Source organism: Arcobacter rhizosphaerae (assembly GCF_049472155.1).
Lineage (GTDB): Bacteria > Campylobacterota > Campylobacteria > Campylobacterales > Arcobacteraceae > Arcobacter_B.
Map to the genome: position 1 here is coordinate 115344 of NZ_JBMOVW010000001.1, position 57671 is coordinate 173014.

56 protein-coding genes, 1 tRNA gene and 1 pseudogene (2 of these 58 cut by a window edge) are annotated in these 57671 nt (G+C 25.9%); 35 read left to right on the forward strand and 23 right to left on the reverse strand.

What is annotated here, in order from left to right:
* From ACH5BH_RS00535 to ACH5BH_RS00555, 5 genes are all read left to right on the forward strand, one after another.
* A protein-coding gene (locus tag ACH5BH_RS00535) for a cupin domain-containing protein (protein WP_423297100.1) crosses the window boundary here: on the forward strand, window positions 1–144 show its final stretch. The gene continues 168 nt to the left of window position 1, outside the view; 144 of the gene's 312 nt are visible here — the last part of the coding sequence; the start codon falls outside the window, past its left edge; its stop codon occupies window positions 142–144.
* A 119-nt stretch (window positions 145–263) separates the two neighbouring features.
* Window positions 264–452, forward strand: a complete 189-nt coding sequence (locus ACH5BH_RS00540) for a BrnT family toxin (RefSeq protein WP_423297406.1) — start codon at window positions 264–266, stop codon at window positions 450–452.
* 173 nt (window positions 453–625) lie between these two features.
* Window positions 626–2185, forward strand: coding sequence for a DNA methyltransferase (locus tag ACH5BH_RS00545; protein WP_423297101.1), 1560 nt, complete (start codon window positions 626–628; stop codon window positions 2183–2185).
* Window positions 2178–3575 carry a hypothetical protein gene (locus tag ACH5BH_RS00550; protein ID WP_423297102.1) on the forward strand — a complete coding sequence of 466 codons (1398 nt, stop codon included), beginning with the start codon at window positions 2178–2180 and terminating at the stop codon, window positions 3573–3575. The genes ACH5BH_RS00545 and ACH5BH_RS00550 overlap by 8 nt, the downstream gene beginning before the upstream one ends.
* Before the next feature lie 201 nt (window positions 3576–3776).
* Complete coding sequence (locus ACH5BH_RS00555; RefSeq protein WP_423297103.1) at window positions 3777–4043, forward strand: hypothetical protein; 267 nt, start codon at window positions 3777–3779, stop codon at window positions 4041–4043.
* A gap of 256 nt (window positions 4044–4299) precedes the next feature.
* Here ACH5BH_RS00555 and ACH5BH_RS00560 read toward each other — a convergent pair whose 3' ends face one another.
* Entirely contained in the window at window positions 4300–4620 is a 321-nt protein-coding gene (locus tag ACH5BH_RS00560) for a type II toxin-antitoxin system RelE/ParE family toxin (protein WP_423297104.1), read from the reverse strand.
* Between the two features lie 217 nt (window positions 4621–4837).
* Window positions 4838–5644, reverse strand: coding sequence for a DnaJ domain-containing protein (locus ACH5BH_RS00565; protein ID WP_404304446.1), 807 nt, complete (start codon window positions 5642–5644; stop codon window positions 4838–4840).
* 115 nt (window positions 5645–5759) lie between these two features.
* Here ACH5BH_RS00565 and ACH5BH_RS00570 point away from each other — a divergent pair, with 115 nt between their 5' ends.
* From ACH5BH_RS00570 to ACH5BH_RS00590, 5 genes are all read left to right on the forward strand, one after another.
* Window positions 5760–6107, forward strand: coding sequence for a hypothetical protein (locus ACH5BH_RS00570; protein ID WP_423297105.1), 348 nt, complete (start codon window positions 5760–5762; stop codon window positions 6105–6107).
* A gap of 68 nt (window positions 6108–6175) precedes the next feature.
* The gene (locus tag ACH5BH_RS00575; protein ID WP_423297106.1) at window positions 6176–6568 is read left to right on the forward strand and encodes a NifB/NifX family molybdenum-iron cluster-binding protein; all 393 of its coding nucleotides are present in this window, start codon (window positions 6176–6178) and stop codon (window positions 6566–6568) included.
* Window positions 6569–6771: 203 nt separating this feature from the next.
* Window positions 6772–7431 carry a 3'-5' exonuclease gene (locus tag ACH5BH_RS00580; protein ID WP_423297107.1) on the forward strand — a complete coding sequence of 220 codons (660 nt, stop codon included), beginning with the start codon at window positions 6772–6774 and terminating at the stop codon, window positions 7429–7431.
* 128 nt (window positions 7432–7559) lie between these two features.
* On the forward strand, window positions 7560–7940 hold the full coding sequence (locus ACH5BH_RS00585; RefSeq protein ID WP_423297108.1) for a DoxX family protein: 381 nt from the start codon (window positions 7560–7562) through the stop codon (window positions 7938–7940).
* A 34-nt stretch (window positions 7941–7974) separates the two neighbouring features.
* Window positions 7975–8853, forward strand: coding sequence for a DMT family transporter (locus tag ACH5BH_RS00590; RefSeq protein WP_423297109.1), 879 nt, complete (start codon window positions 7975–7977; stop codon window positions 8851–8853).
* Here the strand turns inward: ACH5BH_RS00590 and ACH5BH_RS00595 are convergent.
* Window positions 8840–9661: a hypothetical protein gene (locus tag ACH5BH_RS00595; RefSeq protein WP_423297110.1), complete on the reverse strand. Its 822-nt coding sequence runs from the start codon at window positions 9659–9661 to the stop codon at window positions 8840–8842. The two genes, ACH5BH_RS00590 and ACH5BH_RS00595, sit on opposite strands and share 14 nt — an antisense overlap.
* A 50-nt stretch (window positions 9662–9711) precedes the next feature.
* On the opposite strand from ACH5BH_RS00595, the gene ACH5BH_RS00600 reads away from it, so the two are divergent.
* The 3 genes from ACH5BH_RS00600 (at window position 9712) to ACH5BH_RS00610 (ending at window position 11827) form a co-directional block, all read left to right on the forward strand.
* Window positions 9712–10179 carry an HAD family hydrolase gene (locus tag ACH5BH_RS00600; protein ID WP_423297111.1) on the forward strand — a complete coding sequence of 156 codons (468 nt, stop codon included), beginning with the start codon at window positions 9712–9714 and terminating at the stop codon, window positions 10177–10179.
* 102 nt (window positions 10180–10281) lie between these two features.
* Complete coding sequence (locus tag ACH5BH_RS00605) at window positions 10282–11169, forward strand: alpha/beta fold hydrolase (protein WP_404304432.1); 888 nt, start codon at window positions 10282–10284, stop codon at window positions 11167–11169.
* A gap of 91 nt (window positions 11170–11260) precedes the next feature.
* The gene (locus tag ACH5BH_RS00610; RefSeq protein WP_423297112.1) at window positions 11261–11827 is read left to right on the forward strand and encodes a pentapeptide repeat-containing protein; all 567 of its coding nucleotides are present in this window, start codon (window positions 11261–11263) and stop codon (window positions 11825–11827) included.
* Window positions 11828–11834: 7 nt separating this feature from the next.
* Here the strand turns inward: ACH5BH_RS00610 and ACH5BH_RS00615 are convergent, their stop codons facing one another.
* Window positions 11835–12683, reverse strand: coding sequence for a YitT family protein (locus ACH5BH_RS00615; RefSeq protein ID WP_423297113.1), 849 nt, complete (start codon window positions 12681–12683; stop codon window positions 11835–11837).
* Window positions 12684–12845: 162 nt separating this feature from the next.
* Between ACH5BH_RS00615 and ACH5BH_RS00620 the strand changes: the two genes are divergently transcribed.
* The 5 genes from ACH5BH_RS00620 (at window position 12846) to ACH5BH_RS00640 (ending at window position 17219) form a co-directional block, all read left to right on the forward strand.
* Window positions 12846–13589, forward strand: a complete 744-nt coding sequence (locus ACH5BH_RS00620) for an SDR family NAD(P)-dependent oxidoreductase (protein ID WP_423297114.1) — start codon at window positions 12846–12848, stop codon at window positions 13587–13589.
* A gap of 81 nt (window positions 13590–13670) precedes the next feature.
* Window positions 13671–14363, forward strand: coding sequence for an alpha/beta fold hydrolase (locus ACH5BH_RS00625; protein WP_404304424.1), 693 nt, complete (start codon window positions 13671–13673; stop codon window positions 14361–14363).
* A 65-nt stretch (window positions 14364–14428) separates the two neighbouring features.
* Window positions 14429–15664: a DEAD/DEAH box helicase gene (locus tag ACH5BH_RS00630; RefSeq protein WP_423297115.1), complete on the forward strand. Its 1236-nt coding sequence runs from the start codon at window positions 14429–14431 to the stop codon at window positions 15662–15664.
* A gap of 14 nt (window positions 15665–15678) precedes the next feature.
* The gene (locus tag ACH5BH_RS00635) at window positions 15679–16773 is read left to right on the forward strand and encodes a PQQ-dependent sugar dehydrogenase (protein ID WP_423297116.1); all 1095 of its coding nucleotides are present in this window, start codon (window positions 15679–15681) and stop codon (window positions 16771–16773) included.
* 11 nt (window positions 16774–16784) lie between these two features.
* Window positions 16785–17219 carry a DUF2214 family protein gene (locus ACH5BH_RS00640; protein WP_423297117.1) on the forward strand — a complete coding sequence of 145 codons (435 nt, stop codon included), beginning with the start codon at window positions 16785–16787 and terminating at the stop codon, window positions 17217–17219.
* A 23-nt stretch (window positions 17220–17242) separates the two neighbouring features.
* On the opposite strand, the pseudogene ACH5BH_RS00645 reads toward ACH5BH_RS00640, so the two are convergent.
* Window positions 17243–17542, reverse strand: a pseudogene (locus ACH5BH_RS00645) (peptidylprolyl isomerase); the annotation flags it as partial.
* A gap of 101 nt (window positions 17543–17643) precedes the next feature.
* Between ACH5BH_RS00645 and ACH5BH_RS00650 the strand changes: the two are divergent.
* Together ACH5BH_RS00650 and ACH5BH_RS00655 are read left to right on the forward strand one after the other, a co-directional pair.
* A tRNA-Met gene (locus ACH5BH_RS00650) sits at window positions 17644–17720 on the forward strand.
* A 342-nt stretch (window positions 17721–18062) separates the two neighbouring features.
* A complete protein-coding gene (locus tag ACH5BH_RS00655) occupies window positions 18063–19586 on the forward strand; it encodes a sensor histidine kinase (protein ID WP_423297118.1) in 1524 nt (507 codons plus the stop codon).
* Here ACH5BH_RS00655 and ACH5BH_RS00660 read toward each other — a convergent pair.
* A complete protein-coding gene (locus ACH5BH_RS00660; RefSeq protein WP_423297119.1) occupies window positions 19583–20641 on the reverse strand; it encodes a CNNM domain-containing protein in 1059 nt (352 codons plus the stop codon). The genes ACH5BH_RS00655 and ACH5BH_RS00660 overlap by 4 nt on opposite strands.
* Window positions 20642–20754: 113 nt before the next feature.
* Here ACH5BH_RS00660 and ACH5BH_RS00665 point away from each other — a divergent pair, with 113 nt between their 5' ends.
* Window positions 20755–21042: a hypothetical protein gene (locus ACH5BH_RS00665; protein WP_404304412.1), complete on the forward strand. Its 288-nt coding sequence runs from the start codon at window positions 20755–20757 to the stop codon at window positions 21040–21042.
* A 36-nt stretch (window positions 21043–21078) separates the two neighbouring features.
* Here ACH5BH_RS00665 and ACH5BH_RS00670 read toward each other — a convergent pair whose 3' ends face one another.
* The 3 genes from ACH5BH_RS00670 to ACH5BH_RS00680 all read right to left on the reverse strand — a co-directional run bounded on the left by ACH5BH_RS00670 (window position 21079) and on the right by ACH5BH_RS00680 (window position 24510).
* Complete coding sequence (locus ACH5BH_RS00670) at window positions 21079–21273, reverse strand: YgaP family membrane protein (RefSeq protein ID WP_404304410.1); 195 nt, start codon at window positions 21271–21273, stop codon at window positions 21079–21081.
* A 111-nt stretch (window positions 21274–21384) separates the two neighbouring features.
* Window positions 21385–22086 (reverse strand): DNA/RNA nuclease SfsA, encoded by a 702-nt coding sequence (gene sfsA, locus ACH5BH_RS00675; protein ID WP_404304409.1) that lies wholly within the window; start codon window positions 22084–22086, stop codon window positions 21385–21387.
* Between the two features lie 81 nt (window positions 22087–22167).
* A complete protein-coding gene (locus ACH5BH_RS00680; RefSeq protein ID WP_423297120.1) occupies window positions 22168–24510 on the reverse strand; it encodes a diguanylate cyclase in 2343 nt (780 codons plus the stop codon).
* A 108-nt stretch (window positions 24511–24618) separates the two neighbouring features.
* On the opposite strand from ACH5BH_RS00680, the gene ACH5BH_RS00685 reads away from it, so the two are divergent.
* The 4 genes from ACH5BH_RS00685 (at window position 24619) to ACH5BH_RS00700 (ending at window position 28144) form a co-directional block, all read left to right on the forward strand.
* Window positions 24619–25134 (forward strand): GreA/GreB family elongation factor, encoded by a 516-nt coding sequence (locus ACH5BH_RS00685; RefSeq protein ID WP_404304405.1) that lies wholly within the window; start codon window positions 24619–24621, stop codon window positions 25132–25134.
* A gap of 8 nt (window positions 25135–25142) precedes the next feature.
* Window positions 25143–26051 (forward strand): class I SAM-dependent methyltransferase, encoded by a 909-nt coding sequence (locus ACH5BH_RS00690; protein WP_423297121.1) that lies wholly within the window; start codon window positions 25143–25145, stop codon window positions 26049–26051.
* A gap of 84 nt (window positions 26052–26135) precedes the next feature.
* Complete coding sequence (locus ACH5BH_RS00695; RefSeq protein WP_423297122.1) at window positions 26136–27374, forward strand: L-lactate MFS transporter; 1239 nt, start codon at window positions 26136–26138, stop codon at window positions 27372–27374.
* Window positions 27375–27436: 62 nt separating this feature from the next.
* Window positions 27437–28144, forward strand: coding sequence for a ZIP family metal transporter (locus tag ACH5BH_RS00700; RefSeq protein ID WP_423297123.1), 708 nt, complete (start codon window positions 27437–27439; stop codon window positions 28142–28144).
* Window positions 28145–28148: 4 nt separating this feature from the next.
* Here ACH5BH_RS00700 and ACH5BH_RS00705 read toward each other — a convergent pair whose 3' ends face one another.
* Complete coding sequence (locus ACH5BH_RS00705; RefSeq protein ID WP_423297124.1) at window positions 28149–30704, reverse strand: putative bifunctional diguanylate cyclase/phosphodiesterase; 2556 nt, start codon at window positions 30702–30704, stop codon at window positions 28149–28151.
* Between the two features lie 124 nt (window positions 30705–30828).
* Window positions 30829–31518 carry an SDR family NAD(P)-dependent oxidoreductase gene (locus ACH5BH_RS00710; protein ID WP_423297125.1) on the reverse strand — a complete coding sequence of 230 codons (690 nt, stop codon included), beginning with the start codon at window positions 31516–31518 and terminating at the stop codon, window positions 30829–30831.
* A gap of 121 nt (window positions 31519–31639) precedes the next feature.
* Here ACH5BH_RS00710 and ACH5BH_RS00715 point away from each other — a divergent pair, with 121 nt between their 5' ends.
* Window positions 31640–32776 (forward strand): hypothetical protein, encoded by a 1137-nt coding sequence (locus ACH5BH_RS00715; RefSeq protein ID WP_423297126.1) that lies wholly within the window; start codon window positions 31640–31642, stop codon window positions 32774–32776.
* A gap of 8 nt (window positions 32777–32784) precedes the next feature.
* Here the strand turns inward: ACH5BH_RS00715 and ACH5BH_RS00720 are convergent, their stop codons facing one another.
* Window positions 32785–34686, reverse strand: coding sequence for a L,D-transpeptidase family protein (locus ACH5BH_RS00720; protein WP_423297127.1), 1902 nt, complete (start codon window positions 34684–34686; stop codon window positions 32785–32787).
* Between the two features lie 50 nt (window positions 34687–34736).
* Complete coding sequence (locus ACH5BH_RS00725; RefSeq protein WP_423297128.1) at window positions 34737–35360, reverse strand: tRNA-uridine aminocarboxypropyltransferase; 624 nt, start codon at window positions 35358–35360, stop codon at window positions 34737–34739.
* Window positions 35361–35470: 110 nt separating this feature from the next.
* Between ACH5BH_RS00725 and ACH5BH_RS00730 the strand changes: the two genes are divergently transcribed.
* The 4 genes from ACH5BH_RS00730 to ACH5BH_RS00745 all read left to right on the forward strand — a co-directional run bounded on the left by ACH5BH_RS00730 (window position 35471) and on the right by ACH5BH_RS00745 (window position 38523).
* Entirely contained in the window at window positions 35471–36061 is a 591-nt protein-coding gene (locus ACH5BH_RS00730; RefSeq protein ID WP_404304388.1) for a hypothetical protein, read from the forward strand.
* 40 nt (window positions 36062–36101) lie between these two features.
* Window positions 36102–36752, forward strand: a complete 651-nt coding sequence (locus ACH5BH_RS00735) for a hypothetical protein (protein ID WP_404304386.1) — start codon at window positions 36102–36104, stop codon at window positions 36750–36752.
* Window positions 36753–36811: 59 nt separating this feature from the next.
* Window positions 36812–37924: an AI-2E family transporter gene (locus ACH5BH_RS00740; RefSeq protein WP_404304384.1), complete on the forward strand. Its 1113-nt coding sequence runs from the start codon at window positions 36812–36814 to the stop codon at window positions 37922–37924.
* 92 nt (window positions 37925–38016) lie between these two features.
* On the forward strand, window positions 38017–38523 hold the full coding sequence (locus tag ACH5BH_RS00745; RefSeq protein WP_404304382.1) for an ankyrin repeat domain-containing protein: 507 nt from the start codon (window positions 38017–38019) through the stop codon (window positions 38521–38523).
* Between the two features lie 24 nt (window positions 38524–38547).
* Here ACH5BH_RS00745 and ACH5BH_RS00750 read toward each other — a convergent pair whose 3' ends face one another.
* From ACH5BH_RS00750 to ACH5BH_RS00760, 3 genes are all read right to left on the reverse strand, one after another.
* On the reverse strand, window positions 38548–39042 hold the full coding sequence (locus ACH5BH_RS00750; protein WP_423297129.1) for a HugZ family pyridoxamine 5'-phosphate oxidase: 495 nt from the start codon (window positions 39040–39042) through the stop codon (window positions 38548–38550).
* Window positions 39043–39146: 104 nt separating this feature from the next.
* Window positions 39147–39893 carry a carbonic anhydrase gene (locus ACH5BH_RS00755; RefSeq protein ID WP_423297130.1) on the reverse strand — a complete coding sequence of 249 codons (747 nt, stop codon included), beginning with the start codon at window positions 39891–39893 and terminating at the stop codon, window positions 39147–39149.
* A complete protein-coding gene (locus tag ACH5BH_RS00760; protein ID WP_404304377.1) occupies window positions 39890–40933 on the reverse strand; it encodes a hemolysin family protein in 1044 nt (347 codons plus the stop codon). The genes ACH5BH_RS00755 and ACH5BH_RS00760 overlap by 4 nt, the downstream gene beginning before the upstream one ends.
* Before the next feature lie 171 nt (window positions 40934–41104).
* Between ACH5BH_RS00760 and ACH5BH_RS00765 the strand changes: the two genes are divergently transcribed.
* Window positions 41105–41464 carry a hypothetical protein gene (locus ACH5BH_RS00765; RefSeq protein ID WP_404304375.1) on the forward strand — a complete coding sequence of 120 codons (360 nt, stop codon included), beginning with the start codon at window positions 41105–41107 and terminating at the stop codon, window positions 41462–41464.
* A 31-nt stretch (window positions 41465–41495) separates the two neighbouring features.
* Here the strand turns inward: ACH5BH_RS00765 and ACH5BH_RS00770 are convergent, their stop codons facing one another.
* Window positions 41496–41837 (reverse strand): DUF309 domain-containing protein, encoded by a 342-nt coding sequence (locus tag ACH5BH_RS00770; protein ID WP_423297131.1) that lies wholly within the window; start codon window positions 41835–41837, stop codon window positions 41496–41498.
* A complete protein-coding gene (gene uvrA / locus ACH5BH_RS00775) occupies window positions 41837–44659 on the reverse strand; it encodes an excinuclease ABC subunit UvrA (RefSeq protein WP_423297132.1) in 2823 nt (940 codons plus the stop codon). Before uvrA ends, ACH5BH_RS00770 begins: the two co-directional genes overlap by 1 nt.
* 117 nt (window positions 44660–44776) lie before the next feature.
* Here uvrA and ACH5BH_RS00780 point away from each other — a divergent pair, with 117 nt between their 5' ends.
* The 4 genes from ACH5BH_RS00780 to ACH5BH_RS00795 all read left to right on the forward strand — a co-directional run bounded on the left by ACH5BH_RS00780 (window position 44777) and on the right by ACH5BH_RS00795 (window position 51302).
* Window positions 44777–45277, forward strand: coding sequence for a hypothetical protein (locus tag ACH5BH_RS00780; protein ID WP_423297133.1), 501 nt, complete (start codon window positions 44777–44779; stop codon window positions 45275–45277).
* Between the two features lie 65 nt (window positions 45278–45342).
* Window positions 45343–47859, forward strand: coding sequence for an aconitate hydratase AcnA (gene acnA, locus ACH5BH_RS00785; RefSeq protein ID WP_423297134.1), 2517 nt, complete (start codon window positions 45343–45345; stop codon window positions 47857–47859).
* Window positions 47860–48413: 554 nt separating this feature from the next.
* Entirely contained in the window at window positions 48414–49094 is a 681-nt protein-coding gene (locus ACH5BH_RS00790; protein WP_423297135.1) for a hypothetical protein, read from the forward strand.
* 279 nt (window positions 49095–49373) lie between these two features.
* Window positions 49374–51302: a DUF723 domain-containing protein gene (locus tag ACH5BH_RS00795; protein WP_423297136.1), complete on the forward strand. Its 1929-nt coding sequence runs from the start codon at window positions 49374–49376 to the stop codon at window positions 51300–51302.
* Window positions 51303–51424: 122 nt separating this feature from the next.
* Here ACH5BH_RS00795 and ACH5BH_RS00800 read toward each other — a convergent pair whose 3' ends face one another.
* The 5 genes from ACH5BH_RS00800 to hisS all read right to left on the reverse strand — a co-directional run.
* Window positions 51425–53242 carry a PAS domain-containing sensor histidine kinase gene (locus ACH5BH_RS00800; protein ID WP_423297137.1) on the reverse strand — a complete coding sequence of 606 codons (1818 nt, stop codon included), beginning with the start codon at window positions 53240–53242 and terminating at the stop codon, window positions 51425–51427.
* A 72-nt stretch (window positions 53243–53314) separates the two neighbouring features.
* Entirely contained in the window at window positions 53315–54046 is a 732-nt protein-coding gene (locus tag ACH5BH_RS00805) for a sulfite exporter TauE/SafE family protein (protein ID WP_404304356.1), read from the reverse strand.
* A gap of 1 nt (window position 54047) precedes the next feature.
* Complete coding sequence (gene cysE / locus ACH5BH_RS00810; protein WP_404304662.1) at window positions 54048–54764, reverse strand: serine O-acetyltransferase; 717 nt, start codon at window positions 54762–54764, stop codon at window positions 54048–54050.
* Window positions 54765–54829: 65 nt separating this feature from the next.
* Window positions 54830–56629, reverse strand: coding sequence for a biosynthetic arginine decarboxylase (speA, locus tag ACH5BH_RS00815; RefSeq protein WP_423297407.1), 1800 nt, complete (start codon window positions 56627–56629; stop codon window positions 54830–54832).
* Window positions 56629–57671: the 3' portion of a histidine--tRNA ligase gene (gene hisS, locus ACH5BH_RS00820; RefSeq protein ID WP_404304355.1), read on the reverse strand. 193 nt of this gene lie beyond the right edge of the window; the window shows 1043 of its 1236 coding nt (coding positions 194–1236); its start codon lies off the right edge, out of view; the stop codon is at window positions 56629–56631. Before hisS ends, speA begins: the two co-directional genes overlap by 1 nt.

The window sequence follows — 57671 nt, forward strand, 5'->3', positions numbered from 1 at the left end:
ATGTTTTATAAAAAAAATGGTGTTGAAAAATCAGAGGTTTTAGAAAGTGGTGATATATTTTATGCAACATTGGGAACAGAACATTATGCACATCCAATTGGTGAAGCTAGAATATTAGTAATCGAAAAAGAGGGAAGTGTATAACAAAAAACAAAGCTATCCTTGCGACTTTAAACTGATAAACTATTTATAATATCATTATAAATAGTTTATCAGTTAGTTGAGATGAAAATAAAGCCAAGTCAAATTTTGCAAAACATAAAATTTCATTCGATGAAGCAAAAACAGTTTTTGATGATAATGCAAGATTAATTTCTGACCCAGATTATAGTGAAGATGAAGATAGATTTATCTTACATTGTTATAAAGTTAGTGAAAATAATATAAGAATATCAGTGCGAGAAAATCGACAAAAAAAGAAGAAAAACAATATGATTTTAACAATTCTGTAAAAAATCCGTATGCAAAAAAAGTAAAAAAGCAAATTTCAATTAAAATTGAAGTGGATATAAAAGACATAAGAAGTCTTAGCACCTAACAAGTTAAATTTGTAGGTGTACTCAAATATTATCTGAATTGAAATAAGTTACTGTATAATTACAGTACACAATATAGGAAAATAAATTTGAAACAAAAAAGAGATAGATATGAAATGCATAAATATTGGGGTAAAAAACCCTCAAATGACCTTAAAGAGCTTATAGAAAAGTTCAGTAGTGAAAAAGATATTGTACTTGATCCTTTTTCAGGTTATGGTGTGTTTTGTTGTGAGGCGTACATTTTAAATAGAAATGTTATATCAAACGATTTGAATCCAATAGCTAATTTTATAAATAAACAATTATTAAATAAAAGCATTGATATTGACTTAGTCAAAAAACAATGGGAATTAATTAAAACAGAATTTAAACCTTTTAATAATAAATGGTTTTTATGGGAATATTCTAATAGAAAAATTGAGCTTATATCTATACTCCGTAATAATAATGATATACCACTAAGAGCGAAATTCAAAGAAAAAGGCAAATCTAAATACATTGAAATACCATTAGCAAAAGAATCTGTAAATGAGTATATAAAAAAAGAAACTAACTATACAATAGAAGATTGGTATCCCAATGAAGAGCTTATCCCAAATTCTAGAATATCTGCAAAGCTTGGAATGAAAGTTTCTGATTTATTTACAAAAAGAACTTTAGCTTGTCATGCGAAATTACTTTCTTTAATAGAAAAATATTCAAGTGGAAATGAGTTAGATTTATTTAAGTTAGCTTTTACATCAAACCTTGCAAATTGTTCAAGACTTGTACCTCCAATAAGAAGTAGAGGGGAAATGTCACAAGGTGCATGGATGACAGGATTTTATACAGGTGAAACATATATTGAAAATAATGTGTTTCATTATTTTGAAAATCGCTTAAATAAGGCTATTAAAGGTAAATTAGATTACTTACAGCAATTTAATAAAGGAATATTAGATTTTAATATAAAAGAATATGATAATTGGTATAAAGTACTACAAAACGATGTAAAACAGTTAGAAATTAAGGATGAAAGTATTGATTATATTTTTACTGATCCACCCTATGGCGATGCTGTTCCATATTTTGAACAAAGTATAATATGGAACTCATGGTTAAAGTTTGCACCTGACTATAAACAAGAAATTGTCATAACTGATAGTAAAGTTCGTAATAAAAACATATCAGTCTTTGAAGAGGAAATAAATATCGCATTTTCAGAGATTAGGCGTGTTTTAAAATCAGGGAAGTTTTTTTCACTTACATATCATTCTCTATCAGGAATAGAATGGAAATCTATTACAAATGCATGTATTAAAAATGGATTTGATTTATATAGTTTCGATTGGTTAGTACAAAAGTCTTTTACTCCTAGACAAATCAATAGGCTAAAAAGTGTTAAAGGAGATGTTCTTGTTACACTAATAAAATCAGATTTGCCAGAATATACATCTCAAAGAACTGATGAAGATATTAAACAATTGTTTATATCAAAAATCACAGAATGGTTAACGAATAATCCTTTGGATACAAATGAAATTTTCCTTAAGATTATGAAAATGATTTTTTCAGAAAAAATACTTATTGGAAATATTGATTTGTTAAAAGTATTGACAGAAAATTTTGACTTTACAGATACTCAAAAATGGAGAATATATGGATAATGAAAAATTTAATGAATTAAATAAATACTTTCGAGAAAATAAATTTGAAGAACTTGAAAGTGATGATTATGGAGAGAGGTTTCTTAAACTTAGAACTATATCCAGAAAGGCAGAGTTAAAAGAGTTTTGTAATTTATATGAAATAAGTCATACTAGTACAAGTGAAGATTTATTTTGTTATTTATTTAAAAAACAGACAGTTACTATAGCTCAAGTTAATGACTTTATAGAAAATAAATATCAAGAAGAAAGAGTTGAGCGACAAGAAAATGAAGCTGATTTAATTGACCAATTATGTAGATTACAATCTTTTGATTGGGGTGGGTCTTATGGTAATAGTCTTGAAAAAAATATTGTAGACAATTATGTTAAAAAAATAAAGTCATATCAAGATATATATGATGAAGTTGAAGGAAGTCTTTTAAAAAGTCTAAGAGGATACACTCTAAATTCATGGTATAACCATTGGACATCTATTATTATTGAGGATATTTTCAAAGACCATGACAAAGTATTACCAACTATCGGTTTAGTTAAGAAGATAGATTTTTTTATTAATGACACACCTTTTGACTTAAAAGTAACATATTTCCCACAAGAGCTAATGAATGAAAAATTAAGAATATTAGGTTATGAGAGGGAAAGACAATATCTATTAGAAAAATGCTTAGAGTTGGAAATTCAAGTTGATGAAAATAGCGAAACTAATATTTTGAGATCTGCATTATTAGAGTATCAACAAAGTATTACAAACTTTATAAACGAAAATAGAGCTAACATTGAAGTTTTAAAACAAAAATGTACGGACTTATCAATTACATTTAATAGTGAACAAGAAGAGCGTCAGTTAAAAAAACAATTATTAGATGGACTAAGGCTTTTTAGAAATAGTATCAAAACTTATATATCTTCTAACAAGTATCAAACAGAACTAACTAAAATAAAAAATAAGTGTAAAGAGTTAAATATTATTGTTCCTGAAGATTTGAGTGATAAGGCATTGGAACAGCATTTATATAATAAATTGTCAGAAGACCATTCTGATTCAGCAAATGAATTTCTAAGTGAATTTAAAGAAATTAGAAGACATATTATTAATGAAGCAGAACAAAATCCAAATGAACTTAAAAAATGGCTATATGAAAATCAAGGAGAAGCCAGATTTGATGCTTCAAATCGTTTCTTTTTAATCCTAACTGATGAAAATGATATTTATGATAGTTGGAAATTAAAAAGAAGTATAAATTTTCTAAGAGAAAAAATCAATACTCATTTAAATGAACTCTCTGATAATTCTGAGGATTTAAAGATGGAATTTTGCTGGCAAAAAGATAATCAAACATATAAATGTAAATCTGATATTTTATTTATAAAAAGAGAGGCTGAGTAAATCTAAATAATTCATAACAAAACCTAGCACCGAATAGGATACCCATATCGGTGAAGTTAAACGTTATCATTATATAGAAAGGAAAAAAAATAAATGTTATAAAAGATAACAAATCATTAGAGTCAACAAATTATCCTGCGGGTAATTTATTAGCTCATTTTAATCGTTATGAACTAAAATCAAAAAACGGAGAATATTCAAATGAAGAAATATAAGGCATTTACAATAAATGATGATGGAACAAGAAATAAAATAGATGCTAATTCTATTTTTATTGAATTAACAGAAAATAAAATTATAGAGCTAGACTTGAATCCACAAGCAAATCATTTTGGTGGTTTACCTATAATCACCCCTATAGACGAAGAACAAAATACATTCCCTGTATTTAATGTAAAGCCAGGTGCAAGTAATGTTTTGCATATTTATGTTGAATATATCGAAATAAAAAAAAATGAAAAAGAATAAGTTATTTTTATTTAACATTAGTCTTTTTACCATAGGAATAATCTTTCTTTATCTTGAAACTAATTTTTATCAACTTGTTGATCACAATAATTTTTTGCAAGAAAGTTGGTTTATGCCACTTGGCTATTTTAGTTTAATACTTGGAACTCTTGGATTAATGTTAGTGTTGGGAAAAACAATTTGGTTAAAAATTAAAAATAATTAGTACAAAAAAAGTCTAACACATTGAAAATTAGGGGCGCTAATTTTCTACTTTCTATAAATTATTATCCTTTAAAATCTCAATGATTTTAGAATCATCAATATTTTCTAACTCTGTTTTAGAGTATATTTCTAAAAGATAAATTTTATCTTCTATTTTTTTATAGTAGATTACTCTAAAATCTCCACTTTTTCCTGTAGGTATAGATGAGTTTGCAAGTCTTAATTTAAAACATCTATATCCTAAAGCTATAAAGTTCTTATTTTCTATTTCTTTTGATATATTTTGTAAATCATTTTTTATTTCTTTGTATTTCTTGGAAAGCTTTTTAACTGATTTTAGAAATTGTGGAGTGATTATAAGTTTAAAGTTCATTTATCAACTTGTTTCTTTATTTAAAATTGATTTCAGTTCTTTTGCAGATTGGTCAAAATCCGAATAAAACCTTTTGTGTTTTTGCTCAACTAAAAAAGCTTTAATGGACTTGTTGTTTTTCTAATTGTTCTAAAGATAACATATCTATATCCTATAAATTAATATATAAATAATAGATGTCAAATTTATCCTCTATATTTTAGTAGTATTGACAAAACTACTTCCCTTTTATATCTTTGATAAGTTGATAGGCTTGGTTTATTTCTTGAGTTTTTGCTGTTGCTTCTTCAATATAAGCTTCATCTTTATCTTGTGAGCTTATAATATCTGGATGGTATTGTCTTATTAGTTTTCGATAGGCTTTTTTTATTGTGTTCATATCATCAGTTTCTTTTACTTCTAAAATTTTATATGCTTCATCTTGGCTCATAGTTTGTTGATTGTTTTTCATTTTATTTTTGAAGTTATTTATTATGGCTTCATATATTTCATCTGATATTTCTAGTTCTTTTATGATAACTCTTAAAACTTTGTCTTCATCTTGGCTTATTCCATTGTCGATAAATGCAAGTTGAATTAAAAAGCCTACAAACTGTTTTCTTTTATGTATTCCTCTTCCAAGAAGTTGATTTAGAGATTGGGCTATTTGTTTTGTATCGTCATCTTTTTGTTTTTCTTCATTGAAAATTTCTTTCATAATAGCTCTAGCTTTTTCTTTTTCATCGAAAACTTTTGATATATCATCAAACATCATGCTTATTAGTTGAGCTTCTAGTTCATCTACTCTTCCATCTGCTTTGGCAACTTTAGCTACAAGTGCGATAAAGTGTCCTAATTGACTTTGTCTAAAAAGTTCTTTTGATTGGACTAGTTTATTTAGCTTTTTTCTAGCATAGAATTTATATATTTTAAATAGTACATAAAAAGAAGCGATTATTGAAAGTGTAAGAAAAAAGTTTTCAATAAATGCGTAGTAAAATATTACTAAAAGTATTGCTATAAAAATCCATTTTTTAAAGTTCATTTTTTATCCGTTGTTTAAGTTTTTTAAAATTATATCTTCTTAACCTTTTAGTTAGTCTAATTGGGTTTAATGTTATAATAACAAATCAAAACAAAAGTTTATGGATATAATATAGATGAAAATTTCATATCATAGAAGAAGAAAAATCAAAACTAGAAGAATTGCTTTAAGAGATTTAATAGCAAATGGAGTAGAAGAACCAAAAGATTTGGCTAAACAGCTAAAAGTAACTGTTCCTACAATCAAAAGAGATTTAGAAGCCTTAAAGACTATGACAGAAGAGGATTTTACTTTTCAGAAAAAAGCTACTTCTCAACAAATACTTGAAAAAAAAGATGAAATTTTACGAATGCTTGATGATGAACAATATTATACTCAAAATGGTGATATCAATATTTCAAAAATTACAAATGAACTTAAAACAAGTAGGGCAACAGTAATGTCTGTTTTAAATGGCGAATAATAAGATATAATGAGATTTTATATATAATTAAAATACTAAAAAAATTAAAAATAAACTAAGGATAAAAAATGAAAATAGCAATACCCGTAAAAGATGAAAATCTAAGTTTTTTTACAAATGCAGGTCATACACCTAAATTTGCTGTTTATACTATGGCAGGAGCAGGTATGTTTAAATCATTTAATCTAAATGAAATAAAACAAAACCCTAGAAGTGATATTGACCATGAAAATCCAGAAGAACATCATTCCTGTAATCATTCATCAGATGATGCTGAACATATTGCTCAACATAATAAAATGGGTAAAGTATTAAATGAATGTGATTATATTGTAGTAAAAACAGCTTGTAAAAATACAGCAAGATCTTTTACTAGTGAAGGTATAAAAATTATCAAATACAATGGAGATTCATTTGATGCAACAAAAATTTTAAATGAATTATCTTCTAAGTTTGTGTAGGTTGAAATAAGTTTATTAACTCTTTATGCTACAATACGAAAAATTATAGCTTTATCTAGGAGTTTAAGATTAAAATAGTAAATACTTTATTTAACAAAGATAGATTAAAACTTATTCAAAAGTTTTCAGAAGATGATTTTGAAAATAAAATAGAAGAGAATTTACAAGAACTTGTATCAAATAGTTCAGAACCTTTAAAAGCAATGATAAATCTTTTTTCATTGATAGATAATGCCCATGAAATAAAAGCTGATGAAAACACCTTGCCTTATACAGTGGGAAATAGAAGTATTGAGATTATCAATACTTCTAAAGACTTAGAAAATGCAATGAAAGCTATAAGTTCTACTCCTTTTATTGCTTTTGACAGTGAACAAAAGCCTACTTTTAAAAAGGGGCAAGTCTCTCATGGTATTTCTATTATTCAGTTAGCAACAAAAACACAATGTTATATCATTCAAACAAAGCAGATAAAAAATTTAAAACCTTTAATAAATATCTTGGAGGATGAAAAAATCATAAAAGTAGGTACTGGATTAAAAGGTGATAAAGAAGCACTTTTTAATCAGTTTAGATTAAAATTAAAATCTACAATCGATTTAGAGAATATATTTAAAAGCTTATCTTCAAAGAATCAAATAGGTGCGAAAAAAGCTACTTTGATAATTTTAAATCAAAACTTACAGAAATCAAAAAATATGTCAAGATCAAACTGGGAATCAAAAGTTCTAAGTAGTGGGCAAATTAAATATGCTTCTGAAGATGCTACAGTAATTTTTGATGTAATGAGCGAAATTATAAAAAAGTATCCTTTTACAATCGAAATTATGCCTTCTTTTATAAGTGAAGATATTTATACTTAAAAGATAGATTTTATATTAAGCTATATTAACTTTACATTACTTACCTAAAGTAATGTAAGATACATTTAAGTATATTAGATATATTATTCCACTTTTTAAAATCATAAATTAAAATTATTGGAGTAATTATGAAAAAAATATTATATATATGTTCTAGGTTTATACTAGGAGTTTTATTAGTTGTTGCAGGTGTTGCACACTTTATGAATCCAGAATTCTATTTAAAAGCAATGCCAGATTATATTCCATTTCATGAATTTATAGTTTATGCAAGTGGTGTAATTGAAATTTTGTTGGGTATATTACTAGTTATATCTAAGACTTCAAGGCAAGCTGCTTTTGCAATAATTGCACTTTTTGTTGCAGTTTTTCCTGCAAATGTGAATATGTATTTAAACCATGAAGAGTTTGCAGATATGAGTGAAACATCTCTTTTAATTAGACTTCCTATTCAATTGGTTCTTATTGCTTGGGCATATATTTACACAAGAAAAAACTATGAAGTATAAACTATAATTACGTTAAATCAAAAAAAGGAAGTAAATGTTCAACAGCTATAAACCATTATTAAATTTAAAGTTTATGGATAAGGGAATATTTTTTATGTTAATGAGTGCAATGTTAGGCTCATTAAGTGGTGCAGTAGCTAAAGTATTATCAGAAAGTATGGATCCTATTGAAATTGTATTTTATAGGAACCTTTTAGGTGTTATTATGATTGTTTATAGTTTCAAAAAAGTATCAGTATCTTTTGATTTTTCAAAAACACACTTACTTTTTTTAAGAGGTTTTTTTGGAACTGTAGCTATGTTATTATATTTTTACACAATTGCCACTATTCCCCTTGGTGAAGCTGTAATTTTAAATAAAACTTCTCCATTTTTTGTAACAATTCTTGCTTATTATTTGATGAAAGAATCTATTAGTCTTAATACATTTTTTGCACTTATTATTGGGTTTGTAGGGGTTGCATTTGTGATAAAACCTTTTGATTTTGAAATATCAATAGGTCATATTTTTGGAGTGCTTGGTGGTTTTTTTGCAGCAGCAGCCTATGCTACAATAAAAAAAATAAAAGATATATATGATGCAAGAGTTATTATGCTTTCATTTATGGGAGTAGGAACTATCCTTCCTTTACTTATCTTTTTGTTTACACCTTATGCAAACTTTAGTCTTCATACTGATTTATTTGTATGGGCTTTGATTGCTTTGATGGCTGTTTTATCTACTGTATCTCAGTGGTTTTTAACAAGAGCATATAGTTTAAGTAAAGCTAGTATTATCGGTGTTATTGGCTATTCAAGTATTCCTTTTGCTGTTGGTTTTGGTATTATGTTAGGAGATTCAATTCCTGATATAGTTACTTTTTTAGGAATAGGACTTATTGCTCTTGGTGGGATTTTAGTTAGTAAGAAATAATAGGTTCAATAACACTATATAAAAATTTATTTTTATTAAAAACTGTTTTCGAGATAATAGCTACAAGTTTATTATCTTGAAAAACTCCACCACCACTGTTTGAAGGAATTGCTAAGCAATTACTTCTAATTTCTACTTTTTTATCTAAGTCAGTTAAGTCAAGTGTAATATTTAGACCAATAGCTTTATTTTCTGCTTTATAAAATCTACAATTTTTTTCTTTTAATAGAGTATTATAAAACATACCTTCTTTTGACATAGAGTAGTATTTAAATTCACCAATTTTATTCAAGTTTATTTTTGCTGTTTTTAACGTAGATATAGTGTCTGTTTTTATATAGCTTAAATCATAATGCAAACTTTTTGAATCTGGAATATTACAATGCTTTGCAGTATATATTTTATCAAGTGCATGTACACCATTGCAGTTCTTATATTTTATGAAGTATTTATATTCGTTGTTTAGTTTGTAGTTTTTATTATTGGTATTTAGATATTTAGGTATGTCTTCTATATTATTTTTAGGATGTATATATTTTGGAATGATATTTTTGATATTTTTATCAAGCATAATAATATTGTCATTCATTGCTTCTACTGTGAAATCTGGGTTTGGTTTTTGTATTAAAATACTTTTGAATTTTATCAAACAACTTTTTGTTGATTTTAAATACAGATAAGATAAACGAATATTATCTTTAAACTGCTTGGCTTTCTCATATTTTTCAATACAATCATCCCATGTAAAAGCATAAATATAATTGTAACTTAAAAGTAAAACACAAAATATTAAATATAACTTTTTCATAATATTAAGTATACTCTTTTTTTATGTATTTATAAAATAAAAGGAATAAAATGAAAATTAACATCCCTGGAAGAGAAGAACTTGAAATAAAAAATATTGTTTTTGATTACAATGGTACTATAGCAGTTGATGGTAAATTAATAGATAATATAAGTAAGTGTATAAATGAGTTTTCAAATAGTTTAAATTTTTATGTGATTACAGCAGATACTTATGGAAGTGTTGAAACACAATTAGCAAATACAAATTGTAAGATAGTAAAAATACCTAAGAATAACCAAGATATAAGTAAACTAGATTTTGTTAAGAGTTTGGATTCAAGCACAGTTTTAAGTGTAGGTAATGGAAGAAATGATAAATTAATGTTAAAAGAAACAGCTTTAGGTATTGCTATTTTACAAGATGAAGGGCTTTGTAGTGAAACTTTATTAAGTTCTGATATTTTAGTAAAATCAATTTTTGATGTTTTTGCTTATTTAAGAGATGAAAATAGATTGATAGCTACACTAAGAAACTAGAAATTTAAATAATTACTATTTTATTGCTACAATCCTTTTATATAATTATTAATAATTATATGAAAGATGAAATTAATTAAAATAAAACATAAAGATAGTCCCATGTTATTTGAAAAAAACTTTATTCTTGAAAAAATAGAAGTAAAACAAAATATTGTAATCAACTTTAGGCATAATGACAATTATGGTAAAAAACCTTTACTTTTGCTACATGGTTTTCCTCAAACTCATGTTATGTGGCATCATATAGCAAATGAACTAAATTTAAATTACCATATTATTTGTCCTGACTTAAGAGGTTATGGAGATAGTTCAAAACCTAATATGGATGACCCTACACATAGCTTATATAGTAAAAAAAGTATGAGTGAAGATATGATTTGTCTTATGAAACATTTAGGTTATGATAAATTTTATGTAGCAGGACATGATAGAGGAGCTAGAGTTTTGCATAGAATGTTAAAAGATTATCCTTCTATGATAGAAAAAGCTTGTGTTTTAGATATTGTGCCTACTTATTATATGTTTAAAAAAACAGATAAGAACTTTTCAACAGGTTATTATCATTGGTATTTTTTAATCCAACCAAATGATTTACCTGAAAATATGATATGTTCAAATCCTAAATATTATTTGATGGAAAAGCTTTTTAGATGGAGTTCTAATAATTCAACTTTTGAAAAAGAAGCAGTTGATGAATATATAAGATGTTTTCAAACTTATGAAGATATACATGCAAAATGTGAGGATTATAGAGCAGCAGCTAGTATTGATTTAGAACATGATGAAAAAGACTTATCAAAAAAAATAAAAACCCCTTTACTTGTTTTATGGGGAAGTGAGGGTTTTATTGATAAAACTTATGATGTTTTAGAAGTTTGGAGTGAATTTGCTACAAATATACAAGGTAAGACTATTGATTGTGGGCATTTTATAGCAGAAGAGTCTCCTGAGAAACTAATAAAAGAGTTTAAACTTTTTTTTGATTAAATTATAAGTAACATAGCGAATTTTGAGGTTTTTTTAGATATTAATTTAATGCAAAAGTAAATATGATAAAATTCAAACTAAAAAGATTTATATGTTCAAAACAAATGATTATTGGGAAGAAGAGTTTATAAAGCTTGAAGAAAATGAGTTTAATAAAATCTATTTTGATTCTTGTACTTTTATAAAATGTAATTTTTCAAAAAGTATTATGAATGGATGTAAATTTACAGAATGTACTTTTATAAACTGCGATTTATCTCTTAGTTCTTTAAAATCATGTACTTTTAATGATGTTACATTTAAAGACTCAAAACTCATAGGGATTTCTTGGAGTTCTTGTGATGAGCCTTTTGATGTGTATTTTGATTCTTGTAATATTTCTCAAAACTCTTTTCATTTAATGGATTTAAGAAGTATGAAGTTTTATGATAGCATTATCAAAGATACAGGCTTTGAAGAGTGTAACTTAGAAAAAGCAGTATTTAATAAATGTGATTTAGAACTTACTACTTTTTATAATAATAGTCTTAAAAAGGCAAGTTTTGAAGATTCAAAAAACTATCTTATTGATCCTAAAAAAAATGATATTCAAGATGCAGTTTTTTGTCTTCCTGAGGCCTTGAGTTTTTTATCTTTACTTCCAATTAAGTTAAAGTAAGGAAGTCTTAGTGTCCTCTTCCTAACATTTCAGTTGCTTCTGTGATGATTAAAAACCCCTCTGGATCATTTTCTTGAACCATTTTTCTTAAAAGTTGAAGCTTATTAACTTCTACAACAAGTAAAATCATTTTTTTATCTTGCCCTTCATAAAGACCATCACCTTTTATTATCGTTCCCTCAGGTCCTAGTTCTTCTGTGATTATTCTTTTGAGTTTTTGAGTTTCATTTGTCACTAAATAAACTATTTTTTTGTTAAGTCTTCCTGTCAAAATTGTATCAATTATTTTAGCTGTTACATAAATACTAACAATACTATAAAGGACTCTTGAGTTATCATCAAAAATAAACAAAGAAGATAAAATTATAAGTGAATCTATTACTAAAATAACTGTTGAGGGTTTTATCTCACTTTTTGAAGCTATAATTCTTGCTACAATAGTAGAACCACCAGCACTAGAATTACCTTTTATAACTAAAGCAAGACCTATTCCTATAAATACACCACCAAAAATAGAAGCTAATGCAGAGTCAATTACAAAGGGTTTTAAGTTAATAATTTTATCAAAAAAATCAACAAAAACAGAAATGATAAAAATAGTAAATACAGTTCTAATAGCAAACATTTTTCCTAAGTATTTCCAACCAATAAGTAATAAGGGAAGATTTACTGCTACTATTAATGTACCAATACTAAGAGGTGTAATATAGTGTAAAAGTAAAGACAGCCCTGCTGTTCCTCCTGTAATTATACCATTTGGTGTAAAGAAACCAACTATTCCTATCGCTAAAATTATAGATGCTAAAAGTATTGTTGAATAATTTTTTAACTCTTGATTTTTTATAAGTTTATTCATATATGTCCTCAATTTTTAATTAATATAATATAGCAATATTTTTGTAATAAATAGATTATTTATATGAAATTTTTATACAAGTTAAAGATTATAATTATTACTTAATTTAAAATGAAATAATAAAGTTATATAATTTTTTAAAATAAATAATATGGAGCTAATATGAATTTTTCACAAAAAGTTGTTATTGTTACAGGTGCATCTACAGGTATAGGTGAAGCTACAGCTAAGAAATTGATTTCTTTTGGTGCGAAAGTTTATAACTTTGATATTGTTGAAAGTAATGAAGAAAATATAACTTTTATAAATTGTGATGTAAGTGATTATTCTCAAATAAAAAATGCAGTCGAAGAAGTAATGAAACGTGAAAATAAAATAGATTTACTTTTTGCAAATGCTGGTATTCATTTGTTTGCTAATATAGAGGAAACTTCTATAGAAGAGTTTGAAAAAGTTCTTGATGTAAATATCAAAGGTGTTTATTATATTTTGAAAGAAGTAATACCTGTGATGAAAGAGCAAAATGAAGGTAAGATTTTGCTTATGGGTTCTGATCAGTCCTTTGTAGGAAAAGGAAAAAGCTCCGTATATGGACTTACAAAAGGTGCTATTGCTCAACTTACTAAAAGTACAGCTATAGACTATGCCCCTTATAATATAAAAGTAAATTGTATATGTCCAGGAACTATTGATACTCCACTTTTAGATAAAGCTGTTGATAGATTTAAATCTCTAACAGGTATGCAAAATGATGAGGTTATGAAACTTTTAGAAGAAGCACAACCAATTCAAAGAATAGCAAAACCAGAAGAAATAGCAAATATGGCTTGTTATTTATTATCAGATGAAAATAGTTTTATGACAGGCTCTCTAGTTCCTGTTGATGGTGGATATACTTGTCAATAATATTTTGATTTTTTGATGTTAAAATTATTTTAATAATATTTTTGATACAACATTATAAATATTATAAAGTATAGGATTGACATGAAAGAAAAAATTTATATGATACCTGGTCTTATGACTGATGAGAGATTATGGAGTAGAATAAAACCTTTACTTGAAGAAAAATATGAAATAGTGCATACTCCTATTCCTCATAGTGAAGACTTTGATGAGATTATTGATATTTTGTTCGAGCAATTTAAAGAAGAAAAAGTAAATCTTTTAGGATTTTCTCTTGGAGGATATATCGCTTCATATTTTGCTATTACATATCCAAATAGAGTAAATAAGCTTTTCACAGTAGCAGCAACTCCTGGGGCTTCAACAGAAGCAGAAATTGAGCGAAGAAAAGAAAAGTTTATAGTAATAGAAAAAGAAGGCTTTCAAGGTCTAACTTATGAAAAAGCAAAATCTTTAGTAGAAAAACAAGAAGATGAAGAGCTTATTAAAATAATTCAAGATATGTTTTTAGATTTAGGTAAAGAAACATTTGTATCTCAGCTTACTTCAACTTTTTATAGAAAAGATTTATTTGAGGATTTAACTCATTTAGATATGCCTATTTGGTTTTTCTATAGTAAAGATGATAGATTGTTAAATCAAAACTCTATTCATAGACTAGATACAGTAGAGCATAAAATGAAAGTTATCTGTAGAGAAGGAACTAGTCATAATATTCCTTTAGAAGTTCCAGAAGATTTATGTGAACTGATTGAAAAATGGATGAAAAAATAGATAAAAGAGTATATTAAAGGAAAAAAACTCTAAAATGCCATATAGATTTAAAAGGATAATCATATATGGCATTTTCTCAATTTAACTTATCTTCTTTTTTTGATAAAGCATTAGAAGATAGTAACTACAAAGAACCTACACAAATTCAAAAAGAAGTAATACCTTTAGTTTTACAAGGTCATGATATTTTGGCAAAAGCACAAACTGGTACAGGTAAAACAGCTAGTTTTACTTTGCCTATTTTAAATGATTGGGTAAATAATCCTTATGAGGGAAAAGCAAAACTAAAAGTACTAGTTTTAGCTCCTACAAGAGAGTTAGCTTTGCAGGTTTCAAACAATTTTGAAACTTTGAGTAAATACTTCAATAAATCACCTAAAATTGTAACTATTATAGGTGGAGAGGGTATATCTCAACAGCTTTTAGATGTACAAAAAGGTTGTGATATAGTAGTCGCAACTGCTGGAAGATTGCTTGATATTTTTAGAAAAAATCAAATAAATTTTGAAAAAGTAGAAAAGTTTGTAATAGATGAAGCAGATAAAATGCTTGATTTAGGTTTTAGTGAAGAGTTAGAGCAACTTTTAAAAGAACTTCCAAAAAGTAGACAGAATCTGCTTTTTTCAGCTACATACTCAAAAAAGATATTACAAATAGCTTCAAAAATTAGCTCAAATTATAAAGAGGTAATTTTAGAAGAAAATGAAACAGTTGATTTGATTAATCAAAGAGCTATTAAAGTAAATCAAGAAAATAGATCAGCTCTTTTAAGAGAGTTGATTAAAACAAATAAATATAAAAAAGTTTTAGTATTTATGGCAAACAACAGAGCAGCTGATAATATCGCAAATAAGTTTAGAAAATATGGTTTTAATGCTGAGTCTTTTCATGGACATTTAGACCAAGAAGAGAGAAATTATACTTTAGAAGATTTTAAAGCTAAAAAAATAAATATTCTTTTCTCATCTGATATTGCTTCAAGAGGTTTACATATTGATGATATAGATTGTGTTGTAAACTATGATTTACCAAGATCTCCTGCTGATTATGTTCATAGAATAGGAAGAACTGCAAGAGCTGGTAAAAGTGGTGTGGCTATTTCTTTTGTGACTTTGGATAATCATGAGCACTTTAAGTTAATTCAAAAGCGTTCAAAAATAGATTTAGAACTTGAAACTATAAAAGGTTTTGAGTTAGAAGGAGAGTTTATAAAGCCAAAGGGAAAAGCACCTGTAAAAGGTAAAAGAAAGAGTAAAAAAGATAAATTAAGAGAACAAGAAGCTAAAACAAATAGTAACTAAATAAAGGAGTTATTATGAAGATTTTATTTAAATCTTTAGTTCTTTTACTATTTTTTAATTTAAGTTTATTTGCTAAAACAAATTACAAAACAGAGCTGATAGTATCTAATTTAGGTGTTATTTGGGGTATGGATTTTTTAGATGAAAATAGACTTATTTTAACTCAAAAAGATGGAAAGGTTTTTGTTTTAAATTTAAAAACAAAAGCTTTACAAAAGATAAAAAATGTCCCAAAAGTATATTATCAAGGGCAGGGTGGTTTACTAGATATAAAAGTGTCACCAAACTATAAGAGTGATTCTTGGATATATTTTACTTACTCAAAAAATATTAATAATCAAGGCTTAACTACTCTAGCAAGAGCAAAACTAGAAAATAATAGTTTTATAAATCAGCAGGATTTACTTATTACAAAATCAAATACTTCAACTTCAAGACATTTTGGAAGTAGAATAGCTTTTGATAATAAGGGGCATTTATTTTTTAGTGTAGGAGATAGAGGAGTTAGAAAAACTGCTCAAAACCTTTTGAATCATTCAGGAACAATAATAAGACTTAATTTAGATGGTTCAATTCCTAAAGATAATCCCTTTATTAATAATAAAAATGCTTTAGATGAAATATACTCTTATGGTCACAGAAACCCACAAGGAATGTTTTTTGATAAAGAAAAAAACCTTTTATTTTCAATAGAACATGGGCCAAGAGGTGGAGATGAAGTAAATCTTATACAAAAAGGTGCTAACTATGGTTGGCCTATAATTTCTTATGGAAAAGAGTATTGGGTACCATTAGATGTGGGAGAGGGGACACATAAAAAAGGTATGCTTCAACCTATAAAATATTATGTGCCTTCAATTGCTCCAAGTTCACTTATTATGTATAAGGGTAGTGTTTATAAAGAGTTAAAGGGAAAACTTTTAGTTGGGGCTTTAAAACTAACTCATATAAATATTTTGAGTTTAGATGATAAGAATAATGTTATAAAAGAGATGAGAATACTTGAAAGCTTAAAACAAAGAGTAAGAAACATAGTTGAAACACCAAATGGTTTAATCTATTTTTCTACAGATAGTGGTAAAATACTTCTTTTAAAACCAAAATATTAAAAGGATTTTTATTGGAAGATTTAATTGTTAGATATTTTCATTTTATTGGAATTATATTTTTAAGTGGTACTTTAACTTATCAACATTTACTTTTAAGAGGTGATGTTACAAATGCAAACTTTAAAAATGCCTGTAGAACAGATATTTTTTATGGTTTAAGTGCTTTGGTTGTATTAATCACTGGACTTTTATTATGGTTAGGAGTTGGTAAAGAAGCAAGTTTCTATAGTTCAAATCCACTTTTTCATGTAAAGCTTACAATGTTTATTTTTATGGCTTTATTTTCAATAGTACCTACACTATATTATCTTAAAAATAAAAATACAACAGATGAAATAGTAGTAATTCCTAAAAAAATAATTATGTTTCAAAGAGTACAATTATTATTTTTAATTTTAATACCTATTTTAGCTGTATTAGTAGCAACTGGAAATGGATATAACTAAAAGAAGGGAATGTTTCCCTTTTTTTAATATTTAGCTAAAACTTCTATTAGGTGAAACCCAAATTGAGTTTTGATAGGGCCTTGGATTCTATTTATTTGTGTATCTTTTGTAAAAATCACATTATCAAATTCTTTTACCATTTCACCTTTTGAAAATGTTCCTAGGTTTCCACCTCTTTTTCCTGATGGACATTTTGAAAACTTTTTTGCTGCTTTTTCAAATGTGATATCTTTTGCTATTATTTCTTTTTTTAATTTTTTTGCTAGTTTTTCACTATTTAATAGTATGTGTCTTGCACTTGCTTTTGACAATCTCAATCCTTTTTTTACGAATTTGGAATAATATCACAAATTAGTTGATAAAATAGTCTTTCTTGATATTCCTTTAAGTTTAAACAGCTACAATCCCATCACGCAAAACAAGACGCGGGATAGAGCAGCTAGGTAGCTCGTCGGGCTCATAACCCGAAGGTCACAGGTTCAAATCCTGTTCCCGCAACCAAAAAAAACAAAATAATTAAAAAATTACTATCAAAGTTTAAAAATAATGTTATAATATTTCCAAACTATAATTTAAGGAAGTATTATTAAAACTAATATTCAGTCTTTAAAAGCTAACTATCTAATATCTTTTATAATTTTATCAACAATAAGTTTTTCAATTATTAGTTATAAAGAATCAAGTAATAACAAAAGATATTTATATGATATTACTTCCTTATATTCTAAAGCATATAATAATATATATAATCAAAAAATTCAGTTATCACAGGTAGTTTATACAGGTATTTTACAAATTACTGATATTAAAAATAAAATACGAAATTTTAATAATAAATCAGTTTTGAAACAAGAAGAAATTAAAAAAGAAATTTTTAAAAAAACTTTTTTTAGATTAAAATATCTAAAAGATAAACATATAAAAAATATAAAATTCTACTCTTCAAAAAATAATTTTTTTCTTAATGTATCTGATAGAAGTTCTAATATTTCAAATTTTAATGAAAAACCTGAATTATATAAAGAGGTAAGAAAAAGAAGAACAATGCTTCATTCTTATACTTTTTCTGCTAATACAATAGGTTTTAGTTTTGTTTATCCTATATTTGATAAAAAAGAGTATATTGGTCTAATAGATATCACTTTTTCTGAACAATTTATAAGTTCTTCAATGATGAAAAATCATGATGTTTTATGTAATGTAATTATAAATAATAAAGTATTACCTATAAATTTCTTGAAAAATAATCAAGAATATACAAAATCACATCAAAAGGGTTTTATTCATAATAAAAATATTTTAAATGAAATTCAAAGAATAGCTAAAAAGTCTATTTCAGAGATTAAACCTTCTTTAAATACTTCAATATTAATATATAAACAAGCAAATGATAAAAACGTTAAATCAATGTTTTTAAATAGGGATGATGTGATAATTACTACAATTCCTATTTTTGATGCAATAACAAATAAACAATTAGCTTTTGTGGCAGTAATAAGTCAAGGGCATGAGCTTAATGTCTTAAATAAAAACTATATGTTAATAAAAACTTTATCTATTATATTAATAGGACTAGCTTTTTTTATAATATATCAGCAAAAGCAAAAAAGAATTTTAGAGAAAGCAAACTTTGAAAAAATAGTACAAAAAGACAAACAATTATTAGAACAGTCAAAAATGGCTCAAATGGGTGAGATGTTAGGAAATATTGCTCATCAATGGAGACAGCCTTTAAGTACAATATCTACAGTTGCTAGTGGTATTAAGTTAAATAGTGAATTAAATATGCTCAAAGAAGAAGATATTTCAAAAGGAATGACAACTATTGTTTCAAGTACAAAATATTTATCTCAAACAATCGATACTTTTAGAGATTTTATTAAGGAGAAAAAAGAAAAAAAAGAGGAAGTTCTCCAAACTAGAATAGATGAGAGTATAATGATTGTAGCTGCAAGTTTAAAAAATAATCACATAGAACTTATAAATAATATTGATTATAGTTCAGATATTAAGATATTTATTCTAGGACAAGAATTAACACAAGTATTAATCAATATATTAAATAATGCAAAAGATGCAATAGTTCAAAGAGAAATTAAAACAAAAAGATATGTAAAAATAGAATTATTAGAAACAATAAAGACTATAGAAATAATTATAGAAGATAATGCAAGAGGAATTTCAGAAGAGAATCTTCCAAAGGTTTTTGATCCTTATTTTACTACAAAACATAAATCTAAAGGTACAGGTTTAGGACTTTATATGTGTAAAAATATAGTAGAAAAACATTTTGAGGGAGAACTAATAGCAATGAATGGTAAAGAAGGTGCTATTTTTAAGATTGTTTTACCAAAGAAGAGTTGTTAACCCTTCTTTTTTAAGATGTTGTTTCTTATAAGTTTCATTCTAGTTTTTGCAACTTGTCTCATATCAATATTTTTATCATGTTCATCAACAATTTCAATTCCCAACAGGGTTTCAATAGCATCTTCTAATGTAACTAAACCTTCTGTTTGGCCATAATTGTCTACAACTAAAAATAGTTGTTCTTTTCTTGATAAAAATAAATCTAAAAGTTTAGAAATTGGAATATTTTCATTTACTTTGAAGATTGGTTTGATGATTTTACTTTTATCTTTCATATTGTTTTCAACATACTCATGAAAATACTCTTTTGAAAAAATCATTCCTACTATATTATCAATGTTTGAAGAATAAATGGGAATTCTTGAATACTCTTTTAATTTTGTAAAGTCAAGATTTTTTTGATCCTTTTGAAAACTATTTATAACTTCATATTCATCAAAAGCAACCATAACACTTCTTGGAGTATGAATATCTTTAACTTTTACATCTTCTAAATTTAATAAGTTTTCAATAATATCACTATCTTTATCTTTAATTATTCCATGTTCTTGTGCAATATTTGCAGCTGCGTTTATTTCTTCTTTTGTAATTTTACTTATTTTCTCTTTTGGTGTTAAAAAATTAGTCATTTTATTCATAATAATTAAAAGAGGATAAGTTAGAATTACTAATATTTTTATAATTCTACTACAAATACCACTTAAAGAACTCCAATAATAAGCACCTAAGGTTTTAGGAATAATTTCTGAAAATACTAAAATAAGTAAGGTTAAAATAGCTGATATATAAAACATATACTCTTCACCAAATAGTTTTACTGCCTCAGCTCCTACTCCTGCTGCTCCTAAAGTGTGTGCGAATGTATTTAGAGTTAAGATAGCAGCAATTGATAAGTCAATATTTTCTTTTTGATGTTGCATTAATTTACCAAGAGATGAATTTTTGCTTTTAATAATCTCAATATGTGCTTGGGTAATCGATAATAGAACTGCTTCAAGAATTGAACATATAAAAGATATTCCTACTGCTATTAGGAAGTAAATCAACATTAACATTTTATAGTTAGCCTTTAATTTAAAATTTTCATAATTCTATCATTTTTTAAGTATATTTTGATAAAAAAAATATAAAAAATGATACAATAATCAAATTTTTAAAAAGGTTATAGATGAAGGATCAAGAAGTAAAAAAAGAGTTTGCTAAAGTTATTAGAAATGCAAAAATAACAGCAGCACTATTTTTTATATTATTTACTCCTAGTCTTATTTTAACGGTAAAAGAAAAGACTGAAATGTTTGGTATACCAAAGGATACTTGGTTAAATGCTTCTATTGCTGGATTTGTGATTTATTTAGCTTTTGTATTTTTCCTTTGGAAGTGTCCTAAGTGTGGGAAATATCCTGGACGAGGTTGGTTTAGGAAAAACTGTCAAAACTGTGGAGTTGAATTGAATTAAAGGTTAGCTTTTGCTAACCTTTTTTTATGTCTGTACTTAATTTAAATTTTTTGGTGTACACTTTTTAGTAAACATACATAAAGGACAGAAGTCTGCTAGTCCTGCAATTAATGGAATAACACCTAAATAAAACCATGCAATACCTGTAAAAAAACCTACTGCAATAAGAATTAATCCTATAATTATTCTAAATGGTCTACAAAAAGCTCTAATTTTATCAAATATATTCATTATAAATCCTTCTTATTTTTATATTATAATTATAACTTATTTAACTTATGTTTATTTTAATAAGAATTAATTATAATTATATTTAAAATAAGAATTTTTTATATTATACTTTTATAGGGTTTTGAAGTCCACTTTTTTTTCTACATAAATTTCATTTAGATTTATATTTGATTGATAAACTAATATTTCAACTCCTTTTTGTCTAGCAATTTCAAAAGCTTCAAAATATTTTGGATCAATTTGTTTGGCGATTTCAAAACCTAAGTTATCAGTTCTTTGTATTATATAAAGCATAACAGCTCTATGTCCTTGATTTACCATTTCAATTAACTCATTTAAGTGTTTTGTTCCTCTTGTTGTTACAGCATCAGGGAAGGCCAATGTGTTATCTATTCTTAAACTAACACTTTTAATTTCAACATAACATTTTTTTTCATCATTTTCATTTTCTAAAAGAATATCAATTCTACTATTTTGACCATATTTTTGTTCAGGTTTTAAAAATTCATACCCTTTAAGCTCTTTTATTACATCATTTTTAATAGCTTCAATTGCTATTTTATTGGCTACTCCTGTATTTGTGCATATAAGGTTTTCATTGATTTTTGTTAATTCTAATGTATATTTGAGTTTTCTTTTGGGATTATCATGATAAGTTACCCAAACTGCACAGTTTTCTTCTATACATGAAGTCATTGCACCACTATTAGGTACATGTGCAGTTATTTCTTCACCTGTTTCTAAAATAATATCAGCTAAAAATCTTTTATATCTTTTTTTTAATTTACCTTTATATAACTTTTCAAATTTCATTATTTACCTTTAAATTTAGTTTTCTAATAATACTAAACTTAACTTTTTTTATCTTAAAATATTCGATAAAATTAACTCAAATTAGTCTTGAAAAGTAATATTGTTTTTTCCATTGTTCTTAACTTTATATAAAGCATCATCAGCTCTTTTTACTAAAGAATCCATATCGTCTTTAATATCGTATGTGGATAAACCAATACTTACAGTAAGTTTTTGGACATCATTGAATTTATACATATTGATCTGTTTTTGTAAATATTTAGCATGTTCAATTACCCCTTGTTTATGGGTTTCGGGACAGATGATTAAAAACTCTTCTCCTCCCCATCTTCCTACTGTATCAACATTTCTTGAATATTGTTTTAAAATATTTGCTAATTCAACTAAAACTTTATCTCCTATTAAATGTCCATAATTGTCATTTATAGATTTAAAGTCATCAATATCTATAAGTATCACAGAAAAAGTTCTATTAAATCTTTTTGCTCTATTTATTTCTTTTTCTATAACTTCATCTAATTTAGTTCTATTAAAAACATTTGTTAACTTATCAACTCTTGCTAAAAATTTCAATCTTTTATTTTTTATTTTTAATTCATTTTGTGTGAATTTTAGCTCTTTCATAATCTTTTCATTTTTATTTTTTTCTAATTTTAGCTTATAACTCCAATATAAAATTATTGTAATAATGAATAAAAAGAAAATTGTAGTTTGCCAAAATAGAGTATAATCCTTGAATTGTTCAACTTTAGTAGAAAAATATTTATTTTGAGTATTTTTTTCGAACTCTTTTGGTAAAGTATTTAATAGTTTTTGAAAAATATTTTTTAATAGTTTTTCATCATTTCTAAGGCCTATAGCCATTTCTAATTTTTCATCAAATTTTGCAGTGATTTTTAGTTCATTAATATAGTTGTTTCTAATTTCATAACTAATGTCAGCAATACTACTAATAAAACCAAATATTTCTTCTTTTGCTACTTTTTTTAAACCTTCTTCTATATTTTTAACACTTACAAATTCAATATTTTTATAATTTTCTTTAAAAGTTTCAAAAAAAGCATAATCTTCAATAATTGCTATTTTTTTATTTTTTAAATAGTTTAAATCATCAATAAAAGGTACATTTATCTTTGTTGCTAAAACTAAAGGTACGGTAATATAATTACTAGTAAAATCTAAATATTTTTTTCTCTCTTCTGTACTCATTGCTAAAGATAGAATATCACATTTTCTTTTTTTCATAAATTCTAGGGTTTGTCTCCAAGAATTTGTAGATACAGGTTTAATTGGTATATTTAGTTTTTTTGAAAATAAATCGTAATACTCTTTTGTTAGACCTATATAGTTTTTATTTTCATCGAACTTTTCAAAAGGGAGCCAGTTTGGATCAATACATAATAATAACTCTTTTTTTCTTTTTAAATATACTATTTCTTTTTGTGTTAGTTTTAATTTATAGTTTTTAAAAATGAAATTTTCATAATTAATTGGATGTGTAGTTTCCCCCATAAGTTTATAAAAATCATAAATCTTTTCTACTTTTTTCTGGTCAATTTTACCTAAAGTGTCAGTTTTATAATATGCAAGTTTTTTTAATTCTTTTGCTTCATAAAAAAGTGCTTCTTTTGATTTATTTTGAGTATTATATTTTTTATAAATAATATCTACAGTTTCTTCAATATTATTAAAAGCATACTTCCAGCCTTTTAAGGAAGCATTTTTGAAGTTTTTTACTAGTGTTGGATTGCTATTTACTAAGTCTTCATGAGTAAATAAAATATCTTCATAGAAGTCAAAACCATATTTTTTAGGATCAAAGATTTTACTTTCTAAATTGTATTTGTTTTTTAAAATAAAAGGTTCATTTGATATATATGCAACTATGATATCTGTATTCCCATAAATCAAATCTGATAAATTAAATGTATGTCTTTGAATAATCATATCTTTATCATTTATTTTTTTAGAAAAGAACATACTTTTTAAAACAATATCATTTTTAGCATTACCTGTAATCATAATTCTTTTATTTTTGAAATCTTCAATTTTATTAATATTTGATTTTTTTAAAGTTAATAAAATTTGTGGAGAGGATTGTAAAATTGAAGCTAACAAAACAATCTTTTTATTTTTTGCTCTGTCTAAAACTAAAGAAGATCTTCCTATTGCAAAATGAGCTTTTTTATTGATTACTTCATCTACAATTTCTTGTCCATAAGTTTTTTCTTTGATTTTTACATTAATGTTTAAATCTTTATAAAAACCTTTTTCTTTTGCTATATAATATCCTGCAAATTGAAACTGATTTTTCCATTGTAATTGTAATATTATTTCATTATTTTTATGAGAATTATTAGTATGACTATGAAGATTGCTTATTAATAATAAAAGTATTACTAATTTTAAGATTGTAGGATTCATAGTATTTACCTTTTATTTATTACTCGTAAAATTAAATATATTATATTACTTATAAAACCATGAACTTAAATTATTTTAACATAAAAGTATACTATTTACAAGTTTTATATGATTTTTGAAAAAATTAAATATAATACTCAAATGAAAAAAGAATTAATTAGTTCAGTAGGATATGAAAAAATTGTACAAGAGTTTAAACATCTTTTGGAAAAAGAAAAGCCTTATTGGGTAAAGCAAAAACAAATTGCAGCCCAACATGGTGATAGAAGTGAAAATGCAGAGTATATTAGTGCAAAAGAGCAAATTAGAAATACAGATAAAAGGCTAAGATTTTTAGATAAAATTATTAATAATTCAGAAGTTATTGATATTACAACTTTAAATCATGAAAAAGTAAATTTTGGTTCATCTGTAAAGTTACTTGATTTAAATACAGATGAAATAAAAGAATTTACTATAGTAGGTACTTATGAAACAAACCCAAGTGAAAATAAAATATCTATTAAAGCTCCTTTAGGAAAAACCCTTTTTGGAAAGCATAAAAATGACGAAATTGAATTGAATATTAACTCTAAATGTTTTGAATATGAAATTTTAGATATAAAAATGGCAAATTTACTTTAAGGTAGAAAATGAATATAGATGAATTAAAACTAATAATAAAGAACAATTTAAAAGATAAAACAGATGAAGTAAAAAGAATTTTTCATGGAAGAGGGAATTTTTATGAAGCATATAGCTTTTTAACTATTGATTCAATACATAAAGTTTTATATATAAGTTTGTTTGAAAATATTCCAGAAGGTTTAGAAGAAAACTTAAAAAAACTATTTTTAGAAGTTTATCAAGAGTATGATTTTGAACTGTTACTTTTACAAAAAAGATTTTTAAATAATACCGAGGTAGAAGTTTTAGAAGGGGAAATTGTAGATGAATATTTTGCTATTGAAAATAATTTAAAGTATTCACTTAATTTTAAAAATAAAAATTCAGGATTATTTTTCGATATGAAAAAAGGCCGTGAGTTTATAGCTTCTATTGCGAAAGAAAAAAAAGTTTTAAATTTATTTTCTTATACTTGTGCTTTTTCAGTGGTAGCTTCTAATGCTAAGGCTTCAAAAGTAGTTAATGTAGATATGTCTAAAGGTGCTTTAACGCAAGGAAGAAAAAATCATCATATAAATAATTTAAGTACAGAAAATATTGAATTTATGCCTTATAATATTTTAAAATCTTGGAATAGGATAAAAAAACAAGGCCCTTATGATATTATCATAATCGATCCACCAAGTTTTCAAAAAGGAAGTTTTGCAGCAACAAAAGATTATGAAAAAATTATAAAAAAACTTGATGAATTAGCAAGTGATGAATGTATAGTTTTAGCTTGTTTAAATGCTCCAGAACTTACTGTTCAATTTTTAAAAGATATTTTTTCAAAAAATGCACCTAATTTTCAATATGTTAAAAGATTGAGTAACTTAGAGACTTTCCCTTGTAGTGATGAAGAAAGAAGTTTAAAGAATTTAGTTTTTAAAAAGTAATTTCATTTTGTAAACTTTTTAATTAATATACTCTTATACAATCTTTTTATAAAATTCACTTACATTTTATAAGAAAGAAGAGTTATGGTTGAAAAAAATCGTTGGCTTATGGCACTTAGTGCTGTAGGTGTACATATTTGTATTGGTTCTGTATATGCTTGGAGTGTGTATGTAAATCCAATTCAAACGCAAATGTCTTGGACATTAACTGATGTTACAATTGCATTTAGTATTGCAATTTTCTTTTTAGGATTATCAGCGGCACTTATGGGGAAGTTTGTTGAAAAAAATGGTCCTAGGGTTTCTGCAATTATTGCAGCATCACTTTTTGGTCTAGGAACAGCTGGTTCAGGTTTAGCTATTTTGATGGAATCAAAAATGCTTTTATACTTTTTTTATGGAGTTTTAGGTGGATGTGGATTAGGAATAGGGTATATCTCACCTGTATCAACTTTAGTGAAATGGTTTCCAGATAAAAGAGGAATGGCTACAGGCTTAGCAATAATGGGCTTTGGTTTTGCTTCTGCTATTTGGGGCCCAACTATAAAGATTTTGATTGAAAAAGTAGGTATATCTGGAACATTTTTTATTTTGGGAGCTATTTACTTTGTTGTTATGTTTGTATCAGCACTTTATTTAGAAAAGCCCGAAGATAATTATCTTCCTAAAAAGTTTAAGAAAAAGCTAAAAGAAGGTAAAAAGAAATTAAAAGAAGATTTAGCTTCTTTATCTTTAAATGAAGCTATTAAAACACCTAGATTTTATGGTTTATGGCTTATGTTATTTATAAATGTAACTTGTGGAATTGCTTTAATTGGTGTTGCTTCACCTTTACTTCAAGAAGTGATTGGAGTATCAGCAATTGCAGCCGCTGCTGCTGTTGGACTTATGGGTATTTTTAATGGGGCTGGAAGAATTGTATGGGCTTCTTTATCTGATTATTTAACAAGACCTGTTGTTTATATAATTTTCTTTTTAACTCAAGCAATTGCATTTTATGTACTACCTTCAATTAGTGAAATTATTATTTTCCAAGTAGTGATTTATTTTATAATGAGCTGTTATGGTGGTGGTTTTGCTTCAATTCCTGCATATATTGGAGATATTTTTGGAACAAAAGAGTTGGGTGCTATTCATGGGTATATATTAACTGCCTGGGCAGCAGCAGGTTTAGTAGGCCCTTTAATTATTTCACTTGTTAAAGACTCTACTGGTTCATATTCTCAAACACTTTATGTTTTTGCTGGCTTCTTTGTAATTGCGTTTATTATTTCAATATTAATGTTAATTAATATTAAATCAATTCAAAAAAAGAAAAATTAATTTATTATTTCTTTTAAACAGACCCTATGATATAATCAAAAAATTATATTTTAGGGTAGGTTATGCTTTTTGAAGTTATCTTTTTTTCATTTATTGCTGGAATCACTGTTTTTTTAGGAGGTTTAAGTTCTTTTTATTTTGAAAGAACCATAGAAAATAGGGCATTAAAAAGAAAAGTAGTACATTTTTTAACAGCTTTTGTTACGGGAATAATGTTATCAGCAGTCTCTTTTGTATTAATTCCCAAAGGAATGGAGAATTTAAATATTATTTCAAGTGTTATTCTTTTTTTAATTGGAGCTTTTATTTTTTATTATCTTGATACTTTTATTAAAAAAAATAGTGCTAATATTTCTCAAATTTTAGCAATGCTTTTAGATTTTATTCCCGAATCAATTGCTTTAGGTGCTCTTTTTGTTTATGATCATAATATTGGGATATTACTAGCAGTTTTTATCTCTTTTCAAAATTTCCCTGAAGCTTTCAACTCTTATATTGAGTTAAGAAATTCTCATTTTTCAAAATATAAATCTTTGATAATTCTTTTTTGTCTAAGTTTTATAGGAGTTATTTTTTCTTTATTAGGTTTTTATTTTTTAAAAGATACTTCTGAAATAACATCAGGTTTAATGATTTTTGCAGCTGGTGGAATATTGTATTTGATTTTTCAAGATATAGCTCCCTCAATTAGAGTGAAGAATAGCCGTTTTTTAGCTATGGGAGTAAATCTTGGGTTTATCGTAGGTATGTTAAGTGAAGCACTAGTTTAGTGCTTCATTTTTCTTGAAAGTTTAGTGAAGGTCTTCCTGTATGATAACCTTGACAATAATCAATATTTAATAAATCTAAGGTTTTTACAATATCTTCATTTTCTACATATTCAGCAATAGTTTTTACTTTTAACTCTTGTGCTAAAGTAGATATACTATTTACAAAAGCTTTATCTTTATTATCTTTATTTATATTTATAATAAAATCTCCATCTATTTTTAAATAATCAATAGGAAATTTTTTAATATAATGAAACGATGAAAAACCAGAGCCAAAATCATCAATAGCAAATTTATAACCTTCTGCTTTAAGGTTTTTTACAAATCTTTCAAGAAGAGAAAAGTTTTTTACTGTTTCTCTTTCTGTTATTTCAAAAACAATTAAGTCCTTGTTAATTTGATATTCATTTACAAGATTGTTTATTTTATCAATAAAATCTCCAACAATAAGTGATTTAGGAGATAGATTTATAAAAAGTAAGCCTTTATAGTTTGTTTTATTTATTTGTTCAAAAGCTTTTTCAATTACAATTAAATCCATTTTATTTATTAATCCTCTAGCTTCTGCTATCTCTATAAATTCAAATGCAGAAATAATTTTATCTTTATGTTTAATTCTCATAAGTAACTCATGGATTATCAAATCATCTTTATTTGATGGACTTGGTTTAATTGGTTGAAAATAAGGATAAATTTCATTATTTTCAATAGCATTTATAAGTAATGAAGATTTTTCTTGGTTTTGTTTTAAAACATAAGTAATATCCTCTTGTGTAGGAAGTTTAACAAGGTTCTTACCTTCTTCTTTTGCTTGATACATCATGTGATCAGCTATAATAAACATTTCTGATTGAGATGTTGTATGAGTAGGGTAAACACAAATACCAATAGAAATAGTTAAACTAATTTTATTTCCATTTGGGGCTTCTAGTTTTGTATTGTTAATCTCTTTTGAAATTCTACTAGCAACTATATGTGCTCCATTACTATCACATTCAGGAAGAATAATTGTAAATTCATCTCCTCCATATCTAGCTACGATATCTTCATCTCTTTTATGAGTTTCTAGTATATCTGCTATTGCTTGTAAAAATTTATCACCAAAGCTATGTCCATAATTGTCATTTATATGTTTGAAGTTATCACAGTCGATTATCATTAATGCAAAAGAGTATTCATGTCTATTTGCTCTTTTAACTTCATAAGTCATCATATCATTAAAGACTCTTTGATTAAATAAATCAGTAAGTGGATCTCTTGCAGCATAGTATTCTAAGTCTTGTGTATATTTATGAATAGCTTTTACAGAGCCTACTAAGTTTGCCATAGTTGTTAAAATTGAATCAACAACTATATATCTTACTGGATCAGTAGCTAAAACAGATTGTAGACCAATTCCTACTATTCCACCAATTCTTGGACTTTCTAAAAAAAGTGACTTTGATCTATATTCAATATCTTCTTTTTCTAAATTTACTAATTTCTCATGTCTATTTGCAACTAAGTGTTTGATTTTAAAATCACTCATTCCTCTAAAATACTCAGAGTTTTTAAGCATATTTTCTACATACTCTTCAAAAACTATTTTTACATCTTCTTGGGGAATTGCTAGCCAAAAGATATCAACTTCAAATTGATCATCTCCTACTCTAAACATTGTCATTAAAGTGTAAGTTTCCATAATTTTATTTATTTCTAAAAGTAAGTCACTTATATATTCTCTCCAATCTTTTACAACATCCGAGGTAATAATAAACTTATCAAGAAGTTTTATTTCAAATTCTAAAAGTTCTTTGTCTACAGCTACATTTTTTAATTTTTCTGCCATATCGTCTACATTTATAATAATGTCATTAAATTCTTTGAAATAAAGGTCAATATTCTTTGAATCAAATTTTTTGAAATCATCGATAGAGTTTATGCTTTCTACTTTTTGTCTAAATAAAGATAAACTTTTAGTTATTTTCTTTGTTGTATATCTTGAAGAAACAAATGCAGAGATATAAAAAATTGGAATTATAATTAAGAAAAATATAATATATTGAAACTTTGATTCATTAAAAATTGTGTTTAAATCTTGGTTTACTTCAACTATACCTAGGGTATCTCCTTCTTTTACATTAGTATGACATTTCATACATTCTTGATTTGCTTTTAGTGGCATAATATTTCGAACAATATTATTTTCAAAAGATTTTATTTCAGAGTGTTTCCCTAATAATACATTTTTTAGAGTTTCATCTTTTGGATTTTCTTTTATTTTTCCAAATAATTCTTCAACACTTTTTGATCTATAAATATTAATATCATAATTACTATTTTTAAAATTTTCTTCCAATGATTTTGTAAAAAGATTTAAATCTTCTCTACTCCAACCTTTTCTCATAATTTGATACATTGAAGAAAAAACTTGATTTGATATGGTATCAGAATGTTTTAAAGCTTCTTTTTTTGTAAGAGTAGTGTGTAAGTAAGTACTAAAAATAAAACATAATATGAAGATAATTGAAACTAAAATTATTTTATTTGAAAAAATATAGTTTTTGAAAGTTTTTTGCATGAAAAGCCTTCTTTCATAGAGTTTTATTATTATATCTTATAAATATTTAAAAGATTATTTTAAAATATTATAATAACTCTATAAAATAAGCTATTGTTAAATATAAGTAAAAAAATAATAAAAATTAGATATTTCTTACATTAATAAAACTACCACTTTCAAAATTGTTAATATTTGAAATCACATCATCTAATCTCTTTGCAGCTTCTTCAGGCTTTTGTATATGTGACTCTTTTAGTCTTTTTGCAGAAGGAAACTCTTCATCATCTATATCAAATCTAATATAATCAGTCATTGGAGTTTCTATAACTCCAGGAGCAACAGCTAAGAGTTTTGTTTCTTGTAATTCTTTTGAATATAAATTTATAAGCATATTTACACCTGCTTTTGATAAAGAGTATGAAGCCCAACCTTTTGAACCATTTACAGAAGCTCCCGATGATATAGCAATTATATTGCTAACTTTTATTGTTGCTAAAATATCTAAAAGCTCTTTATTTGCATATACATTTAATTCATATACTTTATTTAATTCAGAAACTTGAGTTTTTGTTGAAGCTTTTATTTCTCCTAACATACCTGCATTTAAATATACAGTTTCAATTGTTTTAATATTTTCAATAAAACTTTGAAGTTTTATTTTTATTTCATTTATGTTTGATAAATCAAAGTTTTTAAAGATAAAATTTTTATTTTCAATTTGAGGTTTTGTTCGGCTTATTCCATAAACTTTAAAGCCTTTTTCTAAATATAAATTTGTTAATGCTAAGCCAAGCCCTGAACTACAACCAGTGATTAAAATATTTTTTGACATTATATACCTTTGATGATTATTTAATTTATTATATTATGTTAATCTTTATTAAAATCTATTTAGATATAATAATTCAACTTAAAAAGGAAATAGGTTTATTTATAAATCTAATCAAAGACAATTGTATCAATTTAAAATTACAGAAAAAATAAAAAATTTAGACATTTCAAATATTAAAAACAATCTTTTTCATTATTCTTATGATAGTAAAAGTTTAAGAGCATTATTCAAAAAAAATATTTCAGAAGATGATCCTTCTTATATATCTGCTTATGGTAGTTTTAGAGGTGAAGTTTATGAAAATATTGTTTATGAATTACTAATGGAATATGCTCAAAGTCAGGATGAAATAACAAGATTTGTACTTAAGGGACCTTATCAGGATAAAGAGAATAAATACATAAAAAGTGGACTTTTGATTGACCGAAGCTCACAGATTGTATATAAGTCTGCATATAAAGATATTAGTGAGTTTGATGCTTTATTTTTTACAAAAGATTCAGTTTATTTTGTAGAAATGAGTACTTCTAAAAAAACTTCTAGTTTAAATAAAAGATTAGCTAAAAAATATGCTTTACTAAAAATGATTTTCCCAACTTTACAAATAAGAGCATTAATAGTTTTAACTAAAGGTTCTATTGGAATTAAAAACTTTCCCAATTATGCAACAGTTTGGATTACAAAAGATTTGGATGATGAGGAATTAATTAAAAAAATTATTTTTTCAAAAAGAACTAAAAAAAATGTAAAAACTCTTAAGCCTTCACAAAATAAAAAGTTTATTGAAGCCTTAAGTATTAGATACAAAAAGTTCCAATATTTTCCTACTTTAGAGTGGATTTTAACAAAATCAAGATCTAACCCAAAGTTTATTGTAGACTTAAAATTTTTCTCTTCTTATAGACTAAGTTTATATTTTGATATTTATACTAAATTGTATATTGGTTATATTTTAAGTGAAGATTTTGCTTTGTTGTGTCCTAATTTTGATATGAATGTTAGAGATAATAGAGTTATTGTAACTATTGAGAAAGTAAATCAAACACAATTAGATATTGTTTATTATGTTAAACTTACTAATGGAGTTTTAAAAAGAATTAGAATTATGGAAAATGAAGAAGTTTCTATAAAAGATAAAGAACCAGATGGTTTTACAAATGCAGAAGTTAGATTTTTTATGAAAGTTTTAGAAGAAAAACATCAGTTATATGTAAAAAATATTAATTTTATGAAAGACAAACTCTACTTAATTAAATAAAAAAGCTTTTATCTTTTATATAAAAGCTTTTTTTGAATTCTATCATATCTATAAACATCATTTCTAAATTGTAATTTACCATTTTCATCAACCCATGATGTTAAATAAACCATGTGTACAGGAATTTGCTTTTTTAAATCTATAGACTTTTTTTCAATTTGTGTTAAAACTTCTTTAGCTTCATCAAAGTCAAGACTTGAGTCTTCTTTAGATATTGCTTCTAATAGTTTTTTAGGTTCAGCAAGTCTTATACAACCATGAGAATAAGCTCTTTTTGTATATTTAAAGTATTTTTTTGCTGGTGAATCATGTAAATATACAGAATATTTATTTGGAAACATAAATTTCATTCTACCTAGTGGATTTGTTTCACTTGGAATTTGAATAAATCTATATATAGGCTTTATTTCTGTATTTTCAACTATTTCTTCATTTGTTTCTTTTTCTATTGCATTTAAAGCTTCTTCGTCATTTTTCAGTTTCTCATCTTCTTTTTTAGGTAAGATAGCTTGTAAGTCAACTTCACTTACATCAAATGTAGCTGATTTATGATCCCAAGTTTCATGGATATTTATACCTTTTTCTTTTAGGTAGCTAGGGTTTTTTATAACTTTAGGAATTAACTCTTTTTCAACAATACTTTGAGGAATTCTCCAATAAGGATTTAAAACTACAAAAGACATTTTATGTGAAAAAATAGGAGTAGGGTTTTGTCTTTTTCCTACAACTATTGGCATATCAAGTTCTACTTTATTTTTCTTATACATTCTTAATTTGTATTCAGGAATATTTACAAGTAAAAAGTTTTCTCCAAGTGTTCTTGGCATCCATCTCATTCTTTCTAAATTAAGTCTCATTTTAACAATTTTCTTTTCAATAGACATATTTAAAGCTCTTCTTGTTTGTGCTCCTACTACTCCATCTGGTGTAAGTCCATGGTTTTCTTGAAAAGAGATAACAGCTTTTTTTACATTTTCATCAAATACTTTGTAACATTCTCTTTCTTCTATGTTTGAGATATCACTTGTAGTGTTATAGTCATTTGTAGTTGTAAAGTCATTGTTTTTTTGAATACTATTAGTAACTAAATTATCAGCTTTAATAGTTATTGTACAATCATTTTTTATTAAATCATTACTTTGTAAAAGTCTTTGTCTTAAAATCTCAACAATATCACTTTTTGAACCTTCTTTTAAGACTTTAAATTTTGGAAGTTTTATATATCCACCAGCTAGAGCAAGTTTCTCGAACTCTTTTATTTTATTTTCAAGCTGTTTTGCCTGGGGAAATGTATAATTAACAGCATTAAAAGCAACATTTAAATTTTGTTCTTCTTTTGCTTTTTTTAGAAGTTTTATTCTATTTTTTCTAATATTATATTTTTCCCAACCTGCATCAATATCATCTTTTTCTTCAAGCTCTTTAAGCGTCTCTTTGAATTCTTTCCAATTGATATAACCACTTGAAAGGTATTTCATATATTTACTATACATACCAGTAAGAATAAAATCTATTTTAGCTATGTTTATTAAATAGTTTTTATCTTCTTTATTTAAGGCTTTATATTTTTTTTCAAAATATGAAAGCTTAAATACTTTTTGAGAATGAGGTTTTAAAACAGGATCGTTTTTAATAGCTTCAAGTAGTACATTTGCAAAGTTATTTAATCCATCTTCCTTAAGCCATAATAATTCATAGTTAAACTCTTTATAATATTTTTTTAAAGAATATCTTGACAAAAATACCGATCTTGTTTTTTTAGATTTTAGAAGCTTATGTAAAGCTTCTTTACTTTTTTCATGAAATGTTGGTTGTACTTGAACGAATGTTTCATTTTGATTTATAAATTCATTTGAAAATGAGGGTGTGATAAACAGTATACATATATGTAAAATAATTTTTTTAAACATCTTAAATTCTATAATCCTTTTGAGTTATTAAATTATATACAAATATCTCTTTAATTGTTATGTATTTTCATACAATTTAGTTGATATTCTACCATTTTGTGAAATGGTAATAAAAATGTATCCAAATTGTTACTTTTAAAATTTTCTATCTCTTGATTATGCAGTTCTTGTAGTAAACAAAAAGTAGATTCAATAGTAGATAAACACTCATCTTGTGGTTGTGTTTTAAATTTGAAATTAGATTTTAAATCATGTTCGAAACTTAATTTAGGTAGTTTTTGTAGATTTAAACTTTGCTTTAACATTTTTTTTGAACAAGGCCATGTTGAGTCAAGTATAAAAATTAAAAGATTTTTATTATCATTAATTATTTCTTTGTTGATTTTAATACTTTGTTCATGGGGATATAATAGATAAGGACTAAAGTTTTTATCCTCTATTAGCTTATTTACTTTTTTATTATTTGTAAAATCAACTCCTATGATAACTTCACAGTTTTCAATAGAGTTTCTTGTCATAAACCCTGTACCATTTTTTGTTTTTTTAAACTCTTTTGGATGCATTAAAATGACAAATTTAGTTTTTGTTTTTAGTTTTATTTGTATATTTTCGCAACTACAAGATGTCTTAGGTCTATAACATTTGTAGCATTTTTTTAAATTCTCATTGTTCATTTATTCTAAACTTTATTTTTTTACGAATTATAGTCAATTACATATTATATTTATTGAAAATTTTGTTAAATTGAATATAATTGCAGAAAATTTATATAAAAAGTGAAAATATGATAATACTTGAAGCAATAGGAGCAGTTTTTTCAATAATTGGAGCATATTTGATGTCAAAAAGCTCAAAAAATAATGTTCGTCCAATTTACTGGGGGTTTGTAAGTTTTTTCATTTCAAATTTAGCTCTTTTAACTTTTTTTACATTAAATGGGAAAGTTCCAGTAATTATCCAGATGATACTCTTTTTTGTTACAGCAGTTTTAGGTATTTATAAACTGACTAAAAATAGAAAAAGGGATGTCTTTTTAATAAGTATCATTTTGTCAATTTATTTATTTGTATTATATAAAACGATACTTCCTAATATGTCAAATATAGATTTTATGGTTTTACCAATAGATTTATTAGCAGCATCAATTGCAATTTTTGGAAGTTTTCTTTTATCTAGTCATAATCATAAAACTAGAGGAATTGCTTTTATTTGTTTTTTTATTGCTGATGTTATATTTGTTTATATTGGATATGAAAATGCATTTTATTTCTTTATGGTTCAATCAATCTTTTATTTATATACTAGTGTAAAAGGTTATATAAATACTATGAACGAGGAGATTAAGATAGCTAAAGAGTCTTTAAGAAAAAAATAAGAATTGTATAAGTATAATATAGTATTATAAAGGATACATAATGTACGGCCTAGGATTAAATCAATTAAATTTAAATCTTAATAATTTCAATGAAAAAAACACAACATTACTTGACAATAAAGATTTATCAGCCTCAAATTATATAGATGAAGTAAATGAGAGCAAGTTACATAATGCTGCTGTTTCAATATCTATATCAACTCACAGTATTCAAAACTACTTAAATGTAAAAAGTGCAGAATTCTCAAAAGGAAATACAAATGCACAGCAAGTTTTATCTAAACTAGAAAGTGGAAATATTGACTTTATTAGTTTTTTTGAAGGTCATAAGTTTGAGAAGAAAATTACTTTAGAAGATATGGGCTATACAGGTAAACCAATATCTCAACTAACAAAAGATGAAGCAAAACAATTATTATCAAAAGAAGGTTTTTTTGGATCAGAAGAGACTTCAAAAAGATTAGTTAAATTTGTTGAAGACTTAACAGGAAATGAACCTTATGCTTTAAAAGAGACTAGAAAAGGTATAGAAGATGGTTTTTTTGAAGCACAAAAACTTTTTAAAGAAGAATTACCTGATGTTTCAAAGGAAACAGAATTTAAAACATTAGATATTATTGATAAGAAAATTGAAGAAATGCTAAAAACAGATTTCCAAAAAGAACTTGAAACTAAACATTTAAAAAAATAAATATCTTTCAAATATTTAATTTGTTATTATTAACTTTAATTTAATACAAGGTAAATATTTTGGATCATTTAGGTAAAAATATAGTCACAAGAAAAAAATTTAAAGCAAGAAGTTATAATACAAATTTTGCTTCAGCATTTTATTTTTTAGCATTTATTTTTTTGATAATTTATGCTTTAACAACTTTAAACAATATTCTAACACCACTTGCAATTGCTATCTTAATTTGGTTTTTGATTAATGCACTAGCAAACACAATAAAAAAGATACCATATTTTAATTCAAATATAGGTGATAAGTTAGCTATTCCTCTTTCTTTAATAATCATTTTTTATTTTATGTTTGAAACAGGAAGTTTTATTGCTTCTAATATTGTTGAATTGAGTGATACAATTTCTCAATTAGATAGTAAATTTATTTCAATTTTAGAAAAATTATCTTCATTTGTTGGTTTTGATGTCTCACAAAAGTTTGAAAAGCTTTTTGAACAATTTAGTTTAGCTTCAATTATTAATAAAGTAATATCTGCTTTTGGTTCTGTTGTAAGTAATATTTTACAGATTTTTTTATATGTACTTTTTTTATTAATTGACCAAAGATTTTTTAATGCAAAAATAAATGCTTTATTTAAAAATTATGATACAAGAAATAAAGCAAAAGAAGTTTTAGAATCTATATCAAAAACAATTAGAATGTATATTTCAATCACAACTATTATTAGTTTATCTACAGGTATATTAACTTACATTATATGTGAGTTGTTCTCATTAGAAGGTTCTGTACTTTGGGGCTTTTTAGCTTTTATTTTAAATTTTATTCCTACAATTGGAAGTATTATTGCTGTGGTAATTCCAATACTTTTTGCATTGGTGCAGTTTACAGATTTGACTTCTGTTTTATTTTTACTTATTTGTCTTGCTTCAATTCAATTTTTAATAGGAAATATAATCTATCCAAGACTTATGGGAAATAAATTAAATATTTCACAATTTGTTGTTATTTTATCCTTAGTAATGTGGGGTGCTATGTGGGGAACTGTTGGTATGTTTTTATCTGTACCTTTAATGGTTATTCTTCTTATTATCCTTTCTCAATTTGAAAATACTAAAGGTTTAGCAATTTTAATTTCAGGAGATGGAAAAATATTTACTGCAAAACGAGAACAAGAATAAATTAATTTATTCTTTTCTTGTATAGGTTTTAGCTATTCTTAAGAGTTTATTTATTATGATAACAATTATCAATATTATAAATGGAGTAGCAAATGTCAAATAATATACTTATAAATAAAGATTTTTCTAATATTTTGTCAAATGAACTTTTTAGTGCAATTTCAAAAGGTAAAGAAGATAAAATTGATGAATTAATTCATTTAGGTGCAAATATAAATGCAAGAGACACAAAAGGTAGAAATGCTTTATTCTGGGCAATTTACTACAGAAAAACGAATATTATCAAAAAACTAATAGATTTAGGAATTGATACAAAAGTAACAAATATCTTATTAGCTGTAAATTATGCTGTATATAAAGATGATGTAAAAATTTTGAAATGTTTAAAATCTTGTGGATTAGATTTAAATGAACATGATGATATAAAATCAACACCTTTAATCTATGCTGTATTATATAATAAAATACAAAGTATAGATTATTTATTAACTAATGATGTTTGTGTACAGCACGAAGATATGTTAGGAAATAGTGCTTTAAGCTTGGCTTATGATTTAAAAATAGAATATCTAATAGAGAGATTTAAAGCTCTTGTATAAATAAAGTAGTTTGACATAACTACTTTATTTGTGTCCATGACCTTTTGTACCTTCTCTTTGTATAAGCTCATCAAAGTTTTCTCCACCAAGATTATATGCTTTTCCAAAACCAAAAATAGCTTCTCCATAAAATGCTTTAAATTCATAAACATTAAAGTCACTCATCGCTCTTAATGTTTGAACCATTTTTTTATCAAATTTTTTTTCAAAACTATCAAGGATAGAATTATATTTTTTTGAGTTTTTTTCTATTATAGTTGTATTACATTGCATAATTACTCTTTTTCTTGCAAAAATATTTTCACAGCTATTTTCATCTTCACAAAAGAAAATACTAGATTTTTTATTGTTTTTTAGATTTTTTGAGTGCTTTGCCATATTTGATAAATATACATAATATGAATTCTCATATTTAACAAATGGTGCGTATGAAGAAAATGGATTTTTGTTCTCATCTAAAGAGTTAATTACAACACTTTGAAATGAATCTATAAAGTTTATTAGTTTTTCGTTTTTCATAAAATACTTCTTATATTAAATTTAAAGTATTTATATCATTTAATAGTTTAATTAAGGCATAAAGTGTAAATATACTAAAGGAAAACCTTTAGTATATAATTTTATTAATGTAAGATTGTTCTTGCGTTAATTTCTTGAATAGGTCTATTGTTTTTACCCATAACAGTTTCAAAATCATTTAATTGACTTTTTGATAATTGAACAGGTGTTTTTAAAACAAACCATTTAACACCTTCTGTACAAGGAGGAGTAGTTAATGAACCATCAAATCTATAATAATCTTTAGTTTCAGGTAAAATTTCATAACCTTCAACACTTGATTTTAATTGATTTTTTTCACCTTCTTTTTCAGGTAGGTTTCTAAGTAATTTATTTAAAACTATATTATCAGAACCAACTTCAAGCATAACAGCTACAACTGCTAATTTTGAACCTTTTGCATGTACTAAATGTGCTTCCATTGGGAAAGACTTCCCATCAATAGTATTTTCGCTTGGTGTGTGGAAGTGCATTTGTTTTAAAGAGTATTCTTCTTCATCAATTATTAATTTATTTCCACCTGAAATATTTACTTTTACACCATGACCTGTATTTTCAAATATAGTACCTTTAGCATTACCTTCAAATTTTAAAGGTACTAGTGATGCATCAATAGTATTTGTTATATTAATAGGTGATTGGTTAACTCCCTTTTCACACATAGTATATCTTTCATCAAGTTCAGCCCATTTTTCAGAACCTCCTTCTTCTGTATAAGACCATGGTGCTAGAGGTTTTGGTTCACCCTCAGCTAACATAAGTGCAATTACAAATACAACAAAAATACTAATTACTGTGCTCTTAAAACTCATTTCTCTCTCTCCTTTTCTTTTCTCTTAGCTTTCATTTTATTTAAAGCTAGTCTTCTCATATCTGCTGTTGTATCAGATTCATCCATGATTTCTAATCCTAGAAGTGTTTCAATACAATCTTCTAATGTTACAATACCTTCTGTTTGATCATAAGAATCAGCAACAATAAACATGTGTTCTTTCTTTTGAATAAACATGTTTAATGCTTTTGACACAGGAATATTTTCATTTAAAGAAATTACAGGTTTCATTATTGATTCAATAGTAACATCTTGATTAATAATTGCTTGTTTGAATAGTTTTTTTGTCAAAATTAATCCAACAATATTATCAATACTTTCGTCATATACAGGAACTCTTGAAAACTTAAATGTTCTTTTATCTTCAATAATATCTTTTATTGAAGTATTTTTATCCACTGCATATACTACAGATCTAGGTGTTAGAATTTCTTTAATCTTCATATTATTTAAAGTTAATGTATTTTCAATGATATCTGATTCTAAATCTCCAATTACACCTTCTTCTTCACTTAATAAAGTAGAATGTATAAGCTCTTCCCTAGATATAGAATCACTAGTATCAGATCCAATTTTTTTAGTCACAAATTGTGTGATTTTAATAAGTGGAAAAGTAATGAAAATAAACATATTTATAATTCTTCCTGCAAGTGGTGCTAGTTGCTTCCAATATACTGCACCAATTGTTTTAGGAATAATTTCTGCAAAAAACAGAATTAAAAATGTTAAAACAATAGAAGTTACCATTACTAAAGTTTTGTCTCCGCCAAAAACATTTTGTGCTTGAACACCAATAGCTGTTGCACCTAAAGTGTTAGCAATAGTGTTTAAAATTAAAATTGAAGCAATAGAGCTATCAATATCAGTTTTAAGTTTTTTTAGAAGTTTACCTGCACTTGGATTTTTATTTTCAAGAACAGAAATGTATGATACATTAGTAGAAAGTAGGATTGACTCTAAAATAGAACACAAGAATGATGTTCCAACAACCGCAAAAAATAGTAAGACTAAAATTTCCATTGGGGCTCACTTTGTTTAAAATTGCACCTCGGGGAATTATCTTCCAATAAAGACTCCTTTAAATTAAAAAAATAGTAACTAATCATATCAAAATAAACTTAATTTTTGACAATACAAGTGAAATTGTGTATAATAAATTTATTAAGCGAGTTTTAATAAAAGGAGGACATTATGGAATATGGATTAATACCTAAAATTGATCAATTTAGAGACAATAGATCGCTAGAATTAGAACAAGTACATGCCTCAACTCAAACCTCAAAGCTTGGGGAAAGAAACAATCTTTCTGAATTAAGAAGAGAGGAGTTTTTAAAAGCAGGGGAAACAGCTCAAATTGAAAAAGCAAAAAATGAATCAGCAACAAATAGTTATGAATATGTTTTAACTAATATGAATTTTGGCTTTAATGATTCTTCAAAAGATTTTTTTGTAAGGGCACAAAGAGGAGAGTCTCAAAATCAATTTCCAACTGAAGATATGATGAAATTAAAAGCATTTTTGATGAATCAAGCAAAAGATAGTGCTTCTTAAAAAGTTAAGTCAAAACAACTTGACTTGACTTTTATATTTCTTTATTTAATTTTAGTAAGAGATCTCTTGCATAATAAAACTTATCTTTATTTTCTAATTCAACTTCTTCTAATAAAGGTTTATATTTTATAAAAACAGGCCAAACTTTAGCATAAGCATGAGGTCTTTTCTTTATATGATACAAAGCAAGTGCTGTTGCACCATTTATTAAACCTTTTAAAGCTAATGCTTTTTTCTTTTCACCCAATTTTTTATACTCATTCCAGTCATCTTCAAGTAGTTCATGTGCTTCTACATAATAACCTTTTTGCACAGCAAAGATAAATCTATCTATTGCTGTATCTTGATTAAAAATTGAATAATCAATTTTCATTATTTTTTCATCTCTTCAAGTTCTTTTTCTAAATAATATCCAGTGTAAGAACCTGTTTTTTTATGTCTTGAAGCTAATTGCTCAGGTGTTCCTTCATCTACAAGTTTACCACCTTTATTTCCACCCTCGGGTCCTATATCAATAACCCAGTCAGAGTTTTTAACAACATCTAAGTTATGTTCAATAACTAAGACAGAATTTCCCAAATCAACTAAATGATGTAAAACTTTTGTAAGTCTATCAACATCTGCAAAGTGAAGACCAGTTGTTGGTTCATCTAATACATATAAGGTATTTCCTGTATCTTTTTTAGATAACTCTTTTGATAGTTTGATTCTTTGAGCCTCACCACCTGATAATGTAACTGCATTTTGTCCCAATGTAATATATCCTAAACCTACATCACAAAGTGTTTTTAGCTTTGCATGAATTTTTGGAACTTTTACAAAAAACTCTAAGGCTTCATCTACACTCATATTTAAAACATCAGAAATATTTTTACCTTTGTATAAGATTTCTAAAGTTTGAGGATTATATCTTTGTCCTTGACAGTCATCACACTTAACCATAATATCTGGTAAGAAGTGCATTTCAATTTTTATTTCACCTTCACCTTGACATTTTTCACATCTACCACCTTTTACATTAAATGAGAATCTTCCTATTTTATATCCTCTAAGACTAGCCTCTTTTGTTTTAGAAAATAGTGTTCTAATTTCATCCATTAATCCTGTATAGGTTGCAGGGTTACTTCTTGGAGTCCTTCCAATTGGGCTTTGGTCAAGATAGATTACTTTGTCAAGACTTTCTAAACCTTCAATCTCAACACCATCAACTTTTTTAACTTTTTTAGCATGATTTAAAAGCTCTTTTGCAACAGGAAGAAGAGTTTGTAAAATAAGTGATGATTTACCACTTCCTGAAACTCCTGTAATTGAACAAAGGTTTTTTAAAGGAATTTGAACATCTAAATTTTTAATATTATTAATAGTTACATTTTTAATTTTTATAAACTCTTCTTGTGGTCTATTATATACGTAATCTATTTTTTTCTTTCCTGTCATATATTGAGCTGTTAGAGTTTTTGCTTTTTGCATTTGTTTAAGTGTTCCTGCAAAAACAACTTCTCCTCCATATTTACCTGCATTAGGCCCAATATCAACTATAAAATCAGAAGCTTCAATTGTTTCTTTATCATGTTCTACAACTATTACAGTATTTCCTTTTTCCTGTAAGGCTTTTAGTGTTTTTATAAGTTTATTTGTATCTCTTTCATGTAAACCAATTGAAGGTTCATCAAGTACATACATAACTCCCGTAAGTCCAGAACCAATTTGTGAAGCAACTCTAATTCTTTGAGCTTCACCACCTGAGATAGTTCTTGCATCTCTTCCTAATGTAATATATCCAAGTCCTACATCATGCAAGAAGAAAATTCTTTCTTTTATCTCTTTCAAAATTGGTGCAGAGATCATTTTTTCTTGATCATTAAAATATTCAAAATTCTTATCATCTTGGAAAAAAGCATGAGCCTCTTCAATAGGTTTGTTTATAATATCTCCAATTGTTTTATTTGCTACATAAACACTTTGAGAAGAGGGTTTTAATCTATTTCCATTACACGAATCACAAACTTTTTCAGTCATATATTCAGCCATGTCTTTTTCATCTTTTATCATGTCGTAGGCAAGTTTTACAATTCCTTCCCATTTTCTAACTAAGTTGTGTCTTTTCCATGTAAATTTTGCTTCTTCAACTCCACCATGTAATACAGCTTTTCTTTGATATTCTGGTAAATCTCTAAATGGAATTTTTACATCAATATCTGCCGCTTCACAGTATGCCATAAGCATTTTGAAGTAAAAACCTTTGTTGAAACCATAGATAATTCTAATAGCTCCATCTTCTAAAGGTAAGTCATCATTTACAACTTTTTTCATATCTAAAGCATATCTAATACCTAAACCATCACAAGAAGTACAAGCACCTTTTGGTGAGTTAAAAGAGAAAGATAAAGGCTCTAAAGGTTCAAATGAAATTTTACATGAAAAACAAGCCATGTGCTCACTATAATGTATATGTTTTTCAACTCCTACATCCTCATGGTTTAAAACTTCTATCTCAAGCTCTCCATAAGACTCTTTTAGTCCTTTTTCAACATCTTGGGCAATTCTATCTTTATTTTCTTCTTTTATTACAACTCTATCAATAACAACTTTAATAGTGTGCATTTTATTTTTTTCAAGTTCTATGTCTTCATCAAGTCTTGCCATAACTCCATCAATCATGGCTCTTACATAACCTTTTCCTCTAAGACTTTCTAGTAAATCAGCAAATGTTCCTTTTTTTCTATTGATAAGAGGAGCTAAAATCACAACTTTTGAGTTTTCAGGAAGTTTAAGTACTTGATCAATAATATCAGAAGCACTCATTTCTGAAATAGGCTCTCCACATTGATGACAGTGCTGTTTTCCTACTCTTGCATATAAAAGTCTAAAGTAGTCATAAACTTCTGTAATAGTACCAACAGTTGATCTTGGGTTTTTTGATGTTGTTTTTTGATCAATAGCAATTGCTGGTGTTAATCCCTCAATTCTTTCAACATCAGGTTTTCCAACTTTATCTAAAAATTGTCTAGCATAAGCAGATAAAGACTCAATATATCTTCTTTGACCTTCTGCATATAGAGTGTCAAATGCTAAGGTTGATTTCCCTGACCCTGAAAGTCCTGTAAATACAATAAGTTTATTTTTGGGTATTTCTAAATCAATATTTTTTAAATTGTTTTCTTTTGCGTTAAAAATTTTAATAGTATCTTTCATATATATAACCTTTGAAATTTTGAAGCTAGTATTATATGATAGATATGTATAATTATCGATAAAGGAAGTTTTATAAAATAAAATATATAATAGTAAAGAATAAATGAATGGTAGAAAATGAACTTAAACACTAAGATACAATGGTTTTATGCTTTGATAGCAATGATACCATTAAGCATTGCAATTTTTCAAATATTAGATTATTCAACATTTAAAGCATTAGGTATTACATCCTTACTTATATTAGTATGTTTTAGTATGTTTTTCTTTTTAAGAAGAAATTATTATTTTTCTTATAAAACTATTATATATTTTTATTTTATAGGTTTTGTTGGAGCATTTTTAGTAGCTTATTTTAAACAAGATTGGTTATTACTACCTATGGTTTTGGCTTTTTGGATATCTTTACTTAAAACTATTTCCTATACATCTGTAGGTAAAATCAACTCCTTGAAAATTTATAAAGAAGAACAAGATAGTAGCTTTTTTAAAAAGTTTTTTATCTCAAATACTAGAAGAACTCAAAATAAATTAATTTTAATTGATATCCTTATTACTATTATTTTTTTCTTTAGTGTTATTATTATTTATACAAGCTTAGCAAACATTTTTAAATAGTTATTAAACATAACTTAGTTATCGTATATTATATATAGTTATATAACATAATTTAAGGACTACTTTTGAATAAGTTTGTAAATAGTTTTACTTTTAATGAAAATGTTTTTTATTATTATGATTTAAAAAATATTTTTGATTCACATTTTGAATTAAAAAAATTACCAGTTTCACTTAAATTACTTTTAGAAGCAAATATCAGAAATGAAAATGAAGAAGAAGTAAAATATATAATAGATGCCTTTATAAAAAGAAATAACTTTAGAAAAATAGGTTTTTATCCAACTAGAGTTGTTATGGATGATTATCATGGCGTACCTATTTTAGTAGATTTAAGTTCCTTAAATGAAGATTTAGAAAACTACAAAAAAGAAGATTTTATAAGCCCTAAGATTCAAGTAGATTTAATTGTAAAAGATAGTGTAGATGATAAACAAGAAAAATCCATACAAAGAAATAAACAAAGACATCATTTTATAAAATGGTGCCAAAATAGATTTGATAATTTTACAGTTATTCCTCCTGGTTTTGGAGTTTATCATCAAGTAAATTTAGAATATTTATCTACAATAGTTAATATTAAAATACAAGATGAAAATGTATTTATATATCCTGAAACTCTTGCAGGAACAGATAGTAAATCTACTATGATGAATGCTTTAGGGGTTTTATCTCTAAAGTTTAATACTTTAGAAACACAAGCTATACTTTTAAAGCCTTATTCTAAAATACATATTCCAAAAGTTTTAGGAATTGAAGTTGTAGGTTCTCTAGCTCAGGGAGTTAGTATTTTAGATACAACATTAAATTTGACGAACTTAATTCAAAATGAGGATTTAACAGCTAGTATTATAGAGTTTTATGGCCCAGGATTGAAAAATATATCTGTAGAAGATAGAGCATATTTATCTGAAGTGGTTATTCGTAGTGGGGCTATATGTGGATATTTTTGTATTGATGATAATAGTATAGATTTTATTGAAAAAACAAGAGGAGTAGATGCTACTTTAATTAAGACTTATTATCAAAAACAAGGTATTTATAATGATTCTATTCAAAATTGGGAGTTAGATTATGATAAAAAATTTATATTTGAATTATCAAAAGTAAAACCTTTAGTAGTAGGGCCTAAAAATTATGAAGAAAGATATATAGTTGAAAATGTACCTTCTAAATTACAATCTTTTAAAATAGGAAATTTTGTAAAAGATAATGATATTGTCTTAGCAAATATAATTTCATGTACCTTTACTTCAAATCCAACTCTTTTAATTCAAGCAGCACTACTTGCTAAAAAAGCTTGTATGTTGGATTTAAGAATAAATAAAAATATAAATAGCACTTTGACCTTAGGTTCTATTATTATAAAAAACTATTTAGAAGAGTTGGATTTATTAAAATACTTTAAACAATTAGGTTTTAAGATTTTAGATGTTAATTATTTAAATTCATCAACAAAATTAGAAGAAATCAGACAAAGTGTAGTTTTAGATATTCAAAAATTTAATTTAAATGTATCTTCTGTTAACTCAGGTAAGGATTTAGAGTTAGTCTCTAGAGATTTAGTTAAATCAAATTGGTCAATGTCTCCTGCTTTGGTTGTTGCTTATGCCTTAAAAGGGAATATGAATTTTTCAATTACAAAAGAGCCTATAAGTACGGATATATTTTTAAGTGATTTATGGCCTAGTATCTCAGAAGTAAATGAAGAATTAGGAAAAATAAGCAGTAAAATGTATGCTGATGTATATAAGAATATATTTATAGGTGATGATTATTGGCAAAATATTAAGTGTGAAGATACGGATATTTATCCTTGGAATGAAGAATCAAGTTATATTCAAAAGTCTACATATTATAATAAAGTAGAAAATAAAAACTCTATTGCTGATGCAAGAATAGTTGCATTACTTTTTGATGATGTTTCAAGTGAGTTAATATCTCCAGAAGGAAATATCCCACCTTATTCTCCTGCTGCTTTTTATCTTTTAGATAAAGGTTTAAGACCTGATGAATTTAATACTTTTTCAAAAAGAAGGTCTAATACAGAGCTATTACAAAGGGGAGCTTTTTCGGATATAGAAGTTAAGAATAAAATAGTATTACCCAAAGAAGGTGGGTACACTAAAGATTTTGATTCTTATGAAGTATTACCAATTTATGAATATTGTCAAAGAATGAAAAAAGAAAATATTGATTTAGTGATTTTTGCAGGTGAAAACTATGGAGTAGGAAAGGGTACTGATTGGGCTGCTAAGGCTACAAATTTATTAGGTATTAACTGTATTATTGCAAAATCTTTCGATGAAAATCATAGATCTGATTTAGTGAAAATGGGTATCTTACCTTTATGTTTTATGGATGATGATATTGATAGTTTAAAACTAAAAGGAAATGAAACTATTACAATAGATTGTGAAAATCTAACTTCAAATAGTAAAATAGATATAAAAATAAAAAGATTTGATGAGGTTGAGAGCATTGAAGTTCACGTAAAACTTTTAAATGACTTAGAGTTAGAGTATTTTAGGAATAAAGGGGTTATAAATTACTTGTTGAGTGAAGTAGTGACAGGGGAGTGACTAATTCCCCCTTTTATTAATATAATTCAATTGCTAAAACTGAAAATATTAAAACTAACACTACTAATTTATACAACATTGAAACTCCTTTCAATGAACACTCCCACCCAACACTACCCGCAAAAAAAAAGGTAAGGTTTTACCCTTACCTTCAGTGTAAATCTAGTAGGTAGTCACTCCTACAAGAGTTTCAATGTATTGTATAAATTAGTGTAATTATACAAAAAAGTATTTAGAAAGTCAACTGGTTGTACGGGTTCAATACATATTTAGAAAATAAGGAGCAGGCTATTAATTTCCACTTTTAAAACTAAATTCATAATTCAACACCTGACCCCTTATTTTTTTTATTTTTTCAACACTTGACCTTTAATTCCTAACTTGTAAAGACTTTCTAACAACTGAAACAGAAAAAATGCAATCAGATATAGCAACTTTTCAAACCGAGGTTTTTGAGGTTGCTATGGATTGTAAGAGAAAGTTAGAGAAAAGTTAAAGTAATAATTTAAGTATAATTTTAATAAGATGAAAAAAATTATTTAAAAAGGAATTTTATGAAAAAATATTTACTTAGTATATTGCCTTTGATTGTACTTGTATTTAATGGGTGTATTTCATCAAAGAATCCAATACCACCAAAAGTTGAAAGAACAATTATAGATACATATATAGGTGATAAGTATAAAGTTGGTAAGATAAGAACAGTTTATGTAGGTGAATCATTAATTGATAATTCAGCAATACTATATAATACTGTAAAAATAACTACAACTCATATTAATTTTCAAGCATTGTATGATCTTACTACATTTGGAACAAGTATAAAAAAAGGAAATTTATATTATGCTACAAATTGGACTTTTGGTAAAAATGGAAGAAATTATCAACTTGGAGATATTATTGTTGATGAAAATGGAAATGATGTTAAAACATCACAAAAAATTTTTAAACCAATTATAAATAAAAGTGAAGAAATTAAAAAAGAATATTTTAAAGAAGAATCATTTGTTCAAAGACTTATTTATAATGGTTTAGAAAATGATAATATAATTATTAAATATCAAGAGTTTTCAGACAATATGATAAGACAATCTTTTTCAAATACATTAAAATATAATATTAAAAAGAATAAAATATTTAGATACAAAGAACTTAGAGTAAAAGTTATTGATGTGGATAACGAAATATTAAAATTTAAAGTTATTGAAGCTCCTAAAAATAATGGATACTTATAAGATTGATGTTATTCTTAATATAATAAATATTACGGGTATTAAATTAAAAAAGCAACTGATAAAAACTATACTAGAAGAAATAAGGGTCAGGTCATGAATTTCAACTTTTAAAAAAATGAAATTCACAATTCAACACCTGACCCCTTATTATGATAATATTTACAAAAATAGTTTAATTAAGGTCTTTGTAGGCATTTTGATACATAATATATATAAAGTATATTATTAATTAATTTTTTATAATGTATGTTTAATAAATAGTTGAAAGATAAAATATAAATGGCAAAAAAATTAACACAAAAAGAATTTATCCAAAAAGCTCAAGAAAAACATGGTAAAGAACATTATGATTATTCACAGGTAAAATATATCAATGGTCGTACAAAAGTTAATATATTTTGTAATATTCATAAAAAGCTATTTCCACAAAATCCAAGATTGCATTTACAAGGGAGCGGTTGTAAGTTATGCGGGATAGAAAGAAGAATTAAATCCCAAACTCTTGATACACATACTTTTATAAAAAATGCAAAAAAAGTTCATGGTAATAAATTTAACTATTCAAGAACTATTTATATTCATTCAAAAGAAGAAGTAGAAATCATATGTCCTATTCATGAATCTTTTTTTGTTACACCCAATGACCACCTATCTAAAAAAGTTGGTTGTAATATTTGTGGACAAGATAGAACAACTAGAGCTGTTCAAGAAAGATATAAAGATGTAAGTAAAGAACATTTAGAAACTGCTAAAAAAGTACACAATAATACTTATGATTATTCTAAAGTTATTTATACCGGTTGTGATGATGATGTAATCATTGGATGTAGTAAACATGGTGATTTTCCCATGCCTCTTTATAATCACGCAGTTTTAAAACAAGGGTGTCCTAAATGTGGGAAAGAGAATGCTGCAAAAATTCGTAGTTTAAAACTTGTTGATTTCATTGCTCGTTCAATAGAAACTCATGGACAATTATATTCATATAATAAAGTTACAGAAAAAACCTTAAAAAATGGTTCTTCAACTGTAGAAATTTATTGTAAAAAATGTAAAAAGTATTTTTCCCAACAAGCTAAAATACATATGGCAGGTTCAGGATGTACAATATGTTATCGAGAACAAAGTGCCATAGACAGAGCATTAACAACAAAAGAGTTTATTATTAGATCTCAGAAAGTTCACGGTATAAATAAATATGACTACTCTATGACGCAATATATTAATAATCGTGAAAAAGTTAAGATTAAATGTAATGATTGTGATTATTTATTTAAAACTATTCCAAGTGATCATATTGGAAAAGCTTCAGGATGCCCAAAATGCGCCAACCTTATATCTAATCCTGAAAAAGAGATTGTTGAATTTATTAAATCTTTAAATATAGTAGTTAAAGAAGGTACAAGGGATATTATTCAAAATCCTAATAATGGAAGAAAATGGGAACTTGATATATTTCTTCCAGAGTATAATGTAGCAATAGAGTTCAATGGTATTTATTATCATTCTACTGCTCGGCAAAACAATATAAATTTTCATAAAGAAAAAACTGAAGCCTGTTTAGAAAAAGGAATATTTTTATTACATATATTTGAAGATGATTTTAATGATAAAAAAAACATAGTTTACAATAGAATAAGAGAATTGACTAATAAACCTAAAACACTTTCAATCTTATCTGAAAACACAAAACTAAAGGTTATTAACTCATCAATAGCTAATAATTTTTTAAATCAAAATCACATACATGGAAATACTAAAGCCACTTTTTATTATGGGTTATTTTATAAAGACCAACTTGTAACAGTGAGTGCTTTTTTAAAAGGAAAAAACAACACAAGAAATGAAAATATGTATGAACTTGTTAGACACTCAACCAAAGGAGTGGTAATTGATTCTTTATCAAAAGTGATAAAAAAATTCCAAAAAAATTTTACTGAATTATTATATGTTTATTGTGATAATTCTTTTTTCAACACTGAATTTTATACTAAAGTTGGTTTTAAAAAAGTTGAAAATATATCTCCTGACTATAAATATGTCATAAATTCTAAAAGAGAAAATAAATCAAAATGGAAAAAAACTGATATAAAAGCTAAACTTCCCAACTTTTATTGTAAAGATAAATCAGTAAAAGAAATAATGCTTGATGCAAATATATATAAAATTTACGATAGTGGTAAAACTAGACTTGAGTTGCAAAAATGAAAAAACATTTAACAAAAAATAAGGGTTAGTCGCCACCTTGTATTAAAAGTGATAATAAAACCTAGAAAAAGGTAGATGTTATCTTCTATTCTTTTTTAGTAGATAAATCTAAAGCCTCTATTTTAACTCTTCTTACTTATTGGAACAAGTATTTTAAAAGCAACTCCTTTTTCTTCTTCTTTTTGTATATTTTCTACGCTAATACTACCATTTAGTCTATCCTCTATTATTTGCTTAGACATATAAAGCCCAATTCCTGTACCTTGACTTTGGTGTTTTGTTGTGAAATAAGGTTCAAAGATTTTATCTATTATATTTTCATTAATTCCACCTGCATAATCTTTTATTATAATACAGGCATTTAATAACTCTTTTTTTGATTCTATTTGAACTATTTGTTGGTTTTTGTTTTTATCTTTATATGCATCTTTTGCATTGTTGATGATATTTAATAAAACTTGAATTAATTCATTTTTTATTCCATATATTTCACAATTGTCATTAAATTGTGTTTGAATAGAAATATCATAGCTTTTTAATGATGAATCAGTTAGCTGAATAGCTTTTTCTATAACATTATTTACATGAAAGACTTCTTTATCAGAACTATTTTTAAAATAGTTTGAAAAGTCATCTATTGTTTGAGATAAATAGTTTGTCGATTTTAATATTCCTTCTGCAAATTCACTAAAGTCTTCATCACTTAGTATTCCAAACTCTTTTTTTAGTTTCAAACCAGATGCAGATGAAGTAATAACAGATAAAGGTTGTCTCCATTGATGGGCAATGTTTTTCAACATTTCTCCCATTGAAGCCATCTTTGATTGCTGGAACATGATTTTATCTTTTTCTCTTAATAACTGCTCTTGCTCTTTTAATTTTGTAAAATCAGTAAAAACAGAGATATAATTAATAGGTTTATTATTTTCATCATATACCGTATTGATAGTTACCCATTGATGAAAGAGTTCACCTTTTTTATTTCTATTTGTAATCTCACCTTCCCATGAACCTTTTGATTTTATTGAAGACCATAGATTATTATAAAAAGCTTTTGAATGTTTATTTGATTTTAATATTTTTACTTTTTTATGTAGTACTTCTTCTTCTTTATATCCTGTAATATCTTCAAAAGCTTTATTTACAGATAAAAATCTTGTTTCTAAATCTGTAATAAAAATACCTTCTTTTGTATTTTCGTAGATAGTATCTGATAGTTTTAATTTCTTTAAAGCCTGCTTTCTTTTTGTAATATCAAAAACAATAGAATAAATAAGGTTTTCTTTTTTTAGACTTATTGGTCCTGTATAAACTTCAACATCAATTATTTTTCCTGTTTTGATTTTATGCTTAAAGTTAAAACACTCTTTTTCATCAGTTAAAGCTTTTTGGATATCTTTTTGTAAGTCTTCATAAGGCAGGGTATTTATATCAGTAATATGCAGTTTTTTAAACTCTTTTGATGTATAACCATAAAATTTATTAGCAGCTTTATTTGCTTTTATAATTTTACCTGTTTTTAGAGAGGTTACAAGTACTGGAATTTTATTAGCTTCAAAAAGTTTTTGATATCTTTTTTTACTTCTTTTTAGTTCAAGAGATAATTTTTTGTAATTGATTTTACAAACACCAAATATTTTGTTTCCATCTTTTATAAAAGTATCAATCCATTCTTGGAATTCTTTATTATTTTTTTTGATTTTATACTTTATACTTCTTTTTTCAGTATCATTTATAGTAAGTTTTTCCAAAAAAATATTACGATGACTTTTTTTTATTATTTGAATAAAAGAGTCAATATCTGATAAATTTTTACTCTTATCATACTCTAATAAGGCATTTAAGTCTTTATGCCAGTTTATTTCTTTAGTTTCTAAATTGATTTCGTAAGCAATATCACTACTATTTTCTATTAAGAACTTTAAAAAATTATTTTTCAAATTTAACCCTAGATAATTATTTAAAAAGAATACTACAGTAAAGAAGATTACAAATCAATTTTTCTTTGGATTTTAGATAGTTTTATACAACATTGTTATTAAAATAATTGTATTTAGTATTAATATGTACTTTTTATATGAGTTTGAATGAACTAAATGTTTTACTTTTATTCCAAAATAAACACCAATTAGTGAAGCTAAACCAATAATAGCACCTTCTTGAAATAACATGTGACCATTTAATGATAAAGATGTAAAACCAGCAATAGAAGAAAACACAACAAAAAATAAACCTAAAGCTGTAGCTGCTTTTAAATCATATTTTAAAAAGCCTATTAAAATAGGAGTTAATATAACAGAACCCCCAACCCCAATACTCATAGCTATAATTCCTGTAAAAAAACCAATTAAAAAAAGAGTTAGTTTATTTTTAGAATGTGGTTCTTCATCGTTTAAAGCAGGTGTTATAAATATCTTTATAATTGAAAATATTAATATAGCAATAAATAGATATTGAAGTGTTAAGTTTGACACATTTGAGACAATAAGTCCACTTTGTAGTCCTCCTACAAAACCACCAATACCAATTATTAAACCATCTTTTAAAAAGTTTTTAGCCTTTCTTGAATTTAAAAAAGTTCCATAAATTGATGAAAAAACCATTTGCATTATTGAAATAGCAATTGCTTCTTTCATTACAAATCCAGACATTAAAAGTAAAGGTACAAGAATCATTCCTCCACCCACACCAAAGAATCCTGATATGAAACCTGTTAATATTCCAAAAGATGCTAGCTCTAACATTTTATTTCTTTTTTATAGAGTTCATTGCATTTATAAATTTATTATAATCTTCTTCAAGCTTTTTATCTTTATCACTTACATCAATACCATCTTGTTCTTTTAAAGCAACTTCAAGAACATGAATTCTCTCAATTAGATATTTAAACATTTCTTTATTGATATCAGGTAAATCTCCATGAGCTAATTTGCAGTTTTTATTATCTCTTTTTATAATCTTTGCAGGAACACCAACAGCAGTTGAGTTCTTAGGTACATCACAAACTACAACTGAGTTAGCTCCTACTTTTGAGTTTTTACCAATTATTAGATTTCCTAAAACCTTTGCTCCACTACCTATAACTGCATTTGCTCTTACTGTGGGGTGTCTTTTTCCTTTATCAAGACTTACACCTCCTAGTGTAACACCTTGGTAAATAAGTACGTCATCTTCAACAACTGCTGTTGCTCCAATTACTACACCTATTGCATGATCAATAAATACTCTTCTTCCAATAGTAGCAGCTGGATGAATATCTGTTTTTGAAAATAGTGAAACAATTCCAGATAGAACTCTTGAAAGTTTAGTCCAACCTTTAAGATACAGTCTATTAGCAAGTCTATGTGTAGCTATTGCCCAAACACCTGGATAATTAAAGAAAAGCTCAAAACTTGAATTTAGAGCAGGGTCGTTTTGTTTTGGCACAGAAAAATCTTCTTTTACTTGTTGCCAAAGGCTAATATTTTTTTGTTCATTTAGAATCTTTTCTTTTATTTGTTCATGTATGTTTTTTTCTTCACTCATTATTAACTCCAAGTTGTCTTTAAATAACTATTTTCATTTAGATATTTTTTTAATATTTGATATGTATTAATATCTAAATTTTCTTTTAATTTATCTTTTATCTCTCTTGTATCATAATCAATATCTTCAAGTATATCAATAATTTTTTGTGATTCGATTATCTTTTCAAGTTTTACTTCATCATCTTCAAAAACAATATTTACCTCTGTTGGTTGAGAAAATAAATTATGTTTCATTCCTAAAGTATCTTGATATGCACCTACATTAAAAAAACCTAAAAAATACTCTTCTTTACTAAGATTTACATCATGTAAATATAAAGGTCTTTGAGAATCAAAAGGAAGTTCTCCATCACTATCACAAGTGATATCCCATAAACTAGCACTTCTTGTTGGTTTTTTATCAAGATGAGTTAAAGGCATTACTGGAAATTCTTGATTTATTCCCCAATAATCAGGAAGAGACTGGAACATTGAAAAGTTTAAAAGGTATTTTTCTTGAATATTTTCATCAAGTTTTTTTAGATCTTCATAATCTTCAACTTCAAGTAAAGCAATAGCTTTTTTTATAATTTGATGAGTTAGAATCTCTGCATTTGATCTATCTTGTAAATCTATATAACCTAAATCAAATAAAGTTAAAAGTGATTCCAAGTGATCCATTGCATCATGCATATATTCATAAGCTGTTCTTTTAATCATATCTGTATATAAAGCATTTAACTCAGCAATTAAAGGTGGATTTGTTTCTTTTAAATTTAAGTGTTTTAAATCATATTCAGAAGAAAAAAGTTCAAGAACAGGGGTAATTAAAATAGTAGAAGCAGCTGAAATAAATCTTCCAGATTCTGTAAAAATATTTGGTTCTTCAACGTTTTTTTGTTTAGCAATATCTTTTAATGTAAAAATTACATCACTAGCAAACTCTCTTAAAGAATAATATCTTGTTCTTTCATAAGATGAATACTCTACAGCTAAGCCTCCTCCAATATTTATATTATTTAGGTTTTTAGCTCCTAAGTTTTTAAGCTCTGCATAAATATGACCTGATTCTCTTAAAGCTTTTTTCAAAGGCTTAATAGAGTTCATAGCTGAACCAATATGAAAATGAATCATAGTTAGATATTCTAGTATATTGTTTTCTTCAAGTAGTTCATAAGCTTCAATAATTTCAGTTGATGATAAACCAAATTTTGAGTTTATTCCTCCACTTTTAGCCCAAAGACCACTACCTCCACTATGAAGTCTAACTCTTAAACCTATGTTTGGACAAGGAAGGTTTGTTTCTTTTTGAACTTGAATAATAGTTTCAAGTTCATTTAATCCCTCAATTATAACAGTGATATTATGACCCTTGCTTTTTGCGATAAAAGCTAAGTGAATCATTTCTTTATCTTTAAAACCATTTACTGTAATAGGGGAGTTTGTATTATTGTAAGTCATTGCTATAACTAACTCTGCTTTACTTCCAGCTTCTAATCCATAATTAAACTGTTCACCATTTTTTATTAAAGGGTGTATAAAGTTTGGTAGTTGATTTACTTTTAATGGAAAAACAGCATTAAAACTACCTTTATAATCATACTCTTTAATACTTTTATTAAATGTATTATAAAGAGTAGTTATTTGCTTTTTTGTAATGTGTGGAAATCTTAAAAGCAAAGGACCTTTGAAGTCCTCTTCTCTAATTTGTTTTACAAGTGAAATTAAAGATGGTTTACAGTTGTAATTTACTTTTGCTAAACCATCTTCAATTATGAAGTTATCATCACTCCAAATATCAATACCATAATTATTCAATATTAAAAATCCTCTTGTTTGATAGTACTTTCTTCTCTTTTTTCTATGTTTTTAACAAAAACTGTACCTTCATTTAATTCTTTTTCACCAATTAAAGCAACAATATTTGCACCTTGTTTTTCTGCTAATTTAAAGTGTTTCCCAAATCCTCTTGGTGTATATTCAACAAAAGTTTTTGTAGTTTTTCTTTTTTGAATAGCAAGTTTAATAGCTGTATTTAACGAAGCTTCATCTAAAGCACCAATATAAACTACATCTTCTTTTTCTTCTTTCATTTTAACAAGTTCTAGTAGTCTTTCAATTCCAATAGCAAAACCAACTCCAGGAGTTGGTCTTCCACCCAAGAACTCTACAAGTCTGTCATATCTTCCTCCACCTGCTATTGCACTTTGAGCTCCAATTTCATCACTTACAAACTCAAAAGCAGTTTTAGAGTAGTAATCTAAGCCTCTAACCAAGTTAGTATCTATCTCATATTCTACACCATTGAAATCTAAAATTTCTTTTAATTTTTCAAAATCAGTATCACAAGACTCACATAAATTATGAGTAATTTTTGGAGCATTTACTAGTTTTTCTTGACAAGACTCTACCTTACAGTCTAAAACTCTAATAGGATTAGTTTCAATTCTTTTTTGACAATCTTCACAAAGTTCATCTTTAAATGAATTTAAGTGCTCAACTAGTTTTTCTTTATATTGAGGCATACAATTATGATCACCAAGAGAATTTAATTGAAGTTTAAAACCAATACCAAAGAAATCTAAAATATCTTTTAACATCATAATAATATTTGCATCTTCAATAACAGAATCAACACCAAATACTTCACAACCAAATTGGTGAAACTCTCTTAGTCTTCCTTTTTGAGGTCTTTCATATCTAAACATAGGCCCATAGTAATACCATCTTTGTACTCCACCAGCTCTATCAAGCTTTTTTTCTACAAAGTGTCTTACTACACCAGCCGTTCCCTCAGGTCTCATACAAACATTGTTCTCACCTTTATCAACAAAGTTATACATCTCTTTGTTTACAATATCAG

What these genes read in the sequence shown, in the direction of transcription:
- ACH5BH_RS00780 (WP_423297133.1), top strand. Translation starts at nt 44,777, where the DNA reads ATGAACTTAAACACTAAGATACAATGGTTTTATGCTTTGATAGCAATG.
- ACH5BH_RS00760 (WP_404304377.1), bottom strand. Translation starts at nt 40,933, where the DNA reads ATGGAAATTTTAGTCTTACTATTTTTTGCGGTTGTTGGAACATCATTC.
- ACH5BH_RS00560 (WP_423297104.1), bottom strand. Translation starts at nt 4,620, where the DNA reads ATGAACTTTAAACTTATAATCACTCCACAATTTCTAAAATCAGTTAAA.
- ACH5BH_RS00630 (WP_423297115.1), top strand. Translation starts at nt 14,429, where the DNA reads ATGGCATTTTCTCAATTTAACTTATCTTCTTTTTTTGATAAAGCATTA.
- ACH5BH_RS00720 (WP_423297127.1), bottom strand. Translation starts at nt 34,686, where the DNA reads ATGTTTAAAAAAATTATTTTACATATATGTATACTGTTTATCACACCC.
- ACH5BH_RS00665 (WP_404304412.1), top strand. Translation starts at nt 20,755, where the DNA reads ATGAAGGATCAAGAAGTAAAAAAAGAGTTTGCTAAAGTTATTAGAAAT.
- ACH5BH_RS00695 (WP_423297122.1), top strand. Translation starts at nt 26,136, where the DNA reads ATGGTTGAAAAAAATCGTTGGCTTATGGCACTTAGTGCTGTAGGTGTA.
- ACH5BH_RS00660 (WP_423297119.1), bottom strand. Translation starts at nt 20,641, where the DNA reads ATGTTAATGTTGATTTACTTCCTAATAGCAGTAGGAATATCTTTTATA.
- ACH5BH_RS00590 (WP_423297109.1), top strand. Translation starts at nt 7,975, where the DNA reads ATGTTCAACAGCTATAAACCATTATTAAATTTAAAGTTTATGGATAAG.
- ACH5BH_RS00600 (WP_423297111.1), top strand. Translation starts at nt 9,712, where the DNA reads ATGAAAATTAACATCCCTGGAAGAGAAGAACTTGAAATAAAAAATATT.
- ACH5BH_RS00555 (WP_423297103.1), top strand. Translation starts at nt 3,777, where the DNA reads ATGAAGAAATATAAGGCATTTACAATAAATGATGATGGAACAAGAAAT.
- ACH5BH_RS00745 (WP_404304382.1), top strand. Translation starts at nt 38,017, where the DNA reads ATGTCAAATAATATACTTATAAATAAAGATTTTTCTAATATTTTGTCA.
- ACH5BH_RS00725 (WP_423297128.1), bottom strand. Translation starts at nt 35,360, where the DNA reads ATGAACAATGAGAATTTAAAAAAATGCTACAAATGTTATAGACCTAAG.
- ACH5BH_RS00615 (WP_423297113.1), bottom strand. Translation starts at nt 12,683, where the DNA reads ATGAATAAACTTATAAAAAATCAAGAGTTAAAAAATTATTCAACAATA.
- ACH5BH_RS00710 (WP_423297125.1), bottom strand. Translation starts at nt 31,518, where the DNA reads ATGTCAAAAAATATTTTAATCACTGGTTGTAGTTCAGGGCTTGGCTTA.
- ACH5BH_RS00685 (WP_404304405.1), top strand. Translation starts at nt 24,619, where the DNA reads ATGATTTTTGAAAAAATTAAATATAATACTCAAATGAAAAAAGAATTA.
- ACH5BH_RS00625 (WP_404304424.1), top strand. Translation starts at nt 13,671, where the DNA reads ATGAAAGAAAAAATTTATATGATACCTGGTCTTATGACTGATGAGAGA.
- ACH5BH_RS00670 (WP_404304410.1), bottom strand. Translation starts at nt 21,273, where the DNA reads ATGAATATATTTGATAAAATTAGAGCTTTTTGTAGACCATTTAGAATA.
- ACH5BH_RS00595 (WP_423297110.1), bottom strand. Translation starts at nt 9,661, where the DNA reads ATGAAAAAGTTATATTTAATATTTTGTGTTTTACTTTTAAGTTACAAT.
- ACH5BH_RS00575 (WP_423297106.1), top strand. Translation starts at nt 6,176, where the DNA reads ATGAAAATAGCAATACCCGTAAAAGATGAAAATCTAAGTTTTTTTACA.
- ACH5BH_RS00635 (WP_423297116.1), top strand. Translation starts at nt 15,679, where the DNA reads ATGAAGATTTTATTTAAATCTTTAGTTCTTTTACTATTTTTTAATTTA.
- ACH5BH_RS00580 (WP_423297107.1), top strand. Translation starts at nt 6,772, where the DNA reads ATGATAAATCTTTTTTCATTGATAGATAATGCCCATGAAATAAAAGCT.
- ACH5BH_RS00755 (WP_423297130.1), bottom strand. Translation starts at nt 39,893, where the DNA reads ATGAGTTTTAAGAGCACAGTAATTAGTATTTTTGTTGTATTTGTAATT.
- ACH5BH_RS00765 (WP_404304375.1), top strand. Translation starts at nt 41,105, where the DNA reads ATGGAATATGGATTAATACCTAAAATTGATCAATTTAGAGACAATAGA.
- ACH5BH_RS00790 (WP_423297135.1), top strand. Translation starts at nt 48,414, where the DNA reads ATGAAAAAATATTTACTTAGTATATTGCCTTTGATTGTACTTGTATTT.
- uvrA (WP_423297132.1), bottom strand. Translation starts at nt 44,659, where the DNA reads ATGAAAGATACTATTAAAATTTTTAACGCAAAAGAAAACAATTTAAAA.
- ACH5BH_RS00805 (WP_404304356.1), bottom strand. Translation starts at nt 54,046, where the DNA reads ATGTTAGAGCTAGCATCTTTTGGAATATTAACAGGTTTCATATCAGGA.
- ACH5BH_RS00610 (WP_423297112.1), top strand. Translation starts at nt 11,261, where the DNA reads ATGTTCAAAACAAATGATTATTGGGAAGAAGAGTTTATAAAGCTTGAA.
- ACH5BH_RS00770 (WP_423297131.1), bottom strand. Translation starts at nt 41,837, where the DNA reads ATGAAAATTGATTATTCAATTTTTAATCAAGATACAGCAATAGATAGA.
- ACH5BH_RS00680 (WP_423297120.1), bottom strand. Translation starts at nt 24,510, where the DNA reads ATGAATCCTACAATCTTAAAATTAGTAATACTTTTATTATTAATAAGC.
- ACH5BH_RS00565 (WP_404304446.1), bottom strand. Translation starts at nt 5,644, where the DNA reads ATGAACTTTAAAAAATGGATTTTTATAGCAATACTTTTAGTAATATTT.
- ACH5BH_RS00730 (WP_404304388.1), top strand. Translation starts at nt 35,471, where the DNA reads ATGATAATACTTGAAGCAATAGGAGCAGTTTTTTCAATAATTGGAGCA.
- ACH5BH_RS00705 (WP_423297124.1), bottom strand. Translation starts at nt 30,704, where the DNA reads ATGCAAAAAACTTTCAAAAACTATATTTTTTCAAATAAAATAATTTTA.
- ACH5BH_RS00795 (WP_423297136.1), top strand. Translation starts at nt 49,374, where the DNA reads ATGGCAAAAAAATTAACACAAAAAGAATTTATCCAAAAAGCTCAAGAA.
- ACH5BH_RS00750 (WP_423297129.1), bottom strand. Translation starts at nt 39,042, where the DNA reads ATGAAAAACGAAAAACTAATAAACTTTATAGATTCATTTCAAAGTGTT.
- ACH5BH_RS00700 (WP_423297123.1), top strand. Translation starts at nt 27,437, where the DNA reads ATGCTTTTTGAAGTTATCTTTTTTTCATTTATTGCTGGAATCACTGTT.
- ACH5BH_RS00550 (WP_423297102.1), top strand. Translation starts at nt 2,178, where the DNA reads ATGGATAATGAAAAATTTAATGAATTAAATAAATACTTTCGAGAAAAT.
- ACH5BH_RS00735 (WP_404304386.1), top strand. Translation starts at nt 36,102, where the DNA reads ATGTACGGCCTAGGATTAAATCAATTAAATTTAAATCTTAATAATTTC.
- ACH5BH_RS00585 (WP_423297108.1), top strand. Translation starts at nt 7,560, where the DNA reads ATGAAAAAAATATTATATATATGTTCTAGGTTTATACTAGGAGTTTTA.
- ACH5BH_RS00620 (WP_423297114.1), top strand. Translation starts at nt 12,846, where the DNA reads ATGAATTTTTCACAAAAAGTTGTTATTGTTACAGGTGCATCTACAGGT.
- ACH5BH_RS00605 (WP_404304432.1), top strand. Translation starts at nt 10,282, where the DNA reads ATGTTATTTGAAAAAAACTTTATTCTTGAAAAAATAGAAGTAAAACAA.
- ACH5BH_RS00690 (WP_423297121.1), top strand. Translation starts at nt 25,143, where the DNA reads ATGAATATAGATGAATTAAAACTAATAATAAAGAACAATTTAAAAGAT.
- ACH5BH_RS00570 (WP_423297105.1), top strand. Translation starts at nt 5,760, where the DNA reads ATGAAAATTTCATATCATAGAAGAAGAAAAATCAAAACTAGAAGAATT.
- sfsA (WP_404304409.1), bottom strand. Translation starts at nt 22,086, where the DNA reads ATGAAATTTGAAAAGTTATATAAAGGTAAATTAAAAAAAAGATATAAA.